Genomic DNA, 57671 nt, shown 5'->3' with positions numbered 1-57671 from the left:
TCATCCTACTAGTAGGTAGGGTGGTGTTCAAGGAGAAATCGCGGCTGGAAAAGAGTTTCTCGGGCCGGTAAACTATCGCTGTTCTTCATCCGACTAGATGGTAGGCAAACGTGACGACAATGGGCGACAGTACCGCCGGCCGCATTCTCGAGGCGGGACGGCAACTGATCATGCGGCGCGGCTACAGCGGCTTCAGCTATGCCGACATCGCCGACGCGATCGACATCCGGAAGGCGAGCATTCATCACCACTTCCCGACGAAGGCGGACCTGGCGGTCGCGGTGCTGCAACAGTCGCAGGCGGGATTCGACGCCGACATGGCGCTGCTCGACGCGAGCGGCGCCGACGCGCTGGTGCAGATGCGCGCATACATCGGCTACTGGGAGCGCTGCATCGCGGACGACAGCGCGCCGTTCTGCGTTGCCGGCATGCTCGGCGCGGAGTTGCCGGCGCTGCCCGACGAGGTCGCGCGGGCGGTGAGGGCGCATTTCGACGCGCTCGCCGCATGGCTGGTGCGCGTGCTCGACGCGGGGATCAAGGACGGCATCGTGCGGCCGGGCGTGTCTGTGCAGACCGAGGCCGCGACGTTCGTGTCGCTGGTGTACGGCGCGATGCTTGCCGCGCGGGCTTACGGCAATGCCGCGCTGTTCAGGGACGTGACCGGCGGCGCGGTCGAGCGGATCGCGGCGCCGCGCGGCGGCGCGTGAGCCGCGGGGGCGCGGCGCGGCAACCCGGGCGTGCGGCGCAAGCGTCCGCCCGCCCGCCGGCCTGACGCCGCACGGCTTACGTGCGCTTCCCGGCCTCGGCTTGCGCGCCCAGCCGCGCTTTCAGCGCCTGCAGTTCGTCCGTGAATGCCGGGCTGAAGTCCTCGGCTTCCAACAGCGGGCGGATCTCGATGTCGGAGTCGCCGGGCATCGGGTTCGGGCAGCGCCTGACCCATTCCACGGCCTCTTCCATCGATTTCACCTGCCATAGCCAGAAGCCGGCGACGAGTTCCTTCGTCTCGGCGAACGGGCCGTCGACGACGGTGCGGCCGTTGCCGGCGAAGTGCACGCGCTTGCCGAGCCGGCTCGGGTGCAACCCGTCGGCGGCGAGCAGGATGCCGGCGTGCGCCAGTTCCTCGTTGAACCGGCTCATCGCGGCGATCTTGTCGGGGTCGGGCATCCGGCCGGACTCGGAATCGGCGGTGGCCTTGACGATTACCAGGACGCGCATGGTCGTATCTCCTTGAACGGAAGGGGGCGCCGCGGGCCGCGCCGCGGCGAAACGTACGGCTACGACGACACGACGGTCGAGGGTGGCGCGAATCGACATCGGCCGGCGAATGACGTTCGACGGCGGGCGCGGCGGCCGGCCTCGCTGCGGAACGGGCGGTCAAAACTGGTATGCTGGTCCTCACCACGTTCACGCGGAGGGTGCCATGGCTGCCAAGGAAGTCTCGAAGAAGAAATACCTGAAAATCCTGAACAAGCGCTTGCGTGCCGAGCCGACGGCGCCGGCCGGCGCGTCGTTCGTGTTTTTCCCGCTGGGTGCGAAGGCCAAGCACGCGACGGGCGTCGTGTCCGGCGACACGCTCAGCAAGCGCGAACTGGCGGTGATGGCCGCCGTTCAGCGCAAGGCCGCCGAAGAGTTCGTCGTCGCCGGCGCCTGACCGGGCCCGGCTGCACCGCCGTCGAGGGCCGCCCGCGCGGCTCAGGCGGCGGCTTCGCAATGCGCGATCGCGCCGGCCAGCACGCGCGGGATGTCGTGCGTGATGGCCGGGCCGTGCATCGGCAGGATCAGGTCGAGATCGAGCGCCTGGATCCGGCGCAGCGCGCTCGCCATATGGGCGAGCGACGGCAGGTAGTCCGAGCGCCGGATCGAATCGAGGATGGCCGGCAGCGGGTCGTCCGCCGGGTCGTCGCCGAAGCGCATCAGGATGTCCGACGACAGCAGCGTCCGGTACGCCGGCAGGTACACGACCAGCGCGTCCCACTGATGCACGTGCTTGGTGAAGATCGGCACGATGTCGACGCCGCCGATCGTCGTCGGCTCGCCGTCCTTCAGCGGCTTCGCGCGCACGCCGAAGATGTCGGCCAGCCCGTGCGTGCAGATCGGATGCGCATACGCGACGAGCGCCGGATTGGCCGCGAGGAAATCGGGCAGCGCGCCCATTTCATCGACCTCGAAATGCGGCACGATCACGCTGCTCACCATCGACGGCGAGAGGCCGACGGTCGCGAGGCTCGCGCTCAGTTGCGGAAAATTGGAACGCGTGCCGGTTTCGATGCAGACGACGTCGCCGTTCGGCGAGCGGACGAAGAACTGGCTGAAGCCGAGCTTCAGCTTGTCGATGTAGGTCGTGGCGCGAAACAGGCCGCTGCGGATTTCTTCGATACGGGCGTGGTCCATCGATGCGGTCCTTGCGCGGGCAGTGGGGAAAGGCACCGCCGTCGCGCGATCGCCGCGGCGCACCGGGGGTGCGCGTCGCGGTGCCTCCGCGCAGTCTAGCAGCGCCGGTCCGGGCGCGAATCCTGTCAGTTCCCGCAGCAGCCGGGCAGCGCACGCCGTCCCGGCCGCACTGCCCCGCGCCCGACGCGGCGCTCAGGACATTTTGTCCGCGGCCGCGTACCGGCCGCCGCCGCCCGTCTCGTCACCCGCCGCGAGCTGTTCCAGTGCGAGGCCCTTGGTCTCGATCCCGAGCGTCCACACGGCGAGCGCGGCCGCGACGAACGACAGCGCGCCGAGCGTGAACACGCCGCCCTGGCCGAACACGGGCAGCACGACGCCGACCGCGTAAGGCCCGATCAGCGAGCCGACCCGCCCGATCGCCGACGCGAAGCCCGAGCCCGTCGCGCGCGCGCCGGTGCCGTACAGCTCGGGCGTGTACGTGTACAGCGCGGCCCACATCCCGAACAGGAAGAACTGCATCGCGAGGCCGGTGCCGATCAGCAGCGCCATGCTGCCGCCGTACAGCGCGCTCTGGCCGTACGCGTACGCCATCGCGCCGCCGCCGATCAGCGACGCGATGCAGGTCGGCTTGCGGCCCCAGCGTTCGACGAGCCATGCCGCGCACAGGAAGCCCGGCACGCCGCCGAGCGAGATCAGCACCGTGTAGAACACCGACTTCGTCACTTCGAAGCCGGCCTGCTGCAGCAGCGCGCCGAGCCACGACGTGAGGCCGTAGAAGCCGAGCAGCGCGAAGAACCACAGCAGCCAGACCATCACCGTGCGGCGGCGGTACGCGCCGCTCCAGATTTCACGCAGCGCGCCGCGGCCGCGCGCGGCGGCCGGCTCGGCGAGCCGCGACGGCGGCGGCAGCGTCGTGACGCCGGCCGAGCGCATCACCTTCGCCTCGATCACGTGCATGACGGTGTCGGCTTCCGCGTGCCGGCCCGCATGCTCGAGCCAGCGCGGCGATTCCGGCACGATGCGGCGCACGACCAGGACGAACACGGCGGGAATCGCGAGCAGCGCGAACACCGTGCGCCAGCCGAACTGCGGCAGCACGAAATACGCGACGATGCCGGCGGTGATGAAGCCGAGCGGCCAGAAGCCGTCCATCAGCGCGATCAGGCGGCCGCGCTTCTCGGTCGGCACGAATTCGGACAGCAACGTCTGCGCGACGGGGAATTCCATCCCCATCCCGATGCCGAGCAGCACGCGGTAGACGATCAGCGCGTCGACGCTCTGCGCGGTCGAGCACAGGTAGGAGGCCGCGCCCCACAGCACCATGCTCCACTGGAACACCGGCCGGCGGCCGAAGCGGTCGGCGAGCAGGCCGGCCACGGCCGCGCCGAGCACCATCCCGAAGAAGCTCGCGCTCGCGACGAGGCCGGCGGCCGCGGTCGACAGCCCGAACTCCTTGCGGATCGAGCCGAGCACGAAGGTCATCGTGCCGAGGTCGACCGAATCGAAGAAGAACGCGATCGCGATGATGAAGAAGATCCGCTTGTGATAGCCGGAGAACGGCAGGCGTTCGAGCCGGGCGGCGGCGGAGGCGGGAGCGGTGGCGGCGGGCATGGCGTCCTCTGAAATGAAAAGGGGCCTCGCAGCGCATGCTCCAAGGCCCCGATGCTTCGGTATTCAGTAGACGCGACCACAAACTGCCGCATCAGAGGAAAAGCGCCGCCTGCTTGCGCAAATGCGCCATGGGCGGCGGCGCGCGCCGCCTCAATTCTTCAGCTTGTAGCCGGTGCGGAACATCCACGCGACGATCGCCAGCAGGATCACGAGGAACAACCCGGTCGCGGCGAGGCTGATCCACACGTGCACGTCGGCGAGCCCGTAGAACGACCAGCGGAAGCCGCTGACCAGGTACACGATCGGGTTGAACAGCGTGATGACGCGCCATGCGGGCGGCAGCATGTCGACCGAGTAGAAGCTGCCGCCGAGGAACGTGAGCGGCGTGATGATCAGCAGCGGCACGAGCTGCAGCTTCTCGAAGCTGTCGGCCCAGATGCCGATCACGAAGCCGAACAGGCTGAACGTGACCGCCGTCAGCACGAGGAACAGCACCATCCAGAACGGATGCAGGATGTGCAGCGGCACGAACAGGCCGGCCGTGGCGAGGATGATCACGCCGAGCAGGATCGACTTCGACGCGGCCGCGCCCACATACGCGATCACGATCTCCCAGTACGACACCGGCGCGGACAGGATCTCGTAGATCGTGCCCGTGAAGCGCGGGAAGTAGATGCCGAACGACGCGTTCGAGATGCTCTGCGACAGCAGCGACAGCATCACGAGCCCCGGCACGATGAACGAGCCGTAGCCGATGCCGTTCACGTCGCTGATGCGCGAGCCGATCGCGGAGCCGAAGACGACGAAGTACAGCGACGTCGAGATCACCGGCGCGATGATGCTCTGCATCAGCGTGCGGCGCGTGCGGGCCATTTCTGCGCGGTAGATCGCGCGGATTCCATGCAGGTTCATGCGTCAGGCTCCTTGCTGCACGCCGTTGCGGCGGTTGTCGATCAGGCTGACGAAGATGTCCTCGAGCGAGCTTTGCGTCGTATGCAGGTCGCGGAAGCCGATGCCGGCCGAGCCGAGCGCGTTGATCAGCTTCGCGATGCTCGCGTCGTCGCGCTGCGAGTCGTAGGTGTAGACGAGCGCGGCGCCGTCGTCCGCGCGTTCGAGGCCGAACGGCGCGAGCGCGGGCGGCATGTCCGCGAGCGGATGCTCGAGCTGCACGGTGAGCTGCTTCTTGCCGAGCTTGCGCATCAGCTCGTGCTTCTCCTCGACCAGCACGAGCTCGCCGCCGAGGATGATGCCGATCCGGTCGGCCATTTCCTCGGCTTCCTCGATGTAGTGCGTGGTCAGCAGGATCGTCACGCCGCTTTCGCGCAGCGAATCGACGAGCTTCCACATGTCGCGGCGCAGCTCGACGTCGACGCCGGCCGTCGGTTCGTCGAGGAACAGGATGCGCGGCTCGTGCGACAGCGCCTTCGCGATCATCACGCGGCGCTTCATGCCGCCCGACAGCGTCATCAGCTTGTTGTCGCGCTTGTCCCACAGCGACAGCGCCTTCAGCGTCTTCTCGATGTACGCGGGATCGGGCGCCTTGCCGAACAGGCCGCGGCTGAACGACACGGTCGCCCAGACGGTCTCGAACGCGTCGGTCGTCAGTTCCTGCGGGACGAGGCCGATCATTTCGCGGGCCGCGCGGTATTGGTCGCGGATGTCGTGGCCGCCGACCGTCACGCGGCCGCCGGTCGGCGTGACGATGCCGCAGATCGAGCCGATCAGCGTCGTCTTGCCGGCGCCGTTCGGCCCGAGCAACGCGAAGATCTCGCCGGGGCGGATGTTGAGGGTGACGTGCTTCAGCGCCTGGAAGCCGGACGCGTAAGTCTTGGAGAGGTCGGAGACGGACAGGATCGGTTGCATGCTCACGGATGGCATGGCCGGCCGGCGCGACGGCGTGTGCCGCGCGTGCCCGGCGTCGCCGCCGCTGCGAAGCGGCCGGGACCGGGGACGGCATGGCGAACGGGCGTCATGTCGAACGGCGTTGTGGTGCGGGATCGCGGGATCGCCATATTAGCAATCGGTAGATGGAAATGCATTGTTGTGGATAGGGCGCGCGTTGCCGGTGCCGGATTGGCGCGAATTGACGGGGAATCGTGCAATAGCGCGGCGTTTTATTTGTCGAGAACGAACAATTGGCGTCGTTTTCGGCGAATCGGGCCACGATCGCGTTTTCGCTCGGCGGCGGCGTGGCCGGCCGGCCCACTGTGCCGCCCGAAGGCCGTCGCGCCGTACCGGGACGGCGTGTGCCGCGCTCGCGATAATGCGTTCCTTTCATCGTTCACGGAGCGGAGTGCATGTCTTTGATCGATTTCAAATCCGTGGCGGCGGCACAGGCCGTCGCATGGAAATCCACGATCGTCGGCGAGGTCGGGCCGGCCAGGATCAAGGTGCTGCGCATGGATGCGCAGGCTTACGAAGCGGAAGTGCACGACTACAACGAGGGGCTGCTGGTGCTCGACGGCCGGATGCTGCTCGAGGTCGGGGGCGAGACGATCGTCGTCGAGGCCGGGCAGATGTACCTGGCGCTTGCCGGCACGCCTCACGCGGTGCTGCCGGGCAGCCACGGCACGCTCGCGATCGTCGACGTGTAAGGTTGCGCCGCAGCATGCGCGCGACCGGCGCAGGCCCGCCTGGCTTGGCTCGGCGCGGGTCGGGTGCCATCGTTCAAACGCGTGTTGCACCGCCCGGGTATTTGTCTGAGCAAATAAATTGAAGGCTGTTTGAAAATCTGTCAAATCCCCTGCACCCGCTAGGATTGCGCGGTTTCGGCCGTTTGGAACTCTGCATCCATTTACTTGTAGGTATCGTCCGATCATAGTCTCGACAAACGACGCATCACGATAACGAATCAAGCGTACGGATGGAGACCAATTCATGAGACGCCTATCCGCGGGGCCAGCCGGACTGCCGTTTCCCGTTTTTTCGCTGAACGCAGGCGCGATGCAGATCGCGTACCTGCGTCGTCATATCGCCGTGTAGCGGCGAACCACTTCCCGTTTCGATCGTTCTCACGGCGCCGTGCCGCATGACGGCGCCGCGGGAGAGCGCTCGTCTGCCGCCGCGGCGCGTGCCGCATTTGCCTGACCGGCATCGCGGCGGCCTTGCGCGTACTGTCATGCGCCACGCGTTCATGCGGCGGCGCGATACCAACCGGCGGGCCATGCAGCCTGTCCGGACGAGACTTGTCGTACCTGAAAAGGAGGGGTTGATGATTTGCATTCCTGAATGGCGGAAAGCGATCCTGTCGTGCGCGGTAATCGCTTTGCCGTTCGTCGCCGGTTGCGGCGGCGGCGACGATCCGGGGCCGATCAACGTGCCGCAGTGCTCGGGGAGCGCATGCGGGCCGAGCGGTTCGGAAACGACGCAGCCGGTCGTGACGAAGCTGTGTCCCGATGCGCTCGACTACACGACGACGTATACGGGCGGCGCCGGCAGCGGTGAGTACATCAAGGTGAAGTTCGACTCGACGAAGATGACCTACCAGATGCAGTTCATCGAATCGTCGGTGCCGACATCGGCAGGGCAGGTCAACAACACGCGCGCAGGCCTGACGATCAGCGGCGCGTTCCATCATCCGACCAATCTCCCGACCGCCGAGCAGAACCGCTGCGCGGCCGTGCTCGACAGCGGCGCGACGAGCGACGGTATGTATGCGGTGACGATCAACCGCGCGGATCCGCCGATGCTGTTCATCGGCAATGGCGTGGTGGGGGGCGGGATTCCGGGGGCGACGATCGGGTTCGCGGGCCTCAACCTCGGGGGCATGGCGATCGGCTATGTGCCGTCGCGCACGTTTGATTTCTATCCGTTCATCGGCTTCATCGCCACGGAAACCGACTTTTCGAAGGTGGCGGGCAATTACAACGAGGTCGGCATCCATCTGTCACCGCTTGGCGGAGCGGGGCAGAGCCCGGCCGGACCGGTCGGTTGGGAGCCGGATGTCGTCAACTGGAACCAGACGTTCAACGCGGACGGTACGTGTACGATCACGCAAGGCAGCGACTACTCGTGCCAGACGACTGGAGCCCCCTGGACGCTGCGCAAGAATGCGGACGGGTCGGCCGACAACGTGTTCGTGAGCAACGGATTGCCGAACGCGTTTGGCGTGCTCTCGTATCCGATGGCGGGGCAGGCGACGTCGCTCATCCTCCTCGCGTCGAGTCAGGCCAAAGGCATCATGATCGTTGGCAAGCTGAACGGCGTACGGATACCGGTCGTGATTCGTGTCGGCTATACGAATGTCGATGCGGCCAATCCGCTCATGTCGGTCGCCGACGCTGAAGTCGGGATCTCGATGCTGTCGTCGGCCACCGCGATTGGCGCGAATTCCCTGAAGGGCGGTTACATCGGCGCGACCAGCGCATCCGCGTGCGGCATCGTGACGTCTCCCGGCGTGACGCCCTTCAACCAGACGCCGGCGGGCCCGAGCTTCAATCCAAACGTACCGCACCCGGAACTGCCTGGTGAGTTCATCAATAACACCTTCAATTCGATAGCGGGCAGTTGCAACGACGGTACTGCTGTCTCGACGATGGCCGCGAACTACACGTCGACGCTGTTCCAGGGCAGTACCGCGGCGTTCATCGATCCGCAGACCTCGGGGGTGACCTCGCAGTTCGGGCTCGACTATACACAGGCGACGCCCGGCAAGATCAAGGTCACGGCCACGCAGGACTTCAACGCGAAGGGCGCGAGCGGCAACGTGGCGATCTTCAAGAAGGGCGATACGGGCTGGCTCGTGACGGCCGGCAACGTCTACGCGATGGTCGTCAACAACAGCCAGGTCAACCCGTTCTTCACCGTCGGCGCGTTCGTCCAGTAACCCTGCATTGAACACGTAACACCGGCGGCGCATGCGTCGCCGCCGGCGAATCGAATTTCAAGAGGATTCCTATGAATTTGAAGAAATGGATGGCCGCGGCGTCGCTCGCGCCCGTGCTGGCTGCGTGCGGCGGAGACGGCGACCCGCCGCCCGCGCCGGTGGTCCGGCTGTGCCCGCAGACGATCGACTACAACACGGTGTTCATCGGCGGGTCGGGCTCGGGCGAACTGGTGAAGGTGCAGCTCGACACGACGAAGATGACGTACCGGATGACCTATCTCGCGTCGCCGGTGCCGACCACCACCGGCACCGTTCAACCGACCCGCGACACGGCGCCCGCGAACGTGGTCGACGGCACGCTGGCCGACGAAACGGGGCTGCCGACGGTCAAGCTGAACCAGTGCACGTTCCGGATGCAGAACGCGAGCCTCGACCCGAGCCGGCCCGCGCGGCTGTTCCTCGGCGAAGGCGTGCTCGGCGGCGCGATTCCCGGCGCGACGATCCAGTTCAACGGCGTGATCGGCGTGGGCAAGATTCCGCAGACGACGTTCCCGTACTACCCGTTCATCAGCTTCTCGTCGGTGGAAACCGACCTGACGAAGATCGCCGGCAAGTACAACCAGCTCGGTTATCACCAGGTGCCGTCGCAAAGCTTCCAGCCGGTCGCACTCGACCAGCAGGTGACGATCAACGCGGATGGCAGCTACGTCGAGACCGACAACTTCGGCAAGAAGAACGGCGGGCAGCCGCTCGCGTCGAGCGCGACCGTGAACCAGCCGTTCACGCTGCGGTCCGATGCGCCGGCATTCCAGTCGCTCAACTACCTGCCGCAGATTCCGCCGACGCTCGCGGCGGTCGATCCGGCGAAGGCCGGCAAGGGGATCCTGATCGTCGGCAAGCTGCGCAACCAGCTCGTGCCGATCTTCATTCGCACCGGCGCGGCGAATGCAGACCTGACGCAGGGTTCGCCGAGCGCGGACGACGAATCGGGCATCTCGATCCTGAGCCCGCAGACGGCAATCGCGCAGGGTTCGCAGAACGGCGAGTACACGGGTGTCGACAGCGCGTTCAACTACCGGGCCACCGCACTTATCGGCGCGCAGGCCACGCTGCTCGATCCGTTCAACGCGTCGCAGGCCGCGCTCGCCCGCGCGCTGAACCTCGATTTCACGCAGAAGGTGCCGGGTGTCGTCACGACCGTGCATGCGGATGCGGCGTCGGGGCCCGCGACCGGCAAGTTCGTGTTCACCGGCGGCGTGTTCGGGTTCCTCGACATGAACGATACGAGCAATCCGTACTTCACGGTCGGCGCATTCGTGCAGTAACGCAAGCCTGGATGGAGACACGGCGGCGCCGCGCGAAAGCGCGCGGCGCCCGGACAGAATGAGAAGGAGACTTCATGAAGAAGCTGATTGTCGCGGGTGTCGTCGCAGGCGTATCGACGCTCGCATCGGCCCAGCAGGCGGGCGACAACGTCGCGACGCTGGGCTGGTTGCACATCATGCCGCAGGATTCGACCAACGGGCTCACGACGAATCTCGCCAGCATGCCGATCAACGGGCCGCTGCGCCTGCCCGGGTCGTTCACGTCGCCGGGCACGAGCCTGACCGTCAACAACGCCGATACGGTTGGCCTGACGCTCACGCACTTCTTTACCGACCACATCGCGGTGACGTCGGTGCTCGGCGTGCCGCCCGAGTTCACGCTGACCGGGCACGGCACGATCAAGCCGCCCGGCCCGGCCGGCGCGCTCGGCAGCGTCAACATGGACGATCCGGCGAACCAGCCGGCCGTGAAGAACGCACGGCAGTGGAGCCCCACGATCATTCTGCAGTACTACTTCAATTCGTCGACGGCGCGGTTCCGGCCGTTCGTCGGGATCGGCGTGGCCTACAGCTGGTTCAGCAACATCGAACTGAACGGCAACTTCGCGAGAGACATCAACCAGAACCTCGGCAGCGTGCTTGCGGCCGGCGCCGGCAAGCCGGGGCCGACTTCGGTCGAGGGCAAGGCGTCGTCGTCGTTCACGCCGGTCTACAACGTCGGCGCGAGCTACGCGATCGACAAGCACTGGGGGCTGACGGCGACGCTGACCTACATGCCGCTGAAAACCTATTCGTCGCTCGTGATCAAGGCGGCCGACGGCTCGACGCTCGCCACCACGCGCACAAAGCTGAAGGCCGATCCGCTGATCACGTTCGTCGGGATTTCCTACAAGTTCTGAGCCGTCCGGTTCGCATGATGCGCACCGGCGGCTTCCTGCGACCGTCGGGCCGGAATATTCCGGCCGGGAGGTCGCGTTCCTGGCGGCATGCCGCCATTTGTGAAGAGAGGGGGCAGTTCAAATGAGCATTCGCAAAATCGTATCGCTTGTTGCTGCAGTGGCTTTCACCGCGGTTTCGGCCGCGCCTGCTTTCGCAGTGACCGTTTCGCGGGCCGACGGCCAGCCGATGAACCCGAATGGCGAACCGTTCTCGGCGACCGGGCTGACAGCCCTTTCCAAGGGGGCGATCAGCGCGAACTGCAACGCGACGTTCAACGGCACGATCACGTCGACCGGCATCGTCAACATCACGTCGACCACGTTCTCGGGCGGCGCGACGTGCGGCCTGATCAACGGTAGCGCGAGCAGCGCATCGCCGTGGACGGGGCAGGCCGATAGCACGACGCAACTGTCGATCAACAACGTGAAGGTGAACGTCACGCTGCTCGGCACCTGCGGGCCGAGCAAGGTCGTCACGACGTGGAGCGATCCGAACTCGTCGCTGACGTTCAACAACTCCACGCTGACGCCGGACTGCACGGTGGGCGGCACGGTCGCGACGTCGCCGAAGTTCCACGTGCAGTAAGCGCCGCGGATCGAAGCGGGTACCCGCCGTGCACGAGGGCCGTGCGGTAGGTGCGGCGGGTATTTGCGGTTTCGATGGGTTCGTGCCGTCGCGTGTATGGGCGCGACGGCCGGATTCATTCGGCAGAGCGGTCGTGTTTCTCGTGGAAGGCCGCCATAAATCAAGAGAGAGGGCCGGACAGATGAAAATTCGTCAAATTGCATCGCTTGTTGCTGCAGTGATATTGACTGCGGTTTCGGCCGCACCCGCATTGGCGGTGACCGTGTCACGCGTGGACGGCCAGCCGATGAATCCGAATGGCGAGCCGTTTTCTGCAACGGGGGTCACGGCGCTCGGCAAAAAGTCGATCAACGCCAATTGCACCGTCACGTTCAACGGGACGATTACCCCGACGGGCATCGTCAATATCACGTCGGCCCAGCTCAACGGGGGCGGCTGGTGCCCACTGATCAGCGCTTCAGCGAGCGGTGTTTCGCCGTGGACAGGACAGTTGGATAGCGCGACCCAGCTTTCGATCAACAATGCGCAGGCGACCTTCATGGTGCTTGGCCCTTGCGGGCCGAGCAAGCTCGTGGCGACGTGGAATGATTCGAATTCGTCATTGACGTTCAACGATACCGACTGGGCGCCGGATTGCAGGTTGTTCGGCACGTTCATGGCGTCGCCGAAGCTTCACGTGCAATAAGTGTCGCAGAACAACGCCGGGTGCCTGCCGCGTGCGAGGGCCGTGCGGCACGCGCGGGTATTTCCGCTTTCTCGTTGCACTCGTGTCGTCGCGCGTATCGGCGCGACGGCCGGCTGACCGCCCGTGTCGCGATCCGATCCGGGCGGACAGGCAGGACTGGCGCGGCGTGCCGCGCTGTCCGATTTGGTTGAAACAACACCATTCCAATTGGCCAGAACTATCCCGGAAGACCCATGCTTACCGATCCAGCAAAGTATGGAGATGCCCGCGGCGCGACGCCTGACCGGCTGCGCACCGCCGCGTGGCTGCAGTACCTGATCGAACATCTCGACGCCGCCGCTTGCGTAGCGATGGCGGCCGACACGGGCGACACGACCGTCGCCGCGTCGCAGGCGATACGTATGCGGACAGGCGCGAACCTGTCTCGTGACGCAGCGGCCGATCTTCAAGGACTCGCGCCGTGGATTGAATCGGACGGCGGCGCCTGCGCATGCGACCTGACCGATCCGCGCGGCGCGTGCTCGCATGTGCCTTCGATGCAGCAACTCGCCGAAGCCGAACGCCGCTGCCCCGGTTCGCGTGCCGCGTTCGACACCGCGCACGGCGTGATCGAGGCATGCGCGTTCGACGACCCCGATGTCGGCTGGGCCGCACTCGAGCGGATTGCCGGCGGTGCCGAATACAGCCGGAGCGATGCCGGCGGAAGCCTCGCAGATGAGACGGGCGCGCAGGGCGACACGGCGCCTGCGAAGAACCCGGAAGACAGGCTTGCCGTCGCCGCGGCGGCGAGTGGAGCAACGTCGGCCATGCCTGGCGCCGTCATCGATGCGATCGTGCTGCGCGTGTGCGGGCCGCGCGACGATGCATCGCGCATCGACGAGATGACTGCGCTCGTGACGTTCTCGGCCGTGCTCGCTGCCGGCAACGGGACCTCCATGGCCGCGTATGGCGGTCAGCACAACCTCGTCGCGCGGGCGATCCGCACGCGTCGCGCCGATCTCGCGTCGGTGGACGGGCTGCTCGCGGCGCTATCCGTGTGCAGGCTCGATCGACTCGTCGGTGCGGGCAGCTTCTGGGCTTACTACGTGCTGGCGGGCATCGTGATCGAAGCACCGGACGTCGTGCGCGAAATCGGTCGCCGCTTTCACGGCGACGAGTGGCAGGCGTGGCTCGACCACGTGCTCGCGTGGCCGGCGGTCAGCCGCTTCGGGCCGACAGAGGACGTCGCATTCGATCACCTGCGAGGCGCAATGAGCCTGACGTCGCGATGGAATCCGATCGTACGCGGGAAGCGGATGCGGAAGCGGGGCGTCCCGACGGCCCGTTTCGGCGAACACGACGACAAGGCCGATTGACGCACCGGTCTGGCTGGAACGATATATAAGTATTCCAGACGATTAGTGTGCGCATATCCTGGTTCGTGCCGACGTGCCGGACTCCGTTCGCACACGCGAACGGGCATCGGGCGGCCGCGCGCCGAGCCATCATGCCGTCAGCGTCCACGCTGGCCGCACGCCACGCCATGCCATCCGTCCTGCCCGCGTGCGCCCCTCCGATTCGATCGCCATCGACCGAACGCAGTATGATGCCGCAGACGATGCCGGCGATCGCTTCGATGTCCCCGCCCGCCCGCACCGCCGAAGATCTGCCAAGCTTGTTGTAAGCCGGACGCAAACAGCCGCCGCGTGAGAGTGCGGCCGCGAACCTGCATCCGGACCCTCTTCATCGAAACGGTCAGTCAGATGTCAAAGCAACACAAGAAGATCCTCCTCCTGAGCGTCAGCGCCGGCGCCGGCCATACCCGGGCGGCGGAAGCGATCCGCGCGTTCGCCGACCACCATCCCGCCGGCATCGAAGCCACCCACCTGGACGTGATGGATTTCGTGTCCACCGGCTTCCGCAAGCTGTACACCGATCTCTACATCAAGCTCGTCAGCAGCCAGCCGGCGCTGTGGGGCTACCTGTACCAGAAGACCGACGAAGTCGATCCCGCCGCGCCGTCGCAGAAGATCCGGCGCGCGATCGAGCGGCTCAATTGCCGGAAGTTGCTCGCGGAGATCGAACGGCAACGCCCGGACGCGATCATCTGCACGCACTTCCTGCCGGCCGAACTGCTGTCGCGCGAGATCCGCAAGGCGCGCGTCGATACGCCGGTGTGGGTGCAGGTCACCGATTTCGACCTGCACAGCATGTGGGTCGTGCCGAACATGCGCGGCTACTTCGCGGCCAACGACGAGATCGCGTGGCGCATGCATGCCCGCGGCATGGCGCCCGAGACGGTGCACGTCAGCGGCATCCCGATCATGCCGGCGTTCGGCCAGCCGCTCGATCGCGCGGCGTGCGCGGCCGAGTTCGGCCTCGATCCCGCACGGCCGACGTTCCTGATGATGTCCGGCGGCGCGGGCCTCGGCGGGCTCGACGTGCTGGCGGCGCGGCTGCTGGCGATGGACGCCGACTTCCAGCTGATCGCGCTGGCCGGCAAGAACAAGGCGATGCTGGCGTCGTTGCAGGCATTGGCCGCGCAGCATCCGGGCCGGCTGTTTCCGCAGGGCTTCACGCAGCAGGTCGAACGCCTGATGGCCTGCGCCGACCTCGTCATCACGAAGCCGGGCGGCCTGACGACGTCCGAATGTCTCGCGATGCAGTTGCCGATGATCGTCAACTCGCCGATTCCGGGCCAGGAGGAGCGCAATGCGGATTTCCTGCTCGAACAGGGTGTCGCGCTGAAGGCGATCGACGACGATGCGCTCGTCTACCGGATCCGCGCGCTGCTGCAGGCGCCGGAGCGTCTCGCCGACATGCGCCGCCGTCTTGCGCCGCTCGGCCGGCCGCTCGCCGGCCGCTTCGTGCTCGATCGCGTGCTGGGCCTGGAGCCCGCCGCATGAGCGTCGCGCGCTTTGTGCCGACGCGCCATACGTTGTTCGTCGTCGCGTGGGTCGTGTTGCTCGCGTATTTCTTCGCGAACGTGGAGATCCAGATCGAAGGCAGCGCGGGCTGGGCGGCCAACCTGCCGACGTGGCGCATCGAGCATCACTGGCTGCTCGACCTGTTCTGGGGCGGGCGGCCGATGACCGGCTATCACGCATGGGTGTTCCCGTTCGTCGCGCTGTTCTTTCACTTGCCGGCCGTGTTCAACGGACGGTGGTCGTGGCGCATCGAAGGGCGGACCATCGCGTGCATCATGGTGTTCTGGCTGACCGAGGATTTCCTGTGGTTCGTGCTGAATCCGGCCTACGGTCTTGCCCGCTTCAATCCGGCCAACGTGCCGTGGCATATCCACTGGCTGGGTGTGGCCCCGACCGACTACTGGACGATGAGCGCCGCCGCGATCGTGCTGTTCATGCTTTCCCGCGAGCGCAAGCGCGCATTCCATTGATCCCTGAACCGACATGAGAGTCGCCTTCATTGCAGCGCTCGCCGTCACGCTTGCCGGGCTCGTGCAGCCGGTGCACGCGGACCCGGCCTCCGCGGTGTCCGCCCGGCCGATCAAATGGGCGCAGAGCGTGACCGATGCGCATGTGAACAACCTGCATCGCATCACGCCGATGCTGTACCGCAGCGCCCAGCTGTCGCGCGCGGATGTGCCGGAACTGCAGAAGCTCGGCATTCGCAAGGTCATCAGCTTCCGCTCGTTTCACGCGGACGACACCATCCTGGCCGGCACGCAGATCGAGATGCAGCGCATCCGGATCAATACATGGGACATCCGCGACGAAGACATGGTCGCGGCGCTGAAGGCGCTGCGTACGGCCGACCGGGATGGCCCGGTGCTGATCCACTGCCAGCACGGCGCCGATCGCACGGGGCTCGTGTCGGCGTTGTACCGGATCGTGTACCAGGGCTGGACGCGCGAGCAGGCGCTCGACGAACTGCAGCACGGCGGCTACGGGTTCCATCCGGTCTGGCAGAACATCACGAATTACCTGAAGCGCGTGGACGTCGAGCGGCTGCGTCAAGAGGTCAACAACGGCTGAGCCGGACCCGGGAGGACTACCTCCCGGCGTCACCGTAGCGCTCAGCGCTCGTCTGCGCGGCAGCAGCAGAATCCCGACTTTTCTGGCATGTAGCAGGTTCTTCACCTGACGAGCTGCAGCAAAGTCCAAGCAGCCAGTCGGCTCCACCACGATCTTCGACGAGGCGCAAACAAGGCCGCGTGCTCGTGCAACACGGGATCCGGCCTCCGTACTGCCCCGGATAGTTCGCGTAGCCCCGAGGCGGTCTGATCGACCGCATCTTTGACGCGAAGCTACTTAACTCCAATATATTGTGGCTAAGTGGGTATTTTTGCCGATAAGACACAGAATTAAGGAATTAAGCTCCTTGAGCCAAGGCGTTCGCCCGGTAGCGCGTACTGCACCCGCTGGTACAGCGGCAGCACTGTGGCGTGTCCTGCCAGGTGCGGAAACACGTACATGACCGGATCGGGATTGGGCAGCCGATGGAACGGGTGGTCGATCTCGTTCTGCGCAGCACGGATGCAGGCGCTGCTGTCGATCGGTGGGCCCTGAAGTGAACAGCGGTTGACGAAGGCACGTAAAAACGCCGCCGACAATCCCTGTCGGCGGCGTTTCGTCAGTACATGGATGAGTGGGCAGCACGCCCGCCGTCGTCAAACCGTTTCCGGTTGCCTCACCGCCTTCGCGACATTCCGCGCCATCGCCCCGTTCGCGACGAAATAAGGCACGTCCACGCGCGCGAGCGGCTTACGGCCGCGAATCCTGTCCGCGATCTTCTCGGCGATCATGATCGTCGGCGCATTGAGGTTGCCGGTCGTGATGATCGGCATGATCGACGCATCGACGACGCGCAGCCCTTCCAGCCCGTGCACGCGGCCTTCTTCATCGACCACGGCCATGTCGTCATAACCCATCTTGCACGAGCACGACGGATGGAACGCCGTCTCCGCGCGAGCCCGCACGAACGCGTCGAGTTCCTTGTCGCTCTTGCAGTCGGCGCCCGGGTTCAGCTCGCGGCCGCGATAGCGGTCGAGCGCGGGCTGCCGCATGATTTCGCGCGTCGCGCGGATCGCATCGCGGAACTCGCGCCAGTCGAGCGCCTCGGCCATGTAGTTGAACAGGATGCTCGGGTGATCGTTCGGATCGCGCGAGCGCAGCTTCACGCGGCCGCGGCTCGGCGAGCGCATCGAGCCCACGTGCGCCTGGAAGCCGTGCATCTCGATCGCGTTCGAGCCGTTGTAGTTGATCGCCACCGGCAGGAAGTGATACTGGATGTTCGGCCACAGGTCGTCGTCGCGCGTGCGGATGAAGCCGCCCGCCTCGAAGTGGTTGCTCGCGCCGAGGCCGGTGCCGTTCAGCATCCATTCGAGGCCGATCTTCGGCTGGTTCCACCACTTCAGCGCCGGATACAGCGAGACGGGCTCCTTGCACTCGTACTGGATGTACATCTCCAGGTGATCCTGCAGGTTCTGGCCGACGCCGGGCAGGTCGAGCACGACCGGAATGTCGAGTTCCTTCAGCCACGCGCCGGGGCCGACGCCCGAGCGCTGCAGCAGTTGCGGCGACGCGATCGCGCCGCTGCACACGAGCACCTCGCGGCGTGCATGCACGGTCGCGCGTTCGCTGCCGCGCAAGTACGTGACACCCGATGCGCGCTTGCCGTCGAACAGGATGCGATCGGCGAGCGCATGCGTGACGATCTCGAGGTTCGGTCGCACCTTCGCCTGGTCGAGATAGCCGCGCGCGGTACTGGCGCGGCGGCCCTTCGGCGTGACGGTGCGGTCCATCGGGCCGAAGCCTTCCTGCTGATAGCCGTTCAGGTCGTCGGTGCGCGGATAGCCGGCCTGCACGCCCGCGTCGACCATCGCCTCGAACAGCGGGTTCGCGCCCGGCTTGCTGGTCGTGACCGATACGGGGCCGTTGCCGCCGTGATAGTCGTTCGGGCCCACGTCGCGCGTCTCGGCTTTCTTGAAGTACGGCAGGCAGTCGAGATACGTCCAGTTCTCGAGCCCCTGGTGCGTCGACCAGTTGTCGTAATCGAGCGCGTTGCCGCGGATGTAGCACATCCCGTTGATCAGCGACGAGCCGCCGAGCCCCTTGCCGCGGCCGCACTCCATGCGGCGGTTGTCCATGTGCGGCTCGGGGTCGGTTTCGTATGCCCAGTTGTAGCGGCGGCCCTGCAGCGGATAGGCCAGCGCCGCCGGCATCTGCGTGCGGAAGTCGAAGCGGTAGTCGGGGCCGCCCGCCTCGAGCAGCAGCACCGTCACATCCGGATCTTCCGTCAGGCGCGTTGCGAGCACGTTGCCCGCGGAACCTGCGCCGCAGATGATGTAGTCGTATTCGCGTGTCGTCATGACGGTCAATCTCCTTGTCTGATTCTCAAAACACCGGGTTGTAGTGGCCGAGCTCGACCTGCACCGACTTGATCCGAGTGTAGTGCTCGAGCGTCGTGATGCCGTTCTCGCGTCCGACACCGGATTGCTTGTATCCGCCAACCGGCATTTCGGCCGGCGATTCGCCCCACGTGTTGATCCAGCAGATGCCGGCTTCGAGGCGATGGATCGTGCGGTGCGCGCGCGACAGGTTCTCGGTCACGACGCCGGCTGCCAGGCCGTAGTGCGTGTCGTTCGCGCGGGCGATCACTTCGTCCTCCGATTCGAATTCGAGGAGGCTCATCACCGGCCCGAAGATTTCCTCGCGGACGATCTTCATGTCGTCGCGGCAATCGCCGAACACGGTCGGCGCGACGTACTGGCCGCCGCCGAAATGGCCGTCGGTCAGGCGCGTGCCGCCCGCGAGCAGCTTCGCGCCTTCGGCCTTGCCGCTCTCGATGAAGCCGAGCACCTTGTCGAGCTGCGCGGCCGACACGAGCGGGCCGAAGTTGGTATCGGCATCGGTCGGCTTGCCGACGCGGATGCGCTTCACGCGTTCGAGCACCTTCTGCGTGAACGCGTCCTTGACCGAGCGGTGCACGAACACGCGCGTGCCGTTGGTGCAGACCTGGCCCGAGCTGAAGAAGTTGGCGGTCACGGCGATATCGGCCGCGCGGTCGAGATCCGCATCGTCGAACACGATCAGCGGCGACTTGCCGCCGAGTTCCATCGTCACTTCCTTCAGCGACGATGCGCCGGCCAGCGACATCACTTTCTTGCCCGTTTCGACGCCGCCCGTGAACGACACCTTCGCGATGTCCGGGTGGCCGGTGAGCAGCGCGCCGACCGAGCCGTCGCCCTGCACGACGTTGAACACGCCGGCCGGTACGCCGGCTTCCGTATAGATTTCCGCGAGCTTCAGCGCGGTGAGCGGCGTGACTTCGCTCGGCTTGAACACCATCGCGTTGCCGGCCGCGAGCGCGGGCGCCGTCTTCCAGCACGCGATCTGGATCGGGTAGTTCCATGCGCCGATGCCCGCGCACACGCCGAGCGGCTCGCGGCGCGTATAGACGAACGACTCGGCGCGCAGCGGCACCTGCAGCCCTTCGATGGCGGTGGCGAGGCCTGCGTAGTACTCGATCACGTCCGCGCCGGTGACGATGTCGACCGCGAGCGTCTCCGCGATCGGCTTGCCGGTGTCGCGCGTTTCCAGCGCCGCGAGTGCATCGTTGCGCTCGCGCAGCAGGTCGACCGCGCGGCGCAGGATGCGCGAGCGCTGCATCGCGGTCATCGCCGCCCATTCGCGCTGGCCTTCGCGGGCGGACGCGACCGCACGGTCGACGTCGGCCGCGCTCGCCTGCTGCACCTGCGCGAGCAGTTCGCCGGTGGCGGGATCGAAGGTGTCGAAAGTCTTGCCGCTCGTGGCGTCGACGTAACCGCCGTCGATGTAGAGGCGCTGCAAACCGAATACGGACATGAGGATCTCCTTGAGGGCGACTGCGCGACGCGTCAGGCGGACGCGAGCAGCAGGTCGATGTAATCGTGGGCGAGCTTCAACGCAGCCCGGGTGTCGATCGGGCTGCCGGCGAGCGCGCCGCGCAGCCACAGGCCATCGATCAGCGCGGCGAGGCCGCCGGCGGCTTCACGCGCCTTCGTGCGCGGCAGCGCCTTCGCGAATTCGGCGCACAGGTTCGAATGGAGGCGCCGCGTGTTGACGTGCTGCAGGCGCTTGAGCATCGGGTCGTGCATGCTCTGCGACCAGAACGCGAGCCACGTCTTCATCACGGGCGCGCTGACCTGCGTGTCGTCGAAGTTCGCGGCGGCGATCGCGCGCAGCCGCGAGCGCGGATCCTTGCGCGCCGCCGCGCGACGGCGCGTGGTGGCCTGCCACAGATCGCGCAGCACGTGCCGCATCGTCGCTTCGAGCAGGCCGTCCTTGTCGCCGAAGTAATGGCTGACGATGCCCGTCGAGATCTTCGCGCGCTGCGCGACCGACGCGAGCGTCGTGCCGGACAGCCCCGCCTCGTCGATCGAACGCAGCGTGGCGTCGATCAACTGCGCGCGGCGAATCTCCCGCATTCCGACTTTCGGCATCGCGACTCCCTTCGCCCGGACGGGCCGTCCATGGAAGTCGAGAGCTTAGCGGTTTTTTATTGATCGTTCAATCAACAAAAAATCGGGGTCGGAGGTTGGAGGCCAACATTCGACGCGTGACGACGGCACTTTTCAGCGTGTTGTGCAGGTGCGGAAAAATAATTGAAAGATGATTAAAAATGCTGGAGTTTGTTTGAAACGCATTTTGAAGCGGGCAATCAATCGGGTTAATCGTTGCAGGCCCCGAAGCGATTACCGAATGAAAGAGTATTGAGCAATGTGAGATTCGGTGAAGCGTTGAAATCGATCCGCGAAACTGCGTCACGATTCATTCATGAAAATTCGTTTGAATCGGGTGGTGTAACTTTCTCAAGTCATTGATTTTATGTGAATTTGTTGAAAACAAACGGGGGCTCATCAGCGACTGGCAAACGATTGCGGGCACCCTCGAACGGATTCCGCCTACCATAAAAAATACGGGAATTATCTGAATTTCCCCTGTTCCCTGACAGAGTAGAGGGCATCGTTGGGATGACTTGAGTGAGTAATATTGTCCGTATTAGTATGGCCCCGCACAACGAGGAATGAATCGGTGCCGCAGTTATTGCCGCGGTGCATTGGCCAAGCCGCGCGATTCGGATTGCGCGCGAAAACCGGCGCAGTCATTGCGCACCTGCAGCATGCCGCGACGTCGATACGCCGCGCCCACCGGAGAACGACGATGCTGACCGAAAAACACGTGGTTTCGCTGCCGAATGGTCTGAAGGTCTATGTCGAACGAAACGTGTTCGACCCGTCGTTCGACACGGCGATGCTCGTCAACGGTGCGCTCGCGACGACCGCGTCGTTCGGGCAGACCGTCCAGTATCTCGGCGAGCGAATCAACACGATCTGCTTCGACCTGCCGTACGCGGGCCAGTCGCGCCAGCACAACCCGGGCTGCTTCATCCTGACGAAGGACGATGAGGCCGCGATCCTGCAGTACCTGGTCGAGCGCTTCGCGCCCGCGTACCTCGTCTCGGTGTCGTGGGGCGGCGTCGCGTCGCTGTTCGCGCTCGCGCGCGGCTGCCCGAGCGTGCGGCGCGCGGCGATCTGCTCGTTCTCGCCGTTCCTGAACGACGCGATGGTCGACTACGTGACGCGCGCCCGCGACCACATCGCGGCCGGCGAGAACCTGAAGGCCGCGCAACTCCTGAACGACACCGTCGGCCGCTACCTGCCGCGCATCATGAAGCTGTACAACTACCGGTATCTCACGCGCCTGCCGCGCGACGAGCAGGACCAGGTCGCGTTCCACGTCGACCAGATCCTGTCGCTGCAGCCCGAGCGCTATTTCAGCGAGTTCTCGAACATCGGCTGCGAGCTGCTGTTCCTGAACGGCGAGCGCGACGAATACACGACGCCCGCCGACGTGCGCCAGCTCGGCGCGCACGTGCCGCGCGCGCGCTTCGCGACGGTGCCGGACGCCGGGCATTTCCTCGACATCGAAGGCCGCGCGCAGCGCGAATGCACCCGTGCGGCGCTGCTCGACTTTTTCTGCGACGGGTCGCCGGCCGCGGCCGGCATTGCCTTCGCCGCCGCCGCGCAGGCGTGCGCGCCCGCGGCGCTGCCCATGCTGTCGTCGTGACGCCGCGTGCCGCGCGTCCGGCATGGCCGGCGCGCGCGGCGCATCCGAATTCCCATCCACACGAGGCAGGCCAGCCGTGAATATCGTTCAGACCATCGCCATCGTCGTTCCGTGGGCCGCGTGGCTCGCCTACTGGATCGCCACTTCGCAGGGCGTGAAGGCAACCGTGCGCAAGGAGGCGTCGCGCTCGCGCACGCTGCAGTCGATTCCGCTGATCGTCGGCGGCGCGCTGATCATCCTGCCCGATCCGTCGTGGCAGGCGCTCGTGCCCGACTGGCAGCGCTTCGGGCTGCAGACGCAGTGCGGGCTCGCGGTGCTGGTGGCCGGCCTGCTGTTCTCGGTGTGGGCGCGGCTGCATCTCGGCGCGAACTGGAGCGTGTCGGTCACGCTGAAGGACGACCATGAGCTCATCCGCACCGGGCCCTACGCGCTCGTGCGGCATCCGATCTACACCGGCTGCCTGATCGCGCTGGCCGGCGCCGCGCTGATCGGCGCCGAATGGCGCGGCGCGCTCGGCGTGCTGCTCGTGTTCGCGTCGCTCGCCTACAAGGTGCGCGTCGAGGAGAGCTGGCTGACCGGGCACTTCGGGCCGGCGTACACGCAGTACCGCCGCGAGGTCGCGGCGCTGATTCCCGGCTTCTACTGATTCCGCGAGGCGCGCGATGGCGAAGATGATCGTGACCGCGATCGGCTCGGCGGGCGACGTGCATCCGTTGCTCGGCGTCGCGCGCACGCTCGCGGCGCGCGGTCACGACGTCGTGTTCTGCACGCACGCGCCGTTCGAGGCGACCGTGCGCCGTGGCGGCTTCGCCTTCGTGCCGATCGGCACCGCGGCCGAATACGAGGCCGCGATGGCGAATCCCGCGCTGTGGGATCCGCGCACGTCGTTCCGCACGCTGTGGCAGGTGATCGCGCCGACGCTGCGGCCGCATTACGACGCGCTGCGCGCGCTGACCGACGGCGATACGGTGCTGGTCGGCACGCTGTGGGCGTTCTCCGCGCGCTTCATGCAGGAGCTGCACGGCACGCCGTACGTGTCGGTGCAGGTGTCGCCGTCGACGTTGCTGTCCGCCCATGCGCCGCCCACGCACCCGCGCCTGACGATTCCCGCACGCTGGCCGCTGCCCGTGAAGGCGGCGCTGATGACGCTGATCGAGCGGCAGGTGCTCGATCGCGCGTGCGGCCCCGCGCTCAACGCGGTGCGCCGCGATCTCGGGCTCGCTCCTGCGCGGCGCGTGCTCGGCCGCTGGCTGCATTCGACCGACGGCGTGCTGTGCCTGTTTCCCGGCTGGTTCGCGCCGCCGCAGCCGGACTGGCCGCGCAATCATCTGCAAAGCGGTTTTCCGTTGTTCAACGACATCGCGACGCCCGACGAAGATGCCGCGCTCGATGCGTTTCTCGCGGCGGGCGAGCCGCCGGTCGTGCTGACGGCCGGTTCGACGCACATCGATCATGCGGCGTATGCGCGCGCGGCGGCCGACGCGTTGCGCGCGACCGGCGCGCGCGGAATCCTGCTGACGCCGCACGACGCGGCGGCGCAGGACGACCGGTTGCTCGTGCGCCGCTTCCTGCCGATGCGCGCGCTGCTGCCGCGTTGCCGCGCGCTCGTGCATCACGGCGGGATCGGCACCGCGTCGCTCGCGTTCGAGGCCGGCGTCGTGCAGGTCGTCACGCCGTTCGCGCACGACCAGTTCGACAATGCGCAACGCGTCGCCGCGAGCGGCTGCGGGTTGCGCGTCGACGGCCCGGTGGACGGCGCGCGGCTCGGCGCGGCGCTCGCACGCGTGCTCGGCGAATCCGCATTCACGATGCACGCGGCACGCGTGCGCGCACTGCTCGCGGCCGAACGGGACGGTTGCGATGCAGCCGCCGACTTCATCGAGCGCTTCGTGCCGGCGCGCGGGCAGGCGGCCACGCGGCCCGCCGTCGCGGTGGCGGGCGCATGAGCACCGCGTCGCCGCTTCGCGACGGGTCCGCCGCGCCGTCCGCGTTCGACCCGCCGGCGCCCGCGCCGGCCGCGCAACCGGTGCGCGGCATCCGGCTCGCGCTGCTGACGTTCGCGCTGTCGCTCGCGACCTTCATCGAGGTGCTCGACTCGACCGTGACGAACGTCGCGGTGCCGGCGATCTCCGGCAGTCTCGGCGTATCGAACAGCCAGGGCACCTGGGTGATCAGCTCGTACTCGGTCGCGGCCGCGATCGCGGTGCCGCTGACGGGCTGGCTCGCGCGCCGCGTCGGCGAGTTGCGGCTGTTCGTCGGCGCGGTGCTGCTGTTCACGCTCACGTCGCTGCTGTGCGGGCTCGCGCGCGACCTGCACGTGCTGGTGATCTGCCGCGCGCTGCAGGGGCTGTTTTCGGGGCCGATGGTGCCGCTGTCGCAGACGATCCTGCTGCGCACGTTTCCGCCCGACAAGCGCACGATCGCGCTCGCGCTGTGGGCGATGACGGTGCTGCTCGCGCCGATCTTCGGGCCGGTGGTCGGCGGCTGGATCGTCGACAACTTCTCGTGGCCATGGATCTTCCTGATCAACCTGCCGATCGGGCTGTTCACGTTCGCGGTTTGCACCGCGATGCTGCGCCCCGATGCGCAACGCGGCGCCGCCGGCCCCATCGACGTGCCGGGCATCGTGCTGCTCGTGATCGGCGTCGGGTCGCTGCAGGCGATGCTCGACCTCGGCCACGATCGCGGCTGGTTCGATTCGCCGCTGATCGTCACGCTCGCGGTGGTCGCGGGGCTCTCGATCGTGTCGTTGCTGATCTGGGAGGCGGGCGAGGCGCACCCCGTCGTCGATCTCGGCCTGTTCCGGGACCGCACGTTCTCGTTCTGCGTGCTGATCATCTCGCTGGGGATGATGAGCTTTTCGGTGGTCGGCGTCGTGTTCCCGCTGTGGATGCAGGCCGTGATGGGCTACAACGCGTTTCACGCTGGGCTCGCGACCGCGTCGCTCGGCGTGCTCGCGCTGGTGTTCTCGATCCTCGTCGGGCTGCATGCGCACCGCTTCGATGCGCGCGTGCTCGCGACGTTCGGGTTCCTCGTGTTCGCGGCCGTGCTCGCATGGGACGCGCATTTCACGCTGAAGATGACCTTCGCGCAGATTGCCGCGCCGGGGCTGATCCAGGGCATCGGGCTGCCGTGCTTCTTCATTCCGCTGACCGCCGCGACGCTGTCGCGGATTCCGGACGACCGGCTCGCCGCCGCGTCGAGCCTGTCGAACTTCCTGCGCACGCTGTCGGCCGCGTTCGGCACCGCGATGAGCGTGACGCTGTGGGAGAACCGCGCGACCTATCACTACGACGTCGTGTCGCAATCGGTCACGCATGCGTCGGCGAACACGCAGCGCTTCGTGCACACGCTGAACGCAATGGGCGTGGACGGCGTGCGCGAGCTGACGACGCTGCACCAGGTCGTGATGCAGCAGGCCTACATGATGGCGACCAACGACATGTTCTGGATGGCGAGCATGACGTGTCTCGCGCTCGCGGCCATGATGTGGCTGACGCGGCCGAAGCGCGGCGCGGCGGCGTCGTTCGGGCATTGAGGAGAGGAACATGGCGACACTCGGCGCACTCGTGATCCTGTATTACCCGAGCGATGCACAGCTCGACGCACTGCGTGCATGGCGGCACGCGAGCGACGCGCTGCTCGTCGTCGACAACACGCCGCAGCCCGACGCGCGCGCGCGCGGGCTGTGCGCGCGCGAAGGCATCGCGCTGCTGCATCACGGCAATCGCGGCGGAATCGCGGGCGCGTACAACGCGGGGCTCGCGGCGCTGTTTCGCGACCGCATCGACGCCGTCGCGCTGTTCGACCAGGATTCGACGGTGCCGGCCGCGTATTTCCCGGCGATGCGCGATGTCTGCGCGCGGCTCGCCGGGCGTGCGTTCCTGGCCGGCCCGCGCATCTTCGACGAGAACGCGCGCAGCTTCCTGCCCGAGCTCTCGACCAACGGGATCGGGCTGCGCCGCCTGCGCATCGAGCCGGGCGCGCCGCTGCAGCGCTGCGCGTTCCTGATCTCGTCGGGCTGTGTCGTGTCGCGCGACGCGTTCGGCGTGCTCGGCCGCTTCGACGAGACGCTGTTCATCGATCACGTCGACACCGAATACAGCTTCCGCGCGCTGTCGCGCAACGTGCCGCTCTATGTCGTGCCGTCGCTGGTGCTGTCGCACCGGATCGGCGCGAAGCAGCGCCACGCGATCGGCCCTTTTGAAATGACGTCGATGAATCACTCGTGGCAACGGCGCTACTACAGCGCGCGCAACGCGGTGCAGCTCGGGATGCAGTACGGGCTGCGCTTTCCGGTGGCGATCGTGCCGAACCTGCTGACGCTGTGGCAGATCGTGCAGATCGCGCTCGTCGAACGGGACAAGCGCGCGAAGCTCGCCGGCATCCTGTTCGGTGTCGCGGACGGCCTGTTCGGCCGGCTCGGCCCGCTCGAGCGCACAAGGCCGCGTCTGGCCGCGCGCGCGCAGCGCATTCAGCAGGGGTGAGGGGCGCGATGCGGCGTGTGAAGAAAACGGCGGGGCCGGCGCGTGGCGGGAAGGGCGGTCCGATGATCGCCGTAGCGGCGGCGTTGCTGGCGCTGGGCGGATGCGTGCCGTCGGGTTTCCTGCCTTCGGCGGCGCTGCGCGCGCCGGCCGCCGATGCGCTCGCGCACACGGCCGGCCCCACGGCGAACGGCACATGGCCCGCGCCCGACTGGGTGAAGCAGCTCCAGGATCCCCAGCTCGATACGCTGGTGACCGAGGCGGCGCGGAACAACCCGGACCTGCAGGTCGCGCAGGCGCGGCTGCGGATCGCGCAGGCGCAGCTCCAGCAGTTCGATTCGCTGACGGGGCTGACGGGCACCGCCGGCGCGACGGTCAGCCGCGCGCGGATGCCGAAGCCGGGCGACGACGTCGCCAACGTGTCGGTCGGCGGCTATCGCGTGCCGGTCGAGATCTTCGGCGATCCGAACGTATCGCCGTCGTCGGTGTTCGTCGGGCTGAACTACCAGCTCGACCTGTGGGGCAAGAACCGCGCCGCGACGAAGAGCCTGATGTCGCTGCGCGAGGCGGCGCGGGTCGAAGCCGAGCAGGTGCGGCTCACGCTGGCGGTCGCGATCGTCACCGTGTATTGCCAGCTCGACCAGGCGTATGCGACGCAGGATCTGCTGCAGCAGAAGCTGACGGTCAGCCAGCGCGTGACGACCGTGCTGCGCGAGCGCACCGCGCGCGGGCTCGACAACGCGTACGACGCCAGCGACGCGTCGATCAGGCGCAGCAAGCTGCTCGCGCAGATCGCGCTGACCGACGAACAGATCAAGCTCGCGCAACTGCAGCTCGGCGTGCTGTCGGGCCGCGGCCCCGAGCGCGGGCTTGCGCTGCAGCGGCCGCGCGTCGGCGCATTCGCGGGCGGCGGGCTGCCCGCGCGACTGCCGGCGGGCTTGCTCGGCCGCCGGCCCGACATCGTCGCGGCGCGGCTGCGCGTCGAAGCCGCCTTCGCGAATGCTGACTCGACGCGTGCGCAGTTCTATCCGGACGTGAATCTCGTCGCGCTCGGCGGCGTGTTCGCATTGACGCCCGCGTCGCTGTTCTCGCGCGATGCGCTCGCCGGTTCGGTCGGCCCGGCGATCTCGCTGCCGGTATTCGACCGGGGCCGGCTGAAGGCGAAGCTCGGCGCGGACGTCGCGCAGGCCGACGTGGCGATCGGGATGTACAACAAGACCGTCGACGACGCGCTCGGGCAGGTCGCGCAGCTCGTCACGTCGCTGCGGACGTCGCAGACGCTCGTCGCGCAGCAGCAAGAGGCGGTTGCCGCCGCGCAGAAGATCGTGGAGATCGCAACCGACCGTCACCGGCGCGGCGTGCTGATGCAGAAGGATGTGGACGTCGCGGATCTCACGCTGATCGACGAGCGTGCACAGATGATCGCGTTGCTCGGCCGGCAGCGGACGCTGCGGGTCGGGCTGATCGGCGCGCTGGGCGGCGGGTTCGATGCGGGCACGACGGTTGCGCAGGCGCCGGCCGTGCATCGGGCGCGCAGCGGGGCGGCCGCGCGTGGCGCGTCGACCGGCGCGCCCGAACCGGCCGCGACGTTGGCCGCGCGTGCGCCGACGGCCGCGACCGCGAGCCGGCCGCCGGTGGAGCCGCCGGCCGAAGGGAACGCGGGCGGCGGGCCGGTGCCGCAGGCCGTGGCCGCCGCGAGCGCCGGATCCGTGCGGCGCGACGCCACGGCAAGCGCGCCGGTTCCCGGCACGTCGCCTCGCGGCACCCCCGTTCTCGCCCGCACGGCGGCCGCGATTCCGGTGCCGAGCCAGTCGGTCATGCCGCCGATTCCCTTGTTCCAGCACGATCGTCTGATCGTTACGCAAAGCGACTGATGCACCACGACAACCTTCATACCGCTGCGCCGCCGGCCGCGCTGAACGACCCCGCACTCGACGCGCGCCGGGCGACCCGCCGCAAGCGCTTCACCGTGTTCCTCGCGGTCGTGCTGCTGGCCGCGCTCGCGTGGATCGCCTACTGGTTTCTGAGCGACCGCTACTACGAGGACACCGACGATGCGTACGTCGCGGGCAGCATCGTGCAGGTCGCCGCGCAGATCCCGGGCGCCGTGACCGACGTGGTAGTCGCCGATACGCAGGCCGTGCGCGCCGGGCAGACGCTCGTGAAGCTCGACGACACCGAGGCGTCCGTCGCGTTCGCGCAGGCGAAGGCGCAGCTCGCGCAGGCCGTGCGGCAGGTCGCGAACGCGAGGATATCGAACGCGATGTATGTCGCGGCCGTGAACGCGCGGCAAGCCGACCTGTCGCTGGCGCAGCGCGCGCTCGCCGCACGCTCGGGCGCATCGGTCGAGATCGTCGCGCCCGAGGAACTGGCCAGGGCGCGCGCGGCGGTCGTCGGCGCACAGGCGAATCTCGCGGCCGCGCAGGCGCAGCTCGACGCGGCGCGCGCGCTCGGCAGCAAGCTGCCCGTCGCCGAAAGCCCGGCCGTCGTGCAGGCCGCCGCGCAGTTCAGGCTCGCGTACCGGAACCTGAAGCGCACGACGATCGTCGCGCCGGTCGACGGCACGATTGGTCAGCGCTCGGTGCAGGCCGGCCAGCAGGTCGGGCCCGGCGTGCCGCTGATGTCGATCGTGCAACTCGACCGGCTGTGGATCGAGGCGAATTTCAAGGAAGGGCAGATCCGCCACATGCGCATCGGGCAGCCGGTCGAGGTCGCATCGGATCTTTACGGCTCGCGCGTGACCTATCGCGGCCGCGTGCAGGGCTTCTCGGCCGGCACCGGCAGCGCGTTCTCGATGCTGCCGTCGCAGAATGCGGCCGGCAACTGGATCAAGGTCGTGCAGCGCGTGCCGGTGGTGATCGCGATCGATCCGCGCGATCTCGCCGCGCATCCGTTGCGCGTCGGGCTGTCGATGCACGCGACGGTCGACACGCACGACCGCAATGGCCACGCGCTCGACAGCGAGGCGCCGACGCCGGCCGTCAGCACGCGCGTGCATGACGGGGTGGCGAGCGAAGCGGAAGCGGCGGCTACCGCGGTCATTCGCGAGAATCAGGGCGGGTGACATCCACCGGAACGGGGCAGGGCCGGCAAGTCCGGCGATGCGTGCCCGCCTTTCAGCCTTGCAGCCTGCCCGCCGCCCACCCGACTTTCTCATTCCCGCCATCGATGTCGGCGCCGTTCAAGCGCGTGTCGCGTTTGAGACATCGGCGCCCCCGCCTCCCGGACTACTCTCGAACAGCACGTTGCGTGTGCGCCGCATGGGCCGGCGCACCGCCGCGCGATCCAACGAGACATGGAGACAATACGATGAGCAGCAATCGAGGTGTCGTCTATCTTGGGCCGGGCCAGGTCGAAGTCCAGAAAATCGATTATCCGAAGATGGTCGACCCGAGCGGCCGCGCGATCGGCCACGGCGTGATCCTGAGAGTGGTGAGCACGAACATCTGCGGGTCGGACCAGCACATGGTGCGGGGCCGCACGACCGCGCCGGTCGGCCTCGTGCTCGGTCACGAGATCACCGGCGAAGTGGTCGAGATCGGCCGCGACGTCGAGACGCTGAAGCTCGGCGATCTCGTGTCGGTGCCGTTCAACGTCGCGTGCGGTCGCTGCGCGATGTGCAAGGATACGCATACCGGCGTGTGCCTGAACGTGAACCCGGCACGCGCGGGCGGCGCATACGGTTACGTCGACATGGGTGGCTGGATCGGCGGTCAGGCCGAGTACGTGCTCGTGCCGTATGCGGATTTCAACCTGCTGAAATTCCCGGACCGCGACCAGGCCATGGCGAAGATCCGCGACCTGACCTGCCTGTCCGACATCCTGCCGACCGGCTATCACGGTGCGGTGAGCGCGGGCGTGAAGCCGGGCTCGACGGTCTATATCGCGGGCGCGGGCCCGGTCGGGATGGCGGCGGCCGCGTCGGCGCGCCTGCTCGGCGCGGCCGTGACGATCGTCGGCGACATGAACGCCGAACGCCTCGCGCATGCGAAGGCGATGGGCTTCGAGACGGTCGACCTGTCGAAGGATGCGTCGCTCGGCGAACAGATCGAGCAGATCCTCGGCGTGCCCGAGATCGACTGCGCGGTCGACTGCGTCGGCTTCGAGGCGCACGGCCACGGTTCGTCGGGCCACGCGGAGGAGGCGCCCGCCACGGTGCTGAACTCGCTGATGGAAATCACGCGACCGGCCGGCGCGATCGGCATCCCGGGCCTGTACGTGACGGACGATCCGGGCGCGAAGGACAAGGCCGCGCAGCACGGCAGCCTGAGCATCCGTTTCGGCCTCGGCTGGGCGAAGTCGCATTCGTTCTTCACGGGCCAGACGCCGGTGCTGAAGTACAACCGCAACCTGATGCAGGCGATCCTGTTCGACCGGCTGCCGATCGCGAAGATCGTCAACGTCGAGGTGATCTCGCTCGACCAGGCGCCCGAGGGCTACAAGAAGTTCGACGGCGGCGCGCCGCGCAAGTTCGTCATCGACCCGCACGGGTTGCTGGCAGCGTGATGCGTTAGCGTTCGATACGCAAGATGCGGGACGGGCGGCGCCGGAAACGGGCCGCCCGTTTTCGTTGCTGCGCCGGATCAACTCGCCGCTTGCCGCGAACGCATCGGTGAATGCGGATCAGGACAAGCAGCGAACGACTTCCACCGGAATCCAGCCGTCAGAGCCGGACGAACGGAATGAACGCGCCGAAGAGTCGGGCATGCACGCCGGCGACGGCAGCACGGCACGCGATCGCTACATGCCGCGCGATGAAGTCCGGTCTGGAAAAATGAATCTGCCGGTGAGGGTGCCTGCGAGAAAGTCTCGGCAATCCATCGCCCACGCAAAAAAAAGCGACCCGGCAGGTCGCTTTCTCACGAGAGCACGAATTGCGCTTCACGCATGGATCGCCAGCGCTGGATACGACGGGCTGCTGCTCGCCGCGCCCTGCGCCAGCGGCGCGACCTGCTTGCGGCGTTCGCGGGTCGGTGCGACGCCGAACGCGTCGCGATAGCTCTTGCTGAAGTGGCACGCCGACTGGAAGCCGCACGCCATCGTGATGTGCATGATCGACATGTCGGTCTGCAGCAGCAGTTCGCGCGCGCGGCGCAGCCGCAGCGTCAGGTAGTAGTGCGTCGGCGTCATCCCCAGATGCTCGCGGAACAGGCGTTGCAGTTGCCGCTGCGACATGTTCGCGAGTCGTGCGAGCTCCTCGCGCGACAGCGGCTCCTCGATGTTGTTCTCCATCAGCGAGATCACTTCGAACAGCGACTTGTTCGCCGAGCCGAGGCGCGCGACGAGCGGCATGCGTTGCTGCGCGCTCGTGTCGCGCACGTGTTCGACGATGAACTGCTCGGCGATCTGCGTGACGCGCGCGGTGCCCACCCGCGCGGCGATCAGGTTCAGCATCATGTCGAGCGGTGCGACGCCCCCCGTGCACGTGATGCGGTCGCGGTCGATCACGAACAGTTCCTTCAGGAAGCGCGTGTCGGGAAACTCCTCCTTCAGCGCCGACATGTTTTCCCAGTGGATCGCGCACGCGTAGCCCGCGAGCAGCCCCGATTTCGCGAGTGCATAGGTGCCCGTGCACAGGCTGCCGAGCGGGATGCCCGCACGCGCGAAGCGACGCAGCGTCGACAGGTGGGCCGGCGTGGTCGCGCGCTGCACGTCGACGCCGCCGCACACGAACACGATGTCCGGCTGCCCCACGCATTCCGCCGGGCCCGTGTCGACCGTCAGGCCGTTGCTCGCCGTGACCGGGCCGCCCTCCGGGCTGATGATCGACCAGCGGTAGAGCGGCTGGCCGCTCAGGTAGTTCGCCATCCGAAGCACCTCGATCGCATTGGTGAACGCGATCATCGTGAAATTCGGCAACGGCATGAACGCGAAGTGGGACAGCGACGCTGTGCGGTCGGGCGACATGGGGAGCGTTCCTAGAATCTCTAATAGCTTTACGCCCGGGAGGCACGGATCGGGCAGCGGTATTGTGTGAGCCAGCGCAACAAGCGTGCCATACGGCTAAACCCTAGCTCCATACGTTGTCTGGCCGAAAGCCGCATGCTGCGCTGCACCGTAATCGTGACGCGCTGCACCCCGAGCGGGCGGCAGTCGCACCGCCGGCGTGCCTGTTCACGGATGAACCGGCGGCGGCAGGTTGCTCGGTCGTCTGGAAAAGCACGACCGGTCACTTGTATAAAACGGACGCGCATGGCGGAAAAGGCAAAGAACGCGTCTAAATTCATCAATCCGCCGAAAATCCGAACGACAAGAATAGAGCCGTCGGCAGCCTTGCACGGGACGTACGGAAACCCCAGGCAGGGCGGGCCTCGAGCTTCGGTTGCAGCCCTTTATTCTTCGTCACGGACGCCCTATGTCGAACACCCAGCCTTTCTTCTCGCAGCCCCTTGCCGAGCGTGACGCGCCGGTACGCAGCGCCATCCTGAAGGAACTCGAGCGTCAGCAGTCGCAGGTCGAGCTGATCGCGTCGGAAAACATCGTGTCGCGCGCCGTGCTCGAGGCGCAGGGCTCGGTGCTGACCAACAAGTATGCGGAAGGCTATCCCGGCAAGCGCTACTACGGCGGCTGCGAATTCGCCGACGAAGTCGAGGCGCTCGCGATCGACCGCGTGAAGCAGATCTTCAACGCCGGCTACGCGAACGTGCAGCCGCACTCGGGCGCGCAGGCGAACGGCGCGGTGATGCTCGCGCTGGCGAAGCCGGGCGACACGGTGCTCGGCATGTCGCTCGATGCGGGCGGCCACCTGACGCACGGCGCGAAGCCGGCGCTGTCGGGCAAGTGGTTCAACGCGGTCCAGTACGGCGTGAACCGCGACACGCTGCTGATCGACTACGACCAGGTCGAGGAACTCGCGCACCAGCACAAGCCGAACCTGATCATCGCCGGCTTCTCGGCATACCCGCGCGCGCTCGATTTCGCGCGCTTCCGCAAGATTGCCGACAGCGTCGGCGCGAAGCTGATGGTCGACATGGCGCACATCGCCGGCGTGATCGCCGCGGGCCGCCACGCGAACCCGGTCGACCATGCGCACGTCGTCACGTCGACCACTCACAAGACGCTGCGCGGCCCGCGCGGCGGCTTCGTGCTGACCAACGACGAGGAGATCGCGAAGAAGATCAACTCGGCCGTGTTCCCCGGCTTGCAGGGCGGCCCGCTGATGCACGTGATCGCCGGCAAGGCCGTCGCGTTCGGCGAGGTGCTGCATGCGGACTTCAAGACCTACATCGACAACGTGCTCGCGAACGCGCAGGCGCTCGGCGAAGTGCTGAAGGCCGGCGGCGTCGATCTCGTCACGGGCGGCACCGACAACCACCTGCTGCTGGTCGACCTGCGCCCGAAGGGCCTGAAGGGCGCGCCGGTCGAGCAGGCGCTGGAGCGCGCGGGCATCACCTGCAACAAGAACGGCATTCCGTTCGACACCGAGAAGCCGACCGTCACGTCCGGCATCCGCCTCGGTACGCCGGCCGGCACGACGCGCGGCTTCGGCGTGGCGGAATTCCGCGAAGTGGGCCGCCTGATCCTGGAAGTGTTCGACGCGCTGCGCGCGAACCCGGAAGGCGACCACGCGACGGAGCAGCGCGTGCGCCGGGAAATCTTCGCGTTGTGCGAACGCTTCCCGATCTATTGATCCGACCGACCCGACAATACTGGAGCACCCCATGAGCACGCTGCATCAAGACAGCATCATCATCGACGGCCTGAACATCTCGAAGTTCGAGAAACCCGTGTTCGAGGACATGCGCCTCGGCGGCATCACAGCCGCGAACTGCACGGTGTCGGTGTGGGAGAACTTCACCAAGACCGTCGACAACATCGGCGTGATGAAGAAGAAGATCCGCGACAACGGCGAGCTGCTGACGCTGGTACGCACGACGGAAGACATCTTCCGCGCGAAGAAGGAAGGCAGGACCGGGATCATCCTCGGCTTCCAGAACGCGCACGCGTTCGAGGACAACCTCGGCTATATCGAAGCGTTCGCCGACATGGGCGTGCGCGTCGTGCAGCTCTGCTACAACACGCAGAACCTGGTCGGCACCGGCTGCTACGAACGCGACGGCGGGCTGTCGGACTTCGGCCGCGAAGTGATCACCGAGATGAACCGCGTCGGCATCATGGTCGACCTGTCGCACGTGGGCGGCAATACGTCGTCGGAAGCGATCGCGTTCTCGAAGAAGCCGGTGTGCTATTCGCACTGCCTGCCGTCGGGCCTGAAGGAGCACCCGCGCAACAAGAGCGACGAACAGCTGAAGGAGATCGCCGATGCGGGCGGCTTCGTCGGCGTGACGATGTTCGCGCCGTTCCTGAAGCGCGGGATCGAGGCGAATATCGACGACTACATCGAGGCGATCGACTACGTCGTGAACCTGATCGGCGAGGACGCGGTCGGCATCGGCACCGACTTCACGCAGGATTTCGCGAAGGAATTCTTCGACATGCTGACGCACGACAAGGGCCGCTATCGCCAGCTGACGAACTTCGGCAAGGTGATCAACCCGGACGGCATCCGCACGATCGGCGAATTCCCGAACCTGACCGCCGCGATGGAGCGCCACGGCTGGAAGGAGTCGCGCATCCGCAAGATCATGGGCGAGAACTGGGTGCGCGTGTTCAAGGACGTGTGGGGCGCGTAAGCGTCGCATCCGCCAACCGCTTCACCGCCAGCGATTCGACACAAGAAAAATCGGACGTGCCCGCGCCAGCCGCGCGGGCGCGCGGACGATGTCGCGCCTGCGCCCGAGCCGCGCGGCCAATTTCCTCACGGAGTCACCACGATGCAACCGCAACTGCCGATCAACGTCGATCCCGATACCGGCGTCTGGACCACCGACGCGCTGCCGATGCTGTATGTGCCGCGCCACTTCTTCACGAACAACCACGTCGCCGTCGAGGAAGCGCTCGGCGTCGACGCGTATGCCGACATTCTCTACAAGGCCGGCTACAAGTCCGCGTACCACTGGTGCGACAAGGAAGCGAAGCTGCACGGCCTGACCGGCATGGCCGTGTTCGAGCACTACCTGAAGCGCCTGTCGCAGCGCGGCTGGGGCCTGTTCTCGATCATCGAGGCCGATCCGGCCGGTGCGCGCGCGAAGATCGAGCTGCGCCACTCGTCGTTCGTGCTGCAGCAGCCGGGCAAGGAAGGCAAGCTCTGCTACATGTTCGCCGGCTGGTTCGCGGGCGCGATGGACTGGGTCAACGACACGACGCCGGAAGGCAAGGGCGCGCCGCGCGCGCAATCGAGGGAAGTGCAGTGCGCGGCCGAGCATCACGACCACTGCGTCTTCGAAGTGTCGCCGATCGCCCACTGACGCAGCGATACGCCGACACGACACACACCCGCAACACGAGACATTCGAACGCCAGAGGTCGCCAGCGATGCGTTATCCCCACCTGTTCAAACCCATGCAGCTGAACCAGCTGACGCTGCGCAACCGGATCGTCAGCACCGCGCACGCGGAGGTGTATGCCGAGCCGGGCGGCCTGCCGGGCGACCGTTACATCCGCTACTACGAAGAGAAGGCGAAAGGCGGCGTCGGCCTGGCGATCTGCGGCGGCTCGAGCCCGGTGTCGATCGACAGCCCGCAAGGCTGGTGGAAATCGGTGAACCTGTCGACCGACAAGATCATCGATCCGCTCACGCGCCTGGCCGACACGATGCACCGGCACGGCGCGAAGATCATGATCCAGGCGACGCACATGGGCCGCCGCTCGTCGTTCCACGGCGAGCACTGGCCGCACCTGATGTCGCCGTCGGGCGTGCGCGAACCGGTGCACCGCGGCAATGCGAAGATCATCGAGATCGAGGAGATCCGCCGCATCATCGGCGATTTCGCGGCGGCCGCGAAGCGCGTGAAGGCGGCCGGCATGGACGGCATCGAAATCTCGGCCGCCCACCAGCACCTGATCGACCAGTTCTGGAGCAAGCGCTCGAACCACCGCACCGACGAATGGGGCGGCAGCCTGCAGAACCGCCTGCGCTTCGGCATCGAGGTGCTGACGGCCGTGCGCGAGGCGGTCGGCGCGGATTTCTGCGTCGGCCTGCGCATGTGCGGCGACGAATTCCACGAGGACGGCCTCGATCACGACGCGCTGAAGGAAATCGCGCAGGCGATGTCGGAGACGGGCCTGATCGACTACCTGAGCGTGGTCGGTTCGGGCGGCGATACGCACAACACGATCGCCAACTGCATGCCGCCGATGGCGCTGCCGCCGGAGCCGTTCGTGCACCTCGCGGCCGGCATCAAGTCGGTCGTCAAGATTCCGGTGATGCACGCGCAGAGCATCCGCGACGCGGGCCAGGCCGAGCGCCTGCTCGCCAACGGGATGATCGACCTGGTCGGCATGACGCGCGCGCAGATCGCCGATCCGCACATGGTGATCAAGATCCGCGACGGCCGCGAGGACGAGATCAAGCAGTGCGTCGGCGCGAACTACTGTATCGACCGCCAGTACAACGGCCTCGACGTGCTGTGCATCCAGAACGCCGCGACGTCGCGCGAAGCGACGATGCCGCACATCATCGAGAAGTCGCGCGGCCCGAAGCGCAAGGTCGTGGTGGTCGGCGCGGGCCCGGCGGGCCTCGAGGCGGCGCGCGTCGCGAAGCTGCGCGGCCACGACGTCGTGCTGTTCGAGAAGAACGCGGAAGTGGGCGGGCAGGTGATGATCGCCGCGAAGGCGCCGCAGCGCGAACAGATGTCGGGGATCATCCGCTGGTTCGACATGGAGACGAAGCGCCTGGGCGTCGACCGGCGCCTCGGCGTCGCCGCCGACGAGAAGATGATCATGGCCGAGAAGCCGGACATCGTCGTGCTTGCAACGGGCGGGTCGAGCTTCACGTGGCAGGTGCCGGGCTGGGGCGTGGCCGAGGGCCTGGCCGTCAGCTCGTGGGACATCCTGACCGGCAAGGTCGAGCCGAAGCAGAACGTGCTGCTGTTCGACGGCGTGAGCACCCATGCCGGCGCGGGCGTGGCCGATTTCATGGCGAGCCGCGGCTCGAAGGTCGAGGTCGTCACGCCGGACGTGAAGGTGGCCGACGATTGCGGCGGCACGACGTTCCCGATCTTCTATCGCCGCCTGTACGCGTTCGGCGTGATCCCGACGCCGAACACGATGCTCGATCGCGTCTATGAAGAGGACGGCAAGAAGATCGCCGTGCTGCGCAACGAATACACGGAAGAACTGGAGGAGCGCGCCGTCGACCAGGTGGTGATCGAGAACGGTTCGTCGCCGAACGACGCGCTGTACTGGAAGCTCAAGCCGGAATCGCTGAACCGCGGCCAGATCGATCCGCATACGCTGTTCGCGGCCGAGCCGCAGCCGTGCCTGTCCGAGGAGCTCGGCAACGGCCGCTTCCTGCTGTTCCGTGTCGGCGACTGCATCTCGATGCACAACGTCCACGGGGCGATCTACGATTCGCTGCGTCTCGTCAAGGACTTCTGAACGATGAATCCGTCCCTCCTCATTACCGCGTTGTTGTGGCTGTCGGTGGCGGGGCTCGCGTTCGCGGTCGCGAAGCGCTCGTCGTACTGGCGGCTCGGCCGGGCCACCGCGCCCGGCGCGTTCGGCGTCGCGAACCTGTTCGCGATTCCGAAGCGCTACTTCGTCGACCTGCACCACGTGGTCGCCCGCGATCCTTACATCGCGAAGACGCACGTCGCAACGGCCGGCGGCGCGATCGGCGCGCTCGCGCTGGTGTTCGTCAACTACGGCCTCGCGATCTACTCGCCGTGGCTCGACAAGCTGATCTTCCTCGCGGCGCTCGCGATGCTGGTCGGCGCGGTGTTCGTGTGGCGCCGGCGCGCGGCGAAGGACGTGCCGGCCCGCCTGTCGCGCGGCCCGTGGAATACGCTGCCCTGGCTGCTCGGTTCGTTCGCGCTCGGCCTCGTGCTGTTCATGCTGGTGCCGGCCGGCGCGATGTCGGGCGCGTTCGCGGTGCTCTGCGCGCTGCTGATCGGCGTCGGCGCGTTCACGATGACGGTCGGCGCCGCGAAGGGCGGGCCGATGAAGCATGCGATCGCCGGCCTGCTGCACCTTGCGTTCCACCCGCGCCAGGAACGTTTCGCGGCCACGCGCGACGCGTTCACCGGCAACGGCACGGCCACGCCGCCGACCGCGCTGAAGCTGCCGGACATCGAGCATCAGGAATACGGCGTCGCGAAGCCGGTCGAATTCCGCTGGAACCAGTTGCTGAGCTTCGACGCCTGCGTGCAGTGCGGCAAGTGCGAAGCCGCGTGCCCCGCGTTCGCGTCGGGCCAGCCGCTGAACCCGAAGAAGCTGATCCAGGATCTCGTCGTCGGGATGGCCGGCGGCACCGATGCGGCGTACGCGGGCAGCCCGACGCCGGGTCTCGCGGTCGGCCGCCACGGCGGCGAGCCGAACGGCCCGATCGTGTCGGGTCTCATCGAGGAACAGACGCTGTGGTCGTGCACGACCTGCCGCGCGTGCGTGCAGGAATGCCCGATGCTGATCGAGCACGTCGACGCGATCGTCGACATGCGCCGCAACCGCACGCTCGTGCACGGCACGGTGCCGGGCAAGGGCCAGGAAGTGCTCGCGAACCTGCGCGAGACGGGCACGATGGGCGGCTACGACACGGCCGCGCGCTACGACTGGTCGGTCGACCTGAGCGCCCCCATCGCGCAGCCCGGCAAGCCGGTCGACGTGCTGTTCGTGGCGGGCGAAGGCGCGTTCGACATGCGCTACCAGCGCACGCTGCGCGCATTCGTCAAGGTGCTGAACAAGGCGGGCGTCGACTACGCGGTGCTCGGCTCGACCGAAACCGATACGGGCGACGTCGCGCGCCGGCTCGGCGACGAGGCGACGTTCCAGCAGATGGCGAGGCGCCTGATCGGCACGCTCGACACGCTGTCGTACCGGCAGATCGTGACGGCCGACCCGCACGTGATGCACAGCCTGCGCAACGAATACCGCGCACTCGGGCTGCGGGTGACGGTCAAGCACCACACGACCTATCTCGCCGAGCTGGCCGACAGCGGCAAGATCGCACCGAAGGCCGTCGAGGCGCTGCGGGAGAAGCGCACCACGTATCACGACCCGTGCTATCTCGGCCGCTACAACGGCGAGACGGAAGCGCCGCGCAAGCTGCTGAAGACGATCGGCATCCAGGTGGTCGAGATGGAGCGCAACGGCATGCGCGGCCGCTGCTGCGGCGGTGGCGGCGGTGCGCCGCTGACCGACATTCCCGGCAAGCAGCGCATTCCCGACATCCGCATCGCCGACGCGCGCACGATCGGCGCCGACGTGGTCGCGGTGGCCTGTCCGAACTGCACGGCGATGCTCGAAGGCGTCGTGGGCCCGCGCCCCGACGTGCTCGACGTGGCCGAACTCGTTGCCGCCTCGCTGGAGTGAAGTGAATCGATGAACACGATCAAACGAATCGATCCGCGCCGGCCGTTCGTCATCACGGCCGCGGGCCTGAAGCGCATCACGCTCGGCGAGGCAGGCAGCGCCGATGCGAGCGCCGCGCACTGGTCCGCGCACGGTCATGGCGCGGCGGCCGCGAAGCCGCGCCGCGCGCTGCAGGCGCCGAAGCACGTGATGCTGGCGGTCGCGCACGCCGAACGCGGCGCGCTCGACGAAACCGCGCGGCAGGCGATCGCCGCCGCGGCCATCCTCGCCGACGCGCAGACCGAAGTCGCGCTGCTCGTCTTCGGCGAACTGAAGGACGACGTGGCGGAACTCGGCGTCGACAAGCTGGTGGAACTGGCCGGCTTCGAGCGCCGCGCGTTCGATCCCGACAGCGAACTGCAAGCGTTGCAGGCCTGCGTCGCCGCGCTCGCGCCGAAGCACGTGTTCGTGCCCGACAACGCGACCGGCGATGGCGATCTCGGCCGGCGTTACGCGGCGGCGGCCGGCGCGAGCGTCGCGACGCACGTCGTCGAAATCGATGCACGGCATGTCGGCGCGTATGCGCAGGCCGGCCGCGCGTTCGCGACGCGCGCGCTGCCCGACGTGATCCTGCTCGCACCGAACGCGGTCGAGGCGAAGCTGCCGTTCGTCGGCGCGGGCGAGCGCCTGGCCGCCGATTTCATCCGCCCGGCCCGCGACGCCGCGCAGCCGTATCGCGATCTCGGCCTCGACGAGATCGACGCGGCGCAGGTCGCGCTCGAGGAAGCCGATTTCATCGTGTCGGCCGGCAACGGCGTGTCCGACATCGGCGCGTTCGAGCGGCTCGCCGGCGCGTTCGGCGCGGCGATCGGCGCGAGCCGGGTCGCGGTCGACAACGGCCATTTCACGCGCGACAAGCAGGTCGGCGCGACCGGCAAGACGGTCGAGGCGAGCGTGTACATCGCGTTCGGCATCTCGGGCGCGGTGCAGCACCTGCAGGGGATCAAGGACTGCCGCCACGTGATCGCGGTGAACCTCGACGGCAGCGCGCCGATCGCGAAGCGCGCGAACCTGACGGTGGTCGGCGACGCGCAGGCGACGATCGCCGCGCTGATCGAACAGGTGCAGACCGCGCGCGGACAATCGCCGGCAGCGGTCGGCGCCCGTGAACCGGAAGGAGTCGCCGCATGAACGCCCCCCGTCCGTTGCAACGCATCGCGGTGCTCGTGTCCGTCGGCCGGCACCCGGTCAGCGGCGTCGCGCGTTACAGCCGCAACGATGCGGTCGCGCTGGAAACCGGCCGCCAGCTCGCGGAGCGGCATCGCGCGACGCTCGACGTGATCCACGCAGGCGACCCCGCGAACGCGGCGCTTGCCGAATATCTCGCGCTCGGTGCGCGGGAGGTCGAGGTGCTGGCCTGCCGCGAAGGCGACGATGCCGTGCACGCGCTCGTCGCGCGCATCGCCGGCTACGACCTCGTGCTGACCGGCACGCGCGCCGAGGGCGCGTACGACACCGGGATGCTGCCGTACCGCGTTGCCGCCGCGCTCGGCTACCCGCTGGTCGGCTCGGCCGTCGACGTGTCGGTCGAGGGCGGCCGCGCGGCGGTGCGGCAATTCTTGCCGAAAGGGCTGCGGCGGCGCGTCGATGCCGCGCTGCCGGCCGTCGTCGTCGTCCATCCGCTCGCCGCAGTCGAGCCGCGCTACGCGTATGCGCGGCTGCGCGCCGGCGCGATCCGGCCGGCGCTCGCCGCGCCCGGCACGGACGCCGACGCGACGGCCTGGACGGTCGGCCCGGTCGAGCGCAAGCCCGTCAGGCTGGTGGCGGCCGAGAAGCGCTCCGGGCATGCCCGGATGCTGTCCGCGACGACGACCGAAAGCCGTGGCGGCAACGTCGTAAATGAAGGGAGTTCGGTCGAAAAAGCACAAGTGATCCTCGCATATTTGCGCGAGCATCAGCTCATCGACTACTGATTTTGATGCCTGTCGGCAAGAACCCAGGGACGCAAGGAATCCGGAGCAAAAGATGAAAGTATCGGCAGACATTCGTGCACTGATCGAACGCCGCAAGGAAGGCTACAGCCTGGAAGCGCCGTTCTACACGAGCGAGGACATCTTTGCGCTCGACATGGAGGCGATTTTCCGCAAGCACTGGATCCAGGTGGCGATCGAGCCCGATATCCCCGAGCCGGGCGATTACGTGACGGTGGAACTGGGGAGCGATTCGATCCTGATCGTGCGCGACGACGACATGGCGATCCGCGCGTTCCACAACGTGTGCCGTCACCGCGGCGCGCGCCTGTGCAACGAGGACAAGGGCTCGGTCGGCAACATCGTGTGCCCGTACCACAGCTGGACCTACAACCTGACGGGCCAGCTGATGTTCGCCGAGCACATGGGCGAGAAGTTCGACCGCTGCAAGCACAGCCTGAAGTCGGTCCACGTCGAGAACCTCGCGGGCCTGATCTTCATCTGCCTCGCCGACGAGCCGCCGGCCGATTTCGCGCAGCTGCGCGCCGAGATGGAGCCGTACCTGCTGCCGCACGACCTGCCGAACACGAAGATCGCCGCGCAGATCGACATCATCGAGGAAGGCAACTGGAAGCTCACGATGGAGAACAACCGCGAGTGCTATCACTGCGTCGCGAACCATCCGGAGCTCACGATCTCGCTGTACGAATACGGTTTCGGCTATCAGCGCTCCGACGCCAATGCCGAGGGCATGGACGCGTTCGCGGAAACCTGCGTGCGGCGCGGCAAGGAGTGGGCCGAGATGGGCCTGCCGTCCGCCGAGATCGAGAAGCTGCTCGACGTGACGGGTTTCCGCACGCAGCGCCTGCCGCTCGATCGCCACGGCGAATCGCAGACGCTCGATGCGAAGGTGGCGTCGAAGAAGCTGCTCGGCGGCTTCGACAAGGCCGACCTGGGCGGGCTGTCGTTCTGGACGCAGCCGAACTCGTGGCATCACTTCATGAGCGATCACATCGTGACGTTCTCGGTGATCCCGCTGTCGGCCGGCAAGACGCTCGTGCGCACCAAGTGGCTCGTGCACCGCGACGCGAAGGAAGGCATCGACTACGACGTGAAGAACCTCACGGCCGTGTGGAACGCGACCAACGACCAGGATCGCGCGCTCGTCGAATTCTCGCAGCGCGGCGCGACCAGCAGCGCGTACGAGCCGGGCCCGTATTCGCCGTACACCGAAGGTCTCGTCGAAAAATTCTCGGCCTGGTACATCGGCCGGCTCGCCGAAAAAACCGGCGAGCAGCACTCGGCAGCGTAACAGGACCTAGCAGCATAGAAGCGGAGTCAGACATGATGCGAGATGCGGCCCAATTCGAGCCGACGGACAGCCGGGTCACGCGCCCGGCGTTCTGGAACGCCCTTCCCGAGCGCTGGACGAGCGACGTCGAGGAAACGCTGGTGTGCTGCCACGTGCGGCAGGAAACGCACGACGTGAAGAGTTTCTTCTTCCGTTCGCCGCAAGGCCGCTCGTTCTCGTTCGAGCCCGGGCAGTTCCTCACGCTCGAGCTCGACATCGACGGCGAGACGATCAACCGCTGCTACACGATCTCGTCGTCGCCGGCGCGGCCGCACACGGTGTCGATCACGGTGAAGCGCGTGCCGGGCGGCAAGGTGTCGAACTGGCTGCACGACAACCTGCAGCCGGGCGCGGCGGTGCGCGTGCTCGGCCCGGCCGGCGAATTCACGTGCGCGCGGCATCCGGCGCGCAAGTACCTGTTCCTGTCGGCCGGCTCGGGCGTCACGCCGCTGATGTCGATGAGCCGCGCGCACCACGATCTCGCCGAGGATCGCGACATCCTGTTCGTGCACAGCGCGCGTACGCCGGACGACATCATCTTCGCGCGCGAGCTCGACCTGATCGCGTCGAATCACACGAATTTCCGCACGTCGTTCGTCGTCGAGCGCGTGGGTGCGCGCACGAACTGGCCGGGCGTCACGGGCTTCCTGACGCTGCCGCTGCTGAAGCTGATCGCACCGGATTTCATGGAGCGCGAGATCTTCACGTGCGGCCCCGCGCCGTACATGAAGGCCGTGCGCGACCTGCTCGACGAAGCCGGGTTCGAGCGCCGTCAGTATCACGAGGAGAGCTTCTCGTTCGAGACGCTCGCGCAGACCGCGAGCGACGAACTGCTCGCCGAGCTCGCGCCGCCGGCCGAGGCCGGCGACGCCGGCACGAAGCAGTACACGGTCAGCTTCGCGAAGAGCAACCGCGAGATCGCGTGCGGCTCCGGGCAGCACGTGCTCGACGCGGCGCGCCAGTCGGGCATGCGGCTGCCGGCGTCGTGCACGCAGGGAATGTGCGGCACGTGCAAGGTGAAGCTCGTGTCGGGGCAGGTCGAGATGAAGCACAACGGCGGCATCCGCCAGCGCGAGATCGACCAGGGCATGGTGCTGCTGTGCTGCAGCAAGCCGCTGTCGGATCTCGTGATCGACAAGTAACCGGCTCTACGCCATCGGCTGTCCGGGCGCGTCGCGTCCGGACAAGCATCCGTCGGAAAACAACGATACCGCGGATTTGTGGTTGAGGAACCTTGAGAGACCACGCGCGCAGGCGCACATCACGGAGATCGACCATGAAGCTGTTCGGAAAACTGTTGTGGACCGGCGCACTGTCGGCAATGGTGGCGCTCAGCGCGTCGGCGCTCGCGGACACGAAGCCCACGCTGAAGATCGGCTACGTCGAAGGCTGGGACGACAGCGTCGCGACGACGAACGTCGCGGCCCGCATCATCGAGAAGAAGTTCGGCTACCAGGTCCAGCTCGTGCCGGTCGCGGCCGGCGTGATGTGGCAGGGCGTCGCGCGCGGCGATCTCGACGCGACGCTGTCCGCGTGGCTGCCGGTCACGCAGGGCGCGTACTGGGACCAGTTCAAGACGAAGGTCGTCAATCTCGGCACGAACTTCCCCGACGCGAAGATCGGCCTGATCGTGCCGGCTTACGTGAAGGCGAAGAGCATCGGCGACCTGAACGCGGAGAAGGGCGACTTCGGCGGCCGCATCGTCGGCATCGACGCGGGGGCGGGCGTGATGCGCAAGACCGACGACGCGATCAAGAACTACGGCCTCAACTACACGCTGATGCCGAGCTCGGGCAGCGCGATGACGGCCGAGCTCGCACGCTCCGTCAATGCGAACAAGCCGGTCGTGATCACCGGCTGGGCGCCGCACTGGATGTTCGCGAAGTGGAAGCTGCGCTTCCTCGAGGATCCGAAGAAGGTGTACGGCGACGCCGAGCATGTCGACAGCGTCGCGAACCCGGCGCTCGAAACGAAGGCGAAGCCGGTGGTTGCGTTCCTGAAGAAATTCCAGTGGAAGCCGGGCGAGATCGACAGCGTGATGCTCGCGATCCAGAACGGCTCGAAGCCCGACGCGGCCGCCGATGCATGGATCGCCGCGCATGCGGATCGCGTGAACGCGTGGACGGAAGGCGCGCAGTAACCCTGTAGTAAACCGCGACGATTCGCCGCGATAAAAACACCGGGAGACGGTCCGGGAATGATTGCTAGGAATGCGAAATAATCGCACTGCGATGCGGTCATATCCCGGAATTATTTTTCTGATCCTGCAAAAGATCCCGTAAATTGTTACACTACGGCCCTTGTGCGGAGTCATCTGTTTTGTATCGGACCAGGGTAAGCGCTGATGCGCTCACGCTGATCGAGAGGAGGAATTGGATGAGTCAGGCAGGACTGCGTGCGAATCGCGCCAGTGATGTTGAGGCAACCATCTCACATGATTCGACGGGCCACACGCTGCATCGTGGCCTCACTTGGAAAGACGCATTCTGGGTAACGAGCGGCGTGCCGGCTGGCGTGCTGTTCACGATCGGCGGCGTATGCGCGACGATCGGCCAGCCCGCGTGGGCGATCTGGATCGCCGCGATCACGATGGGGCTGGTTCAAAGCGCGACTTATGCGGAAATATCGGGGCTATTTCCCCATAAATCGGGCGGCGCGTCCGTGTATGGCGCGATCGGCTGGGTTCGCTACAGCAAGCTGATTGCCCCGGTTTCCGTGTGGTGCAACTGGCTCGCGTGGTCGCCGATGCTTGCACTCGGCTGCGGCCTCGCGGCGAGCTACGCGCTCACGAGTCTCTTTCCCGCCGACGCGGCGGTGCTGCACTGGCAGCTCAAGGTTGCGGATCTCGGATTCATCAAGCCGGGTCTGTCCCTGCGGATCAACGCGACGTTCATCATCGCCACGATCCTGCTTCTCATCACCTTCAAGCTTCAACACAGCGGCGCATCGAAAGCCGCGCGCACGCAGCGCATTCTCGGCATTGCGTCGCTCACGCCGCTGCTGATCGTCGGCATCGTGCCGTTCGTCACCGGCGACGTGCCGATGTCGAACCTGCTCCCGCTGCTGCCGCTCGGTCACGATGCGCAGGGCAACCTCACGGCGGCGACGTTCGGCACGTGGAACGGGCAGGGCGTCACGATGGCGCTCGGCGCGATGTTCATGGCCGGCTGGGCGTCCTACGGTTTCGAAACGGCCGTCTGCTACACGCGTGAATTCCGCGATCCGCGCCGCGACACCGCGAAGGCGATCTTCTGGTCGGGCGCGCTGTGCCTCGTCGTGATGACGCTCGTGCCGATGGCGTTCCAGGGCGCGCTCGGCACGCAGGCGATGCTCGATCCGTCGATCGGCGACGGCACCGGCGTGGCGGCCGCGATGGCGAAGATCGTCGGCGGCGGCGCGTGGGTCGCGAACGCGGTCGTCGTGATGCTGATGCTGTCGATCCTGCTGATCGTGATGACGTCGATGATGGGCTCGTCGCGCACGCTGTACCAGGCGTCGGTCGACGGCTGGCTGCCGAAGTACCTGTCGCACGTGAACGAGCACGGCTCGCCCACGCGCGCGATGTGGACCGATCTCGGCTTCAACCTCGTGTTGCTGATGATGTCGGATTACATGACGGTGCTGTCGATCTCGAACGTCTGCTACATGCTGTTCGTCTTCCTGAATCTCCAGTCGGGCTGGATCCACCGGATGGATCGCGGCAACTGGGACCGGCCGTTCCGCTGCCCGACCTGGCTGCTCGCCGCCGGCGCGATCTGCGGCTACGCGAACCTCGTGTACGTTGGCGCGGGCGCGAACCTGCAGGGCGAGGGCACGCTGCGCAACGGGCTGATCGCGATGCTGCTGATCGTGCCGGTGTTTCTCTATCGTCACTACTGGCAGGACCGCGGCCGGTTCCCCGCGCAGATGCAGCGCGACATGGAGCTCGAGGTGCCGAAGCGCGCGGCATGGCTGAACCTGATGCCGTATGCGGCGCTGATCGGCGCGGCGCTGACGATCGGGGTGTCGTACTACCTCGCGTGGGTGAAGTAACGCGTTCGGCCGCGTGACGACGCGCACCGCCCGGAAACCGCACACGGGCGCTGCGATCGATCCCGCGGCACGCCACGCAAGCCCGACCGGCTGGCGCGCGGTCGGGCTTTCGTCGTTGATGGCCGGCCGCGTTGCCGGCCGGCACGGCGCAGGCACGCGATCGGGATCGCTTGATTTTGGGAACGATCGGTTCTAATATCCGGACTCATGAGCCCGACTTCTCCCGGCTCCCGCGACAGGGGGCGTCCACGCGAATTCGACACCGACGAGGTGATCGACGAGGCTGCGCGCGTGTTCTGGGAGCTGGGGTATCACGCAACGTCGATCGACGCGCTGTGCGACGCGACCGGCGTCTTTCGCGGCAGCCTGTACCGGACGTTCGGCGACAAGCACGGGTTGCTGGTGGCGGCGTTCGACCGTTACGCGGAAGGCGCGATCGCGCGGCTCAAGGAGCGTCTCGCGGCCGATCTGCCGCCGCGCCAGGCGCTCAGGAACGCGCTGCTGTACTACACGGAAATCGGCGTGCGGCTGTCGGAGCGTCGCGGCTGCCTGATCACGAATTCGGCCGTCGAGCTGCTGCCCGGCGACGACGTATTGCGCCCGCATATCGAAGCGACGCTGCTGCGCATCGGCACGCAATTCAGCCTTGCGGTGGCGCGCGGCCAGCAGTCGGGCGATTTCGACCGGACCCTCGATCCGGAACAGGTCGGCCGTTTCCTGCTGTGCCTGATCCAGGGCATGCGCGTGCTGGGCAAGTCGAGCACGCCGGAGGCGGAGCTGGCGTCGATCGTCGATGTCGCGATGCGGGCGCTGACCTGATTTTTTTGATTATTTTGAGAATGAACGGTTTCAAATTTCACGCATGCATCGTGCGGCCGTCGAGACCGTGAAATACAGGCGGGTCCTGCAAGGAAGTTGACAACACCCTGCCGCCGCGTGCAGCCGCACCGGCGTTTGAGTTCGACCAATTTGGGAACGATCAGTCATGAATAGCATCAAGATCGCAGTACCCGCCGCGAGCGCGTACGGGAAAGGCATCGTGGCCTGTGTCTGCGCGACGATCCTGATAGGCGTGATGTTTCCGGTGATGACCGATGCGTTGCGATACATCGATCCGTTTACGTTCACGTCGCTGCGCTACCTGATCGCGGGGATCGCGTTCGTGGTGTTGCTGCGGGCCATCGAAGGGCCCGCCGCGTTCCGGCGGGCCGGCGAGTCGCTGCCGCTTGCGTGGCTGCTCGGCTCGATCGGCTTCTGCGGGTTCGGGTCGTTCGTGTTCCTGGGCCAGCAACTGGCCGGCGAGGAAGGGGCGCTGACCGCGTCGATCATGATGGCGACGCAGCCGATGATGGGGCTCCTGCTCAACGCGCTGGTGCGGCGCGTCCCGCCCGCGCCGGTGTCGGTGCTGTTCGTCGTGCTGTCCTTCACCGGCGTCGCGCTCGTCATCACGCACGGCGACCTGATCGCCGCGCTGCGCGCGCCGCAGTATTACGCGGCGAACGCGCTGATCGTCGTCGGCGCGCTGTGCTGGGTCGTCTATACGTTCGGCGCGGCGCACTTCACCGGCTGGTCGGCGTTGAAGTACACGACCTTCACGACATGGCTCGGGCTGACCACCAACGTCGCGGTCAATCTGCTGCTGATCGCGACCCATCGCATCGCGACGCCGACGTGGGCCGCCGTGCACGCGGTGCTGCCGCATCTCGCCTACATGGGGCCGGTGGCCGGCTTCGGCGCGATCCTGCTGTGGATGACGGGCAACCGGAACCTGGGCCCGATGAACGGCGTGCTGTTCATGGACATCGTGCCCATCACCGCATTCATCGTGTCCGCGTTCGCGGGCGTGGTGCCCAACCGTGCGCAGATCGCGGGCGTCGCCCTGACGGGCGCGGCGCTGATCCTCAACAACCTGTATCTGCGGCGGCGGGCGCGGCTGATCGGCACGGCGCCCGCGCGCGTGCCGTCGGCTTCCGCGTGACGCGGCGGTCGAGCTCGCCGCGGCGCGTTCGCGTTACGGGAACACCACCGTCCGGTCGCCGTTCAGGAACACCCGCCGCTCGATGAACGCCTTCACCGCGCGCGCGAGCGTGATGCATTCGACGTCGCGTCCGACCGCAAGCAGCTGCTCGGGCCGCAGCGCATGATCGACGCGCTCGACCACCTGCTCGATGATCGGGCCTTCGTCGAGATCGTCGGTGACGAAGTGCGCGGTGGCGCCGATCAGCTTCACGCCGCGCGCGTGCGCCTGGTGATACGGCTTCGCCCCCTTGAAGCCGGGCAGGAACGAATGATGGATGTTGATCGCGCGGTTCGCGAGCTTCGCGCTGGTTTCCTGCGACAGCACCTGCATGTAGCGCGCGAGGATTACGAGTTCGGCGCCGCTCGACTCGAGGAAGTCGAGCCACTGCGCTTCCTGCTGCGTCTTGGTCTCGGCCGCGATCGGGAAGTGCCGGAACGGCAGCCCGTGCTGCGCGGCGAGCGGCTCGAAATCGGGATGGTTCGACACGATGCCGGCGATGTCCATCTTCAGCTCGCCCATCCGCCAGCGGAACAGCAGGTCCGCGAGGCAGTGCTCCAGCTTCGACACCATGATCAGCACCCTGGGCCGCGCGTTCACGTCGTGGATCGCCCACTGCATGTCGCCCTGCTGGCCGCCGAGCCCCGCCGCGATCGGCCCGAACTCCTGGCGCAGCGCGTCGATCTGCAGCGTTTCATCCGTCGGATGAAAGACGCAGCGCACGAAGAAGCGGTTGCTGAGATCGTCGTCGAACACGTTCAGCGCGTCGACATAGCAGCGATGGCGATCGAGAAAGCCGACGACGGCGGCGACCTGGCCGGCCGCGCTCGGGCACGACAGCGTCAGGACGAATTGATCGGGGCGGTGCTCGGCGGTCATGAGGCTCCTCGGATGGCATGGGGCGCACGGCCGTGCGGCGGCGCACGACAGCGCCGCGCCGCACGGGTAGCGGGAGGCTCAAGTAAATCAGGACGATTTCGGGGAGGATAGAACCAACGCGCCGTGTGGCTGGTATCGGCGCGCCAGCGGGGGGCGGCCGGCCGCGTCCGTCATGCGCTCGCGCACGCGTCGAGCAGCCAGCGCCGGAATACATGCGTCGCATCCGGCTCGGGCCGCTGCGGCGGCCGCACCAGGAAGTAGCCGCGCGACGTGACGACGGGCGCGTCGACGAGCTTCACGAGCTGGCCGGACGCGACGAGTTCGTCGACGAGCGGCGACCAGCCGAGCGCGACGCCTTCGCCGAGCAGCGCCGCATGGATCACGAGCGCGTAGCTGTTGAAGGTCACGCCGCGCGCGGCGGCCGGCGCATCGAAGCCGTGCGCGTCGAACCAGCCGGACCACGACAGCCAGCGTTCGGGGCGCGTGGGCTGCACGTGCAGCAGCGGCAACGCGAGCAGGTGGTCGGCCCGTGCGACCTCGGGGTGCGCGTCGCGGAAGGCCGGCGAGCACACGGGCGTGACGGATTCCGGAAACAGCCGCGCGGCCGTGCACGTCGGCCAGTGGCCGTCGCCGAACAGGATCGCGATGTCGGCGTGGTCGCGCTGCGCGTCGTAATCCTGTGACGTGACGACGCGGACGTCGACGTCCGGCATCACGCGCTTTAGCCCGGCCAGGCGCGGCATCAGCCAGTAGGTCGCGAAACCGAAGTCGGTGACGATCGTGAGTGCGCCGTGCTCGCGGCGCGCGCGCAGCGTCGCGGTGGCGCCGCGCAGCGTGTCGAGGCTCAGCCGCACCGCTTCGTACAGGCACTGGCCGTCCGCCGTCAGCGTGACGCCGCGCGGGCTGCGCTCGAACAGCGGCACGCCGAGCTCGGCTTCGAGCTGGTACACCTGCTGGCTCACGGCCGGCTGGGTCGAGCCGAGCTCGCGCGCGGCCGCCGTGAAGCTCGCGAGCCGGGCGGCCGATTCGAACGCGCGCAGCGCCTGCATCGACGGTAACGCTTCGGGTTTCGACATAAGTCTCTCTAATGGCCCCATAAGGGCCGGACGCCTACCCGCGCGAATTCGGGCGGGCGATAGTGCATCGGACGGCACGGCACCGGCGCCGCACGGCCGCCGCACGGCCGCCGTGCAGCGCATGCCGCGATTCTAGCCAGCGCGGTGCGCCCGCGCGGCGCTTTCTTCGGTTCGCCGCCGTCATGCCGGACGTCCCGCCGCTGGAGCGGCGAGGCGCTCCGTTCGAACACCGCTTTCCCCACGACCGCCGATGACGAACCCGACACCCGACATCCTGATCCTGATGGCCGACCAGCTCACGCCGTTCGCGCTGCCGGCATACGGCAACCGCGTCGCCCGCACGCCGACGCTCGACCGGCTCGCCGCGCAAGGCGTGGTGTTCGACGCCGCGTACTGCGCGAGCCCGCTGTGCGCGCCGTCGCGCTTCTCGCTGCTGACGGGCAAGCTGCCGTCCGGGATCGGCGCCTACGATAACGCCGCCGAATTGCCGGCGCAAACGCTGACGTTCGCGCACTATCTGCGCGCGGGCGGCTACCGGACGATGCTGTCCGGCAAGATGCACTTCTGCGGGCCCGACCAGCTGCACGGCTTCGAGGAGCGCCTCACGACCGACATCTATCCGGCCGATTTCGGCTGGGTGCCCGACTGGGACCGCCCGGCCGAGCGGCCGAGCTGGTACCACAACATGAGTTCGGTGCTCGACGCGGGGCCGTGCGTGCGCACGAACCAGCTCGATTTCGACGACGAGGTCACGTTCGCCGCGAAGCAGAAGCTGTACGACGTCGCGCGCGAGCGGGCAGCCGGGCACGATGCGCGGCCGTTCTGCATGGTCGTGTCGCTGACCCATCCGCACGATCCGTATGCGATCACGCGCGAATACTGGGATCGCTACCGCGACGACGAGATCGACCTGCCTGCCGTGCGGCTCGACGCGGCGGGCAGCGACCCGCATTCGCGGCGGCTGCGCTTCGTATGCGAGAACGACCGCACGCCGCCCGACGACGCGCAGATCCGCGCCGCGCGCCGCGCGTACTACGGCGCGACGTCCTACGTCGACGCGCAGTTCGGCAGCGTGCTGGCCACGCTCGAGCAGTGCGGGTTCGCCAGCGACACGATCGTGATCGTCACGTCCGACCACGGCGACATGCTCGGCGAGCGCGGGCTCTGGTACAAGATGACGTTCTTCGAAGGCGGCTGCCGCGTGCCGCTGATCGTGCATGCGCCGGGCCGCTTCGACGCCGCCCGCGTGCGCGGGCCCGTGTCGCACGTCGACCTGCTGCCGACGCTCGTCGAGCTGGCCGGCGCCGCGCCCGCCGGCGGCTGGCCCGATCCCGTCGACGGCGCGAGCCTCGTGCCGCACCTGCACGGCGCGCCGGCGCACGACGTCGCGCTCGGCGAATACCTCGCGGAAGGCGCGATCGCGCCGATCGTGATGATCCGCCGCGGCGACTGGAAATACGTGCATTGCCCGGCCGATCCCGACCAGCTCTACAACCTGTCGGACGACCCGCGCGAGCTGGCGAACCTGGCGGACGTGCCGGCCGCCGCCGACGTGCTCGCCGCGTTCCGCGCGCAGGCCGCGCAGCGCTGGAACCTGCCCGAGCTGGACCGGCAGGTGCGCGCGAGCCAGCGGCGCCGGCGCTTCCATTACGCGGCGACGACGCAGGGCCGCATTCAGGCATGGGACTGGCAGCCGTTCACCGACGCGAGCCAGCGTTACATGCGCAATCACATCGAACTCGACACGCTCGAGGCGATGGCGCGCTTTCCGCGCGTCGGGCGCTGAGTGCGTCCCGCAGCGCGATCACTGACGAACGACGGAGGAAGCGGACGATGAAACGGCAACGCAATGCAGCAATCCGGATCGGCGCGGCGCTCGTCGCGGCCGCCTGCGTGATGACGACGCAGGCCGCGCGCGCGGCCGACCCGCAGACATGCGGCGACGTGAAGATGGCGGCGCCCGGCTGGACCGACATCGATGCGACGAACGCGATGGCGGGTGTCGTGCTGAAGGCGCTCGGCTACCGGCAGGACGTGGCGAACCTGTCGGTGCCGATCACGTACCAGGGGCTCAGGAAAGGGCAGGTCGACGTGTTCCTCGGCAACTGGATGCCCGCGCAGGCGCCGCTCGTGAAGCCGTTCGTCGACGACAGGTCGATCGACGTGCTGCACGCGAACCTGAGCGGCGCGAAGTTCACGCTTGCGGTGCCCGATTACGTCGCGGCCGCCGGCGTGCACACGTTCGCCGATCTCGCGCGCTATGCCGAACGCTTCGGCGGCAAGATCTACGGGATCGAGCCCGGCGCGCCCGCGAACCAGAACATCAAGCGGATGCTGTCCGATCACGCGCTCGGGCCGGCGAACTGGTCGCTGGTCGAATCGAGCGAGACGGGCATGCTCACGCAGGTCGAGCGCGCGGTGCGCGACAAGCGCTGGATCGTGTTCCTCGCGTGGGAGCCGCACCTGATGAACACGAAGTTCCACCTGGCCTACCTGTCCGGCGGCGACGCGTATTTCGGCCCCGACTACGGCGGCGCGACGGTCAACACGGTCACGCGCGCCGGGTTCGCGGGCCAGTGCGCGAACCTTGCGCGGCTGTTCCGGCAGATGACGTTTTCCGTCGCCGTCGAGAACCGCATGATCGCCGACATGCTCGACAACAAGACCCCGCCCGCGCTCGCGGCGCAGCATGCGCTGAAGGCCGACCCGGCGCTGGTCGCCGGCTGGCTGGACGGCGTGACGACGGCCGCCGGCGCGCCGGGCCTGCCGGCCGTGCGCGCGGCCCTCGACGGCCGTTGATTCCCTCCGCCCGGGCGGCCGGTTTGTGCCGGCCGCCCGTCTACGTGTTTTCCCGATGGGTCGCATCGTGACTAGTTGGCGTCGCCTTCAGACGGGTGACGAGAAATATGGGTTTGTATTTTTCGGCAATGGCTGCGTTATTGCGGAAAACGAAATGCCGAAGCCAGCGGGCGGTATGAATTCGAATCCGCCGGCGCATCGCGGCACGCGCCGGAACGCGATTCTTTCCATCGAAGGGTTCAGGGAGGGTGGTCGACAATGAAGCACACGAAAGTTGCCGTAGCCGCCGCGCTTGCATGCGCGGCCTGCATGCCCGCGGTCGGGCATGCGCAGAGCAGCGTCACGCTGTACGGGATTCTCGACGCGGGCATCACGTACGTGAACAACACGGGCGGCTCGCACGTGGTCAAATTCGACGATGGCGTCTCGTACGGCAACCGCTTCGGCCTGAAGGGCACGGAAGACCTCGGCGGCGGCCTGAAGGCCGTGTTCACCCTCGAGAGCGGCTTCCACCTCGGCACCGGGCAGCTCGGCTTCGGCGGGGCCGAGTTCGGCCGGCAGGCGTATGTCGGCCTGCAGAACGACTGGGGCACGCTGTCGTTCGGCAACCAGCTCGACATCACGAACGAACTCGTGTCGATCTACAACATCTCGGCGTGGGGCAGCGGCTATGCGATCCACCAGGGCGACTTCGACCGCTTCAACGGCGACCGCCTGCCGAACTCGGTGAAATTCCTGTCGAACGACCTGCACGGCTTCAAGTTCGGCGCGATGTACTCGTTCGGCAACGTCGCCGGCGACTTCCACCGCAACAGCGCATGGAGCGCGGGCGCGAGCTACACGCAGGGCGATTTCTCGATCGGCACCGCGTACACGCGCCTGAACAACCCGAGCGGCATCTACGCATTCGATCCGTACGCGATGCTCGGCACGCACACGTTCCTCGGCCAGCAGACGGTCACCGTCGACCCGACGACCGGCGCGCGCACCGACCTGTACGCGAACACCCCGATGAACATCGACAGCCAGGGCACGTTCGGCATCGGGTCGAGCTATGCGATCGGCAAGCTCACGCTCGACGCGAACTTCTCGTACACGACAATCAAGGGCTTCGGCCAGTCGTCGCACATGCAGGTGTACGAAGGCGGCGGCTCGTACCAGTTCACGCCGGCGCTGAGCCTGATCGCGGGCTACCAGCACACGCGCTTCGAAGGCCATCACTGGAACCAGGGCACGGCGGGCCTGCACTACCTGCTGTCGAAGCGCACCGACGTGTACATCTCCGGCGATTACCTGCGCGCGTCGCAAGGCGTCGATGCGGTGATCGGCTACAGCTTCACGCCGTCGACGACGCAGACGCAGGCCGACGTGCGGATCGGGATGCGCCATTCGTTCTGAGCGGGACGGGTGGAGCGGCAACGTCTTCAGCGAGGTCTCTCTTGGGCGCGAACCGTGGTTCGCGCTTTTTTTTTGAAGGGTGTGAGCGGGCATGAAATGCGCCCGGTCGGTGCCGGCCGCGTGGCCGGCGCTCCGGGGCCCTCGCCGGGATCGGCCGCGCGAGGGTATTGACCCGTGCCGTCTATAGACGCTACGATCGTCCGCATGCTGAATCGCACCCATTCCCTCTCCTCGCTGATCCGCGCATGTTGTCAGAACGTGCCAGGGGGAATTTGCGTCTAGCGAACTCGCTAAACTTTCAAGCAATCGCCTTCCGGCCGCCTGTGATGCAAACCAGGCGGCCTTTTTGCTTTTGGGCCGACACTTTCGGGACGGAGAAACTCGATGCCGCTTGCGCTGTATGACACCTGGTCGCGTACCGTACGCCCGTTCACGCCAATCCGGGCCGGGCAGGTCGGCATGTACTGCTGCGGCCCCACGGTCTACGACCACGCCCACATCGGCAACCTGAGAACCTACGTATTCGAGGATCTCCTGCGCCGCGTATTGGTGCGCAACGGCTACGAGGTCAGGCATGTCGTCAATATCACCGACGTTGGCCACCTGACGTCGGATGCGGACGAAGGCGAAGACAAGATGGAAAAGGGCAGCCGCCGGACCGGCGAATCGGCGTGGGCCATCGCCCGGCGCTACACCGAGGCGTTCATCCGGGACTGGCGCGCGCTCCACCTGCTCGAGCCGGCGGTGTGGTGCCGCGCCACGGATCACATCGCCGAACAGATCGCGTTCATCGATACGCTCGAGCGGGCCGGCTACGTCTACCGGACGGACGACGGCCTCTACTTCGACACCAGCCGGCAGGACGACTACGGTTATCTCGCGCGGCTCGACCGCGCGGGATTGCAGGCGGGCAAACGGGTTGCGCTGGGCGAAAAGCGGAGCATCACGGATTTTGCGTTGTGGAAATTCAGCCCGGCCGGCGTGACGCGGCAGATGGAATGGGACAGCCCGTGGGGGCGAGGCTTTCCGGGCTGGCATATCGAATGCTCGGCGATGTCGGCGAAGTATCTCGGGACGTTGTTCGATATCCATTGCGGCGGCGAGGATCACATCGCCGTGCACCACAGCAACGAGATCGCGCAGACTCGGGCGGCCCACGGCACGCACCTCGCGAATTACTGGATGCACGGGCACTTCCTGACGCTCGACGCCGATTCGAAGATGTCGAAGTCGAGCGGCGATTTCGTCCGTCTGCAGACGTTGCAGGACCGCCATATCGATCCGCTCGCGTACCGTTACCTGTGCCTGACGGCTCATTACCGAAGCAAGCTGCATTTCACGTGGGCGTCGCTCGATGCGGCACACACCGCGCTGAACCGGCTTCGTCACCTCCATGCCGGCTGGCCGGACGGCGGGCGCGTCGATACGGATTTCGCCGCGCGATTCGACGCCGAAGTAAACGAGGACCTGAATCTGCCCCGAGCGCTCGCGGTGCTCTGGGATCTGGTCAGGAGCAACCTGCCACCCGCGACCCTGAAAGCGACCGTGGACAGCTTCGACGACGTGCTCGGCCTCGGTTTGCACGCATGGCGGCCGGTTGCGTTCGACATTCCGGAACACGTCCGCGTGCTGCTCGGCGATCGCGAGCGCGCGAGGGCGGACAGGGACTGGGCGCAAGCCGACCGGATACGGGAAGCGTTGAGCGCCCAGGGCTGGAGAGTCGAGGACACCCGGGACGGTCAACGCGTGTTCGGCATCGCCGCCGGCTCGGCCGATACGGGCATCGCGCATCGGTGAAGCCGCGGGCTGCCCGTATCAGAAGATCCGGTGACCGAGCCACCAGCCGCCGGCCGCGAACAGCGCGGCGGCGGGCAGCGTCAGCACCCACGCCCACACGATGTTGCCGGC

Annotated in this window: 50 protein-coding genes; 37 read left to right on the top strand and 13 right to left on the bottom strand. The window is 67.2% G+C overall.

Features of this window, described 5'->3' with window-relative positions; all coding sequences use genetic code 11:
• The first annotated feature begins 119 nt into the window (after positions 1–119).
• A complete protein-coding gene (locus GQ56_RS0117610; protein WP_031399911.1) occupies positions 120–707 on the top strand; it encodes a TetR/AcrR family transcriptional regulator in 588 nt (195 codons plus the stop codon).
• A 76-nt stretch (positions 708–783) separates the two neighbouring features.
• Here GQ56_RS0117610 and GQ56_RS0117605 read toward each other — a convergent pair whose 3' ends face one another.
• A complete protein-coding gene (locus tag GQ56_RS0117605) occupies positions 784–1215 on the bottom strand; it encodes a YciI family protein (RefSeq protein ID WP_031399910.1) in 432 nt (143 codons plus the stop codon).
• A 205-nt stretch (positions 1216–1420) separates the two neighbouring features.
• On the opposite strand from GQ56_RS0117605, the gene GQ56_RS0117600 reads away from it, so the two are divergent.
• On the top strand, positions 1421–1651 hold the full coding sequence (locus GQ56_RS0117600) for a hypothetical protein (protein WP_031399909.1): 231 nt from the start codon (positions 1421–1423) through the stop codon (positions 1649–1651).
• A gap of 41 nt (positions 1652–1692) precedes the next feature.
• Here the strand turns inward: GQ56_RS0117600 and GQ56_RS0117595 are convergent, their stop codons facing one another.
• From GQ56_RS0117595 to GQ56_RS0117580, 4 genes are all read right to left on the bottom strand, one after another.
• The gene (locus tag GQ56_RS0117595; RefSeq protein WP_031399908.1) at positions 1693–2391 is read right to left on the bottom strand and encodes an oxygen-binding di-iron domain-containing protein; all 699 of its coding nucleotides are present in this window, start codon (positions 2389–2391) and stop codon (positions 1693–1695) included.
• A gap of 192 nt (positions 2392–2583) precedes the next feature.
• Positions 2584–4002, bottom strand: a complete 1419-nt coding sequence (locus GQ56_RS0117590) for an MFS transporter (protein ID WP_031399907.1) — start codon at positions 4000–4002, stop codon at positions 2584–2586.
• 150 nt (positions 4003–4152) lie between these two features.
• Positions 4153–4914 (bottom strand): ABC transporter permease, encoded by a 762-nt coding sequence (locus GQ56_RS0117585; RefSeq protein WP_021160316.1) that lies wholly within the window; start codon positions 4912–4914, stop codon positions 4153–4155.
• A 3-nt stretch (positions 4915–4917) separates the two neighbouring features.
• Complete coding sequence (locus GQ56_RS0117580) at positions 4918–5865, bottom strand: ABC transporter ATP-binding protein (protein WP_031399906.1); 948 nt, start codon at positions 5863–5865, stop codon at positions 4918–4920.
• Between the two features lie 434 nt (positions 5866–6299).
• On the opposite strand from GQ56_RS0117580, the gene GQ56_RS0117575 reads away from it, so the two are divergent.
• The 10 genes from GQ56_RS0117575 to GQ56_RS0117525 all read left to right on the top strand — a co-directional run bounded on the left by GQ56_RS0117575 (position 6300) and on the right by GQ56_RS0117525 (position 16335).
• Positions 6300–6596 (top strand): cupin domain-containing protein, encoded by a 297-nt coding sequence (locus GQ56_RS0117575; RefSeq protein ID WP_031399905.1) that lies wholly within the window; start codon positions 6300–6302, stop codon positions 6594–6596.
• Positions 6597–7213: 617 nt separating this feature from the next.
• Positions 7214–8827, top strand: a complete 1614-nt coding sequence (locus tag GQ56_RS0117570; protein WP_031399904.1) for a DUF2957 domain-containing protein — start codon at positions 7214–7216, stop codon at positions 8825–8827.
• A 71-nt stretch (positions 8828–8898) separates the two neighbouring features.
• The gene (locus GQ56_RS0117565) at positions 8899–10152 is read left to right on the top strand and encodes a DUF2957 domain-containing protein (RefSeq protein ID WP_031399903.1); all 1254 of its coding nucleotides are present in this window, start codon (positions 8899–8901) and stop codon (positions 10150–10152) included.
• Between the two features lie 74 nt (positions 10153–10226).
• Entirely contained in the window at positions 10227–11051 is an 825-nt protein-coding gene (locus GQ56_RS0117560; protein ID WP_031399902.1) for an OmpW/AlkL family protein, read from the top strand.
• A 121-nt stretch (positions 11052–11172) separates the two neighbouring features.
• Positions 11173–11676, top strand: coding sequence for a hypothetical protein (locus GQ56_RS0117555; RefSeq protein ID WP_031399901.1), 504 nt, complete (start codon positions 11173–11175; stop codon positions 11674–11676).
• 181 nt (positions 11677–11857) lie between these two features.
• Positions 11858–12361: a hypothetical protein gene (locus GQ56_RS45570; RefSeq protein ID WP_031399900.1), complete on the top strand. Its 504-nt coding sequence runs from the start codon at positions 11858–11860 to the stop codon at positions 12359–12361.
• Positions 12362–12594: 233 nt separating this feature from the next.
• Positions 12595–13716 carry a hypothetical protein gene (locus GQ56_RS0117545; protein WP_031399899.1) on the top strand — a complete coding sequence of 374 codons (1122 nt, stop codon included), beginning with the start codon at positions 12595–12597 and terminating at the stop codon, positions 13714–13716.
• Between the two features lie 387 nt (positions 13717–14103).
• Positions 14104–15246, top strand: coding sequence for an MGDG synthase family glycosyltransferase (locus GQ56_RS0117535; RefSeq protein ID WP_031399898.1), 1143 nt, complete (start codon positions 14104–14106; stop codon positions 15244–15246).
• Positions 15243–15737 (top strand): hypothetical protein, encoded by a 495-nt coding sequence (locus GQ56_RS0117530; RefSeq protein ID WP_031399897.1) that lies wholly within the window; start codon positions 15243–15245, stop codon positions 15735–15737. The genes GQ56_RS0117535 and GQ56_RS0117530 overlap by 4 nt, the downstream gene beginning before the upstream one ends.
• A 13-nt stretch (positions 15738–15750) precedes the next feature.
• Positions 15751–16335, top strand: a complete 585-nt coding sequence (locus GQ56_RS0117525) for a dual specificity protein phosphatase family protein (RefSeq protein WP_031399896.1) — start codon at positions 15751–15753, stop codon at positions 16333–16335.
• Positions 16336–16664: 329 nt separating this feature from the next.
• Here GQ56_RS0117525 and GQ56_RS43140 read toward each other — a convergent pair whose 3' ends face one another.
• The 4 genes from GQ56_RS43140 to betI are packed head-to-tail and all read right to left on the bottom strand — an operon-like array spanning position 16665 to position 20783.
• Entirely contained in the window at positions 16665–16913 is a 249-nt protein-coding gene (locus tag GQ56_RS43140; RefSeq protein WP_081894922.1) for a hypothetical protein, read from the bottom strand.
• Between the two features lie 57 nt (positions 16914–16970).
• Positions 16971–18671 (bottom strand): choline dehydrogenase, encoded by a 1701-nt coding sequence (gene betA, locus GQ56_RS0117520; RefSeq protein ID WP_031399895.1) that lies wholly within the window; start codon positions 18669–18671, stop codon positions 16971–16973.
• 25 nt (positions 18672–18696) lie between these two features.
• Positions 18697–20166 (bottom strand): betaine-aldehyde dehydrogenase, encoded by a 1470-nt coding sequence (gene betB / locus GQ56_RS0117515; RefSeq protein ID WP_031399894.1) that lies wholly within the window; start codon positions 20164–20166, stop codon positions 18697–18699.
• A 32-nt stretch (positions 20167–20198) separates the two neighbouring features.
• Positions 20199–20783 carry a transcriptional regulator BetI gene (gene betI / locus GQ56_RS0117510; protein WP_031399893.1) on the bottom strand — a complete coding sequence of 195 codons (585 nt, stop codon included), beginning with the start codon at positions 20781–20783 and terminating at the stop codon, positions 20199–20201.
• A gap of 721 nt (positions 20784–21504) precedes the next feature.
• On the opposite strand from betI, the gene GQ56_RS0117505 reads away from it, so the two are divergent.
• The 8 genes from GQ56_RS0117505 to fdhA all read left to right on the top strand — a co-directional run bounded on the left by GQ56_RS0117505 (position 21505) and on the right by fdhA (position 31400).
• Complete coding sequence (locus GQ56_RS0117505; protein ID WP_031399892.1) at positions 21505–22410, top strand: alpha/beta fold hydrolase; 906 nt, start codon at positions 21505–21507, stop codon at positions 22408–22410.
• A 76-nt stretch (positions 22411–22486) separates the two neighbouring features.
• The gene (locus GQ56_RS0117500; RefSeq protein ID WP_031399891.1) at positions 22487–23056 is read left to right on the top strand and encodes a methyltransferase family protein; all 570 of its coding nucleotides are present in this window, start codon (positions 22487–22489) and stop codon (positions 23054–23056) included.
• A 16-nt stretch (positions 23057–23072) separates the two neighbouring features.
• A complete protein-coding gene (locus GQ56_RS0117495) occupies positions 23073–24356 on the top strand; it encodes a glycosyltransferase (RefSeq protein WP_031399890.1) in 1284 nt (427 codons plus the stop codon).
• Positions 24353–25948 carry a DHA2 family efflux MFS transporter permease subunit gene (locus GQ56_RS0117490; protein ID WP_031399889.1) on the top strand — a complete coding sequence of 532 codons (1596 nt, stop codon included), beginning with the start codon at positions 24353–24355 and terminating at the stop codon, positions 25946–25948. The genes GQ56_RS0117495 and GQ56_RS0117490 overlap by 4 nt, the downstream gene beginning before the upstream one ends.
• 10 nt (positions 25949–25958) lie before the next feature.
• A complete protein-coding gene (locus GQ56_RS0117485; protein WP_031399888.1) occupies positions 25959–26897 on the top strand; it encodes a glycosyltransferase family 2 protein in 939 nt (312 codons plus the stop codon).
• A gap of 8 nt (positions 26898–26905) precedes the next feature.
• Positions 26906–28768 carry an efflux transporter outer membrane subunit gene (locus tag GQ56_RS0117480; protein ID WP_031399887.1) on the top strand — a complete coding sequence of 621 codons (1863 nt, stop codon included), beginning with the start codon at positions 26906–26908 and terminating at the stop codon, positions 28766–28768.
• Positions 28768–29958, top strand: coding sequence for an HlyD family secretion protein (locus GQ56_RS0117475; protein ID WP_031399886.1), 1191 nt, complete (start codon positions 28768–28770; stop codon positions 29956–29958). The genes GQ56_RS0117480 and GQ56_RS0117475 overlap by 1 nt, the downstream gene beginning before the upstream one ends.
• 245 nt (positions 29959–30203) lie before the next feature.
• Entirely contained in the window at positions 30204–31400 is a 1197-nt protein-coding gene (gene fdhA, locus GQ56_RS0117470) for a formaldehyde dehydrogenase, glutathione-independent (RefSeq protein WP_031399885.1), read from the top strand.
• 375 nt (positions 31401–31775) lie between these two features.
• Here the strand turns inward: fdhA and GQ56_RS0117465 are convergent, their stop codons facing one another.
• Positions 31776–32801, bottom strand: a complete 1026-nt coding sequence (locus GQ56_RS0117465; RefSeq protein ID WP_031399884.1) for a GlxA family transcriptional regulator — start codon at positions 32799–32801, stop codon at positions 31776–31778.
• Positions 32802–33249: 448 nt separating this feature from the next.
• Here GQ56_RS0117465 and GQ56_RS0117460 point away from each other — a divergent pair, with 448 nt between their 5' ends.
• The 13 genes from GQ56_RS0117460 to GQ56_RS0117400 all read left to right on the top strand — a co-directional run bounded on the left by GQ56_RS0117460 (position 33250) and on the right by GQ56_RS0117400 (position 49572).
• Complete coding sequence (locus tag GQ56_RS0117460) at positions 33250–34524, top strand: serine hydroxymethyltransferase (RefSeq protein WP_031399883.1); 1275 nt, start codon at positions 33250–33252, stop codon at positions 34522–34524.
• 31 nt (positions 34525–34555) lie between these two features.
• Positions 34556–35527 carry a dipeptidase gene (locus GQ56_RS0117455; RefSeq protein WP_031399882.1) on the top strand — a complete coding sequence of 324 codons (972 nt, stop codon included), beginning with the start codon at positions 34556–34558 and terminating at the stop codon, positions 35525–35527.
• 141 nt (positions 35528–35668) lie between these two features.
• The gene (locus tag GQ56_RS0117450; RefSeq protein ID WP_031399881.1) at positions 35669–36202 is read left to right on the top strand and encodes a DUF5943 domain-containing protein; all 534 of its coding nucleotides are present in this window, start codon (positions 35669–35671) and stop codon (positions 36200–36202) included.
• A gap of 67 nt (positions 36203–36269) precedes the next feature.
• Entirely contained in the window at positions 36270–38333 is a 2064-nt protein-coding gene (locus GQ56_RS0117445) for an NADH:flavin oxidoreductase (protein ID WP_031399880.1), read from the top strand.
• 3 nt (positions 38334–38336) lie between these two features.
• Entirely contained in the window at positions 38337–40262 is a 1926-nt protein-coding gene (locus GQ56_RS0117440) for a (Fe-S)-binding protein (protein ID WP_031399879.1), read from the top strand.
• A gap of 9 nt (positions 40263–40271) precedes the next feature.
• Positions 40272–41432, top strand: coding sequence for an electron transfer flavoprotein subunit alpha/FixB family protein (locus GQ56_RS0117435; RefSeq protein WP_031399878.1), 1161 nt, complete (start codon positions 40272–40274; stop codon positions 41430–41432).
• Complete coding sequence (locus GQ56_RS0117430; RefSeq protein ID WP_031399877.1) at positions 41429–42214, top strand: drug:proton antiporter; 786 nt, start codon at positions 41429–41431, stop codon at positions 42212–42214. Before GQ56_RS0117435 ends, GQ56_RS0117430 begins: the two co-directional genes overlap by 4 nt.
• Before the next feature lie 52 nt (positions 42215–42266).
• Entirely contained in the window at positions 42267–43523 is a 1257-nt protein-coding gene (locus GQ56_RS0117425; protein ID WP_031399876.1) for an aromatic ring-hydroxylating oxygenase subunit alpha, read from the top strand.
• 32 nt (positions 43524–43555) lie between these two features.
• Positions 43556–44704: a hybrid-cluster NAD(P)-dependent oxidoreductase gene (locus tag GQ56_RS0117420; protein WP_031399875.1), complete on the top strand. Its 1149-nt coding sequence runs from the start codon at positions 43556–43558 to the stop codon at positions 44702–44704.
• A 134-nt stretch (positions 44705–44838) separates the two neighbouring features.
• Positions 44839–45702: a glycine betaine ABC transporter substrate-binding protein gene (locus GQ56_RS0117415; RefSeq protein WP_031399874.1), complete on the top strand. Its 864-nt coding sequence runs from the start codon at positions 44839–44841 to the stop codon at positions 45700–45702.
• Between the two features lie 236 nt (positions 45703–45938).
• The gene (locus GQ56_RS0117410; RefSeq protein ID WP_031399873.1) at positions 45939–47594 is read left to right on the top strand and encodes an APC family permease; all 1656 of its coding nucleotides are present in this window, start codon (positions 45939–45941) and stop codon (positions 47592–47594) included.
• 207 nt (positions 47595–47801) lie between these two features.
• Positions 47802–48413: a TetR/AcrR family transcriptional regulator gene (locus tag GQ56_RS0117405; RefSeq protein WP_031399872.1), complete on the top strand. Its 612-nt coding sequence runs from the start codon at positions 47802–47804 to the stop codon at positions 48411–48413.
• A gap of 166 nt (positions 48414–48579) precedes the next feature.
• The gene (locus GQ56_RS0117400; protein ID WP_031399871.1) at positions 48580–49572 is read left to right on the top strand and encodes a DMT family transporter; all 993 of its coding nucleotides are present in this window, start codon (positions 48580–48582) and stop codon (positions 49570–49572) included.
• 33 nt (positions 49573–49605) lie between these two features.
• Here GQ56_RS0117400 and purU read toward each other — a convergent pair whose 3' ends face one another.
• Both purU and GQ56_RS0117390 read right to left on the bottom strand, forming a co-directional pair.
• Positions 49606–50490, bottom strand: a complete 885-nt coding sequence (gene purU, locus GQ56_RS0117395) for a formyltetrahydrofolate deformylase (protein WP_031399870.1) — start codon at positions 50488–50490, stop codon at positions 49606–49608.
• 170 nt (positions 50491–50660) lie between these two features.
• Positions 50661–51566: a choline sulfate utilization transcriptional regulator gene (locus GQ56_RS0117390; RefSeq protein ID WP_031399869.1), complete on the bottom strand. Its 906-nt coding sequence runs from the start codon at positions 51564–51566 to the stop codon at positions 50661–50663.
• 250 nt (positions 51567–51816) lie between these two features.
• Between GQ56_RS0117390 and betC the strand changes: the two genes are divergently transcribed.
• Both betC and choX read left to right on the top strand, forming a co-directional pair.
• Complete coding sequence (betC, locus tag GQ56_RS0117385) at positions 51817–53352, top strand: choline-sulfatase (protein WP_031399868.1); 1536 nt, start codon at positions 51817–51819, stop codon at positions 53350–53352.
• Between the two features lie 47 nt (positions 53353–53399).
• Positions 53400–54365 carry a choline ABC transporter substrate-binding protein gene (gene choX / locus GQ56_RS0117380; RefSeq protein WP_031399867.1) on the top strand — a complete coding sequence of 322 codons (966 nt, stop codon included), beginning with the start codon at positions 53400–53402 and terminating at the stop codon, positions 54363–54365.
• A gap of 40 nt (positions 54366–54405) precedes the next feature.
• Here choX and GQ56_RS44365 read toward each other — a convergent pair whose 3' ends face one another.
• Entirely contained in the window at positions 54406–54624 is a 219-nt protein-coding gene (locus GQ56_RS44365) for a hypothetical protein (RefSeq protein ID WP_152601776.1), read from the bottom strand.
• Between GQ56_RS44365 and GQ56_RS0117375 the strand changes: the two genes are divergently transcribed.
• A complete protein-coding gene (locus tag GQ56_RS0117375) occupies positions 54624–55763 on the top strand; it encodes a porin (protein ID WP_031399866.1) in 1140 nt (379 codons plus the stop codon). The genes GQ56_RS44365 and GQ56_RS0117375 overlap by 1 nt on opposite strands.
• A 384-nt stretch (positions 55764–56147) precedes the next feature.
• Positions 56148–57560 carry a cysteine--tRNA ligase gene (cysS, locus tag GQ56_RS0117370; protein WP_031399865.1) on the top strand — a complete coding sequence of 471 codons (1413 nt, stop codon included), beginning with the start codon at positions 56148–56150 and terminating at the stop codon, positions 57558–57560.
• Positions 57561–57671 lie beyond the last annotated feature (111 nt).

Origin of the sequence: Burkholderia paludis (genome assembly GCF_000732615.1) — a bacterium.
In the GTDB taxonomy this organism is placed as follows: Bacteria; Pseudomonadota; Gammaproteobacteria; order Burkholderiales; family Burkholderiaceae; genus Burkholderia; species Burkholderia paludis.
Note: the sequence above shows the minus strand (reverse complement) of the source record. Positions and strands in the feature narration are given on the sequence as shown.

What these genes read in the sequence shown, in the direction of transcription:
- GQ56_RS0117610 (WP_031399911.1), top strand. Translation starts at nt 120, where the DNA reads ATGGGCGACAGTACCGCCGGCCGCATTCTCGAGGCGGGACGGCAACTG.
- GQ56_RS0117605 (WP_031399910.1), bottom strand. Translation starts at nt 1,215, where the DNA reads ATGCGCGTCCTGGTAATCGTCAAGGCCACCGCCGATTCCGAGTCCGGC.
- GQ56_RS0117600 (WP_031399909.1), top strand. Translation starts at nt 1,421, where the DNA reads ATGGCTGCCAAGGAAGTCTCGAAGAAGAAATACCTGAAAATCCTGAAC.
- GQ56_RS0117595 (WP_031399908.1), bottom strand. Translation starts at nt 2,391, where the DNA reads ATGGACCACGCCCGTATCGAAGAAATCCGCAGCGGCCTGTTTCGCGCC.
- GQ56_RS0117590 (WP_031399907.1), bottom strand. Translation starts at nt 4,002, where the DNA reads ATGCCCGCCGCCACCGCTCCCGCCTCCGCCGCCGCCCGGCTCGAACGC.
- GQ56_RS0117585 (WP_021160316.1), bottom strand. Translation starts at nt 4,914, where the DNA reads ATGAACCTGCATGGAATCCGCGCGATCTACCGCGCAGAAATGGCCCGC.
- GQ56_RS0117580 (WP_031399906.1), bottom strand. Translation starts at nt 5,865, where the DNA reads ATGCAACCGATCCTGTCCGTCTCCGACCTCTCCAAGACTTACGCGTCC.
- GQ56_RS0117575 (WP_031399905.1), top strand. Translation starts at nt 6,300, where the DNA reads ATGTCTTTGATCGATTTCAAATCCGTGGCGGCGGCACAGGCCGTCGCA.
- GQ56_RS0117570 (WP_031399904.1), top strand. Translation starts at nt 7,214, where the DNA reads ATGATTTGCATTCCTGAATGGCGGAAAGCGATCCTGTCGTGCGCGGTA.
- GQ56_RS0117565 (WP_031399903.1), top strand. Translation starts at nt 8,899, where the DNA reads ATGAATTTGAAGAAATGGATGGCCGCGGCGTCGCTCGCGCCCGTGCTG.
- GQ56_RS0117560 (WP_031399902.1), top strand. Translation starts at nt 10,227, where the DNA reads ATGAAGAAGCTGATTGTCGCGGGTGTCGTCGCAGGCGTATCGACGCTC.
- GQ56_RS0117555 (WP_031399901.1), top strand. Translation starts at nt 11,173, where the DNA reads ATGAGCATTCGCAAAATCGTATCGCTTGTTGCTGCAGTGGCTTTCACC.
- GQ56_RS45570 (WP_031399900.1), top strand. Translation starts at nt 11,858, where the DNA reads ATGAAAATTCGTCAAATTGCATCGCTTGTTGCTGCAGTGATATTGACT.
- GQ56_RS0117545 (WP_031399899.1), top strand. Translation starts at nt 12,595, where the DNA reads ATGCTTACCGATCCAGCAAAGTATGGAGATGCCCGCGGCGCGACGCCT.
- GQ56_RS0117535 (WP_031399898.1), top strand. Translation starts at nt 14,104, where the DNA reads ATGTCAAAGCAACACAAGAAGATCCTCCTCCTGAGCGTCAGCGCCGGC.
- GQ56_RS0117530 (WP_031399897.1), top strand. Translation starts at nt 15,243, where the DNA reads ATGAGCGTCGCGCGCTTTGTGCCGACGCGCCATACGTTGTTCGTCGTC.
- GQ56_RS0117525 (WP_031399896.1), top strand. Translation starts at nt 15,751, where the DNA reads ATGAGAGTCGCCTTCATTGCAGCGCTCGCCGTCACGCTTGCCGGGCTC.
- betA (WP_031399895.1), bottom strand. Translation starts at nt 18,671, where the DNA reads ATGACGACACGCGAATACGACTACATCATCTGCGGCGCAGGTTCCGCG.
- betB (WP_031399894.1), bottom strand. Translation starts at nt 20,166, where the DNA reads ATGTCCGTATTCGGTTTGCAGCGCCTCTACATCGACGGCGGTTACGTC.
- betI (WP_031399893.1), bottom strand. Translation starts at nt 20,783, where the DNA reads ATGCCGAAAGTCGGAATGCGGGAGATTCGCCGCGCGCAGTTGATCGAC.
- GQ56_RS0117505 (WP_031399892.1), top strand. Translation starts at nt 21,505, where the DNA reads ATGCTGACCGAAAAACACGTGGTTTCGCTGCCGAATGGTCTGAAGGTC.
- GQ56_RS0117495 (WP_031399890.1), top strand. Translation starts at nt 23,073, where the DNA reads ATGGCGAAGATGATCGTGACCGCGATCGGCTCGGCGGGCGACGTGCAT.
- GQ56_RS0117490 (WP_031399889.1), top strand. Translation starts at nt 24,353, where the DNA reads ATGAGCACCGCGTCGCCGCTTCGCGACGGGTCCGCCGCGCCGTCCGCG.
- GQ56_RS0117485 (WP_031399888.1), top strand. Translation starts at nt 25,959, where the DNA reads ATGGCGACACTCGGCGCACTCGTGATCCTGTATTACCCGAGCGATGCA.
- GQ56_RS0117480 (WP_031399887.1), top strand. Translation starts at nt 26,906, where the DNA reads ATGCGGCGTGTGAAGAAAACGGCGGGGCCGGCGCGTGGCGGGAAGGGC.
- GQ56_RS0117475 (WP_031399886.1), top strand. Translation starts at nt 28,768, where the DNA reads ATGCACCACGACAACCTTCATACCGCTGCGCCGCCGGCCGCGCTGAAC.
- fdhA (WP_031399885.1), top strand. Translation starts at nt 30,204, where the DNA reads ATGAGCAGCAATCGAGGTGTCGTCTATCTTGGGCCGGGCCAGGTCGAA.
- GQ56_RS0117465 (WP_031399884.1), bottom strand. Translation starts at nt 32,801, where the DNA reads ATGTCGCCCGACCGCACAGCGTCGCTGTCCCACTTCGCGTTCATGCCG.
- GQ56_RS0117460 (WP_031399883.1), top strand. Translation starts at nt 33,250, where the DNA reads ATGTCGAACACCCAGCCTTTCTTCTCGCAGCCCCTTGCCGAGCGTGAC.
- GQ56_RS0117455 (WP_031399882.1), top strand. Translation starts at nt 34,556, where the DNA reads ATGAGCACGCTGCATCAAGACAGCATCATCATCGACGGCCTGAACATC.
- GQ56_RS0117450 (WP_031399881.1), top strand. Translation starts at nt 35,669, where the DNA reads ATGCAACCGCAACTGCCGATCAACGTCGATCCCGATACCGGCGTCTGG.
- GQ56_RS0117445 (WP_031399880.1), top strand. Translation starts at nt 36,270, where the DNA reads ATGCGTTATCCCCACCTGTTCAAACCCATGCAGCTGAACCAGCTGACG.
- GQ56_RS0117440 (WP_031399879.1), top strand. Translation starts at nt 38,337, where the DNA reads ATGAATCCGTCCCTCCTCATTACCGCGTTGTTGTGGCTGTCGGTGGCG.
- GQ56_RS0117435 (WP_031399878.1), top strand. Translation starts at nt 40,272, where the DNA reads ATGAACACGATCAAACGAATCGATCCGCGCCGGCCGTTCGTCATCACG.
- GQ56_RS0117430 (WP_031399877.1), top strand. Translation starts at nt 41,429, where the DNA reads ATGAACGCCCCCCGTCCGTTGCAACGCATCGCGGTGCTCGTGTCCGTC.
- GQ56_RS0117425 (WP_031399876.1), top strand. Translation starts at nt 42,267, where the DNA reads ATGAAAGTATCGGCAGACATTCGTGCACTGATCGAACGCCGCAAGGAA.
- GQ56_RS0117420 (WP_031399875.1), top strand. Translation starts at nt 43,556, where the DNA reads ATGATGCGAGATGCGGCCCAATTCGAGCCGACGGACAGCCGGGTCACG.
- GQ56_RS0117415 (WP_031399874.1), top strand. Translation starts at nt 44,839, where the DNA reads ATGAAGCTGTTCGGAAAACTGTTGTGGACCGGCGCACTGTCGGCAATG.
- GQ56_RS0117410 (WP_031399873.1), top strand. Translation starts at nt 45,939, where the DNA reads ATGAGTCAGGCAGGACTGCGTGCGAATCGCGCCAGTGATGTTGAGGCA.
- GQ56_RS0117405 (WP_031399872.1), top strand. Translation starts at nt 47,802, where the DNA reads ATGAGCCCGACTTCTCCCGGCTCCCGCGACAGGGGGCGTCCACGCGAA.
- GQ56_RS0117400 (WP_031399871.1), top strand. Translation starts at nt 48,580, where the DNA reads ATGAATAGCATCAAGATCGCAGTACCCGCCGCGAGCGCGTACGGGAAA.
- purU (WP_031399870.1), bottom strand. Translation starts at nt 50,490, where the DNA reads ATGACCGCCGAGCACCGCCCCGATCAATTCGTCCTGACGCTGTCGTGC.
- GQ56_RS0117390 (WP_031399869.1), bottom strand. Translation starts at nt 51,566, where the DNA reads ATGTCGAAACCCGAAGCGTTACCGTCGATGCAGGCGCTGCGCGCGTTC.
- betC (WP_031399868.1), top strand. Translation starts at nt 51,817, where the DNA reads ATGACGAACCCGACACCCGACATCCTGATCCTGATGGCCGACCAGCTC.
- choX (WP_031399867.1), top strand. Translation starts at nt 53,400, where the DNA reads ATGAAACGGCAACGCAATGCAGCAATCCGGATCGGCGCGGCGCTCGTC.
- GQ56_RS0117375 (WP_031399866.1), top strand. Translation starts at nt 54,624, where the DNA reads ATGAAGCACACGAAAGTTGCCGTAGCCGCCGCGCTTGCATGCGCGGCC.
- cysS (WP_031399865.1), top strand. Translation starts at nt 56,148, where the DNA reads ATGCCGCTTGCGCTGTATGACACCTGGTCGCGTACCGTACGCCCGTTC.